The organism is Pseudomonas sp. FP2254, from assembly GCF_030687695.1.
Taxonomy (GTDB): domain Bacteria; phylum Pseudomonadota; class Gammaproteobacteria; order Pseudomonadales; family Pseudomonadaceae; genus Aquipseudomonas; species Aquipseudomonas quebecensis.
Map to the genome: position 1 here is coordinate 2441610 of NZ_CP117444.1, position 57671 is coordinate 2499280.

Annotated in this window: 48 protein-coding genes and 2 pseudogenes (1 of these 50 only partly in view); 16 read left to right on the plus strand and 34 right to left on the minus strand. The window is 61.5% G+C overall.

All coding sequences use genetic code 11. The features are described from left to right. Positions 1-44: 44 nt before the first annotated feature. From PSH94_RS11230 to PSH94_RS11260, 7 genes are all read right to left on the minus strand, one after another. On the minus strand, positions 45-1349 hold the full coding sequence (locus PSH94_RS11230) for a hypothetical protein (protein WP_253506990.1): 1305 nt from the start codon (positions 1347-1349) through the stop codon (positions 45-47). 49 nt (positions 1350-1398) lie between these two features. Further along, a complete protein-coding gene (locus tag PSH94_RS11235; protein ID WP_181077254.1) occupies positions 1399-2145 on the minus strand; it encodes a hypothetical protein in 747 nt (248 codons plus the stop codon). Between the two features lie 41 nt (positions 2146-2186). Next, the gene (locus tag PSH94_RS11240; protein ID WP_305437508.1) at positions 2187-2867 is read right to left on the minus strand and encodes a C39 family peptidase; all 681 of its coding nucleotides are present in this window, start codon (positions 2865-2867) and stop codon (positions 2187-2189) included. 60 nt (positions 2868-2927) lie between these two features. Then, entirely contained in the window at positions 2928-3677 is a 750-nt protein-coding gene (locus PSH94_RS11245; protein ID WP_181077258.1) for a hypothetical protein, read from the minus strand. A gap of 67 nt (positions 3678-3744) precedes the next feature. Next, positions 3745-4293 carry an adhesin gene (locus PSH94_RS11250; protein WP_305437509.1) on the minus strand — a complete coding sequence of 183 codons (549 nt, stop codon included), beginning with the start codon at positions 4291-4293 and terminating at the stop codon, positions 3745-3747. Then, a complete protein-coding gene (locus PSH94_RS11255) occupies positions 4293-4742 on the minus strand; it encodes a hypothetical protein (protein WP_181077262.1) in 450 nt (149 codons plus the stop codon). Before PSH94_RS11255 ends, PSH94_RS11250 begins: the two co-directional genes overlap by 1 nt. Positions 4743-5070: 328 nt before the next feature. Further along, positions 5071-6066 carry a FecR family protein gene (locus PSH94_RS11260; protein WP_181077264.1) on the minus strand — a complete coding sequence of 332 codons (996 nt, stop codon included), beginning with the start codon at positions 6064-6066 and terminating at the stop codon, positions 5071-5073. Between the two features lie 153 nt (positions 6067-6219). Between PSH94_RS11260 and PSH94_RS11265 the strand changes: the two genes are divergently transcribed. Further along, positions 6220-6489, plus strand: a complete 270-nt coding sequence (locus tag PSH94_RS11265; RefSeq protein WP_181077266.1) for a PepSY domain-containing protein — start codon at positions 6220-6222, stop codon at positions 6487-6489. 20 nt (positions 6490-6509) lie between these two features. On the opposite strand, the gene PSH94_RS11270 is transcribed toward PSH94_RS11265, so the two are convergent. Further along, positions 6510-11663: a dermonecrotic toxin domain-containing protein gene (locus PSH94_RS11270; protein WP_305437510.1), complete on the minus strand. Its 5154-nt coding sequence runs from the start codon at positions 11661-11663 to the stop codon at positions 6510-6512. A 169-nt stretch (positions 11664-11832) separates the two neighbouring features. Between PSH94_RS11270 and PSH94_RS11275 the strand changes: the two genes are divergently transcribed. Then, entirely contained in the window at positions 11833-12867 is a 1035-nt protein-coding gene (locus PSH94_RS11275; RefSeq protein ID WP_181077269.1) for an Ldh family oxidoreductase, read from the plus strand. A gap of 42 nt (positions 12868-12909) precedes the next feature. Here the strand turns inward: PSH94_RS11275 and PSH94_RS11280 are convergent, their stop codons facing one another. Beyond that, complete coding sequence (locus PSH94_RS11280; protein ID WP_253507009.1) at positions 12910-13230, minus strand: YqjD family protein; 321 nt, start codon at positions 13228-13230, stop codon at positions 12910-12912. A 163-nt stretch (positions 13231-13393) separates the two neighbouring features. On the opposite strand from PSH94_RS11280, the gene PSH94_RS11285 reads away from it, so the two are divergent. Then, the gene (locus PSH94_RS11285; protein WP_003190904.1) at positions 13394-13648 is read left to right on the plus strand and encodes a hypothetical protein; all 255 of its coding nucleotides are present in this window, start codon (positions 13394-13396) and stop codon (positions 13646-13648) included. On the opposite strand, the gene PSH94_RS11290 is transcribed toward PSH94_RS11285, so the two are convergent. Then, positions 13629-14540: a LysR family transcriptional regulator gene (locus PSH94_RS11290; RefSeq protein ID WP_181077366.1), complete on the minus strand. Its 912-nt coding sequence runs from the start codon at positions 14538-14540 to the stop codon at positions 13629-13631. The genes PSH94_RS11285 and PSH94_RS11290 overlap by 20 nt on opposite strands. 96 nt (positions 14541-14636) lie before the next feature. Here PSH94_RS11290 and PSH94_RS11295 point away from each other — a divergent pair, with 96 nt between their 5' ends. Further along, positions 14637-15563, plus strand: coding sequence for a carbon-nitrogen hydrolase family protein (locus tag PSH94_RS11295; RefSeq protein ID WP_181077273.1), 927 nt, complete (start codon positions 14637-14639; stop codon positions 15561-15563). A gap of 28 nt (positions 15564-15591) precedes the next feature. On the opposite strand, the gene PSH94_RS11300 is transcribed toward PSH94_RS11295, so the two are convergent. Continuing rightward, on the minus strand, positions 15592-16053 hold the full coding sequence (locus PSH94_RS11300; protein WP_181077275.1) for an LEA type 2 family protein: 462 nt from the start codon (positions 16051-16053) through the stop codon (positions 15592-15594). Positions 16054-16064: 11 nt separating this feature from the next. Continuing rightward, positions 16065-17492, minus strand: coding sequence for a nucleobase:cation symporter-2 family protein (locus PSH94_RS11305; protein ID WP_305437513.1), 1428 nt, complete (start codon positions 17490-17492; stop codon positions 16065-16067). Between the two features lie 234 nt (positions 17493-17726). Between PSH94_RS11305 and PSH94_RS11310 the strand changes: the two genes are divergently transcribed. Beyond that, on the plus strand, positions 17727-19352 hold the full coding sequence (locus PSH94_RS11310) for a methyl-accepting chemotaxis protein (RefSeq protein WP_181077279.1): 1626 nt from the start codon (positions 17727-17729) through the stop codon (positions 19350-19352). Positions 19353-19421: 69 nt separating this feature from the next. Here the strand turns inward: PSH94_RS11310 and PSH94_RS11315 are convergent, their stop codons facing one another. Genes PSH94_RS11315 through PSH94_RS11335 form a run of 5 tightly spaced genes read right to left on the minus strand, consistent with a single transcriptional unit; the run spans position 19422 to position 24525 of the window. Beyond that, positions 19422-20399 carry a D-glycerate dehydrogenase gene (locus PSH94_RS11315; RefSeq protein WP_305437515.1) on the minus strand — a complete coding sequence of 326 codons (978 nt, stop codon included), beginning with the start codon at positions 20397-20399 and terminating at the stop codon, positions 19422-19424. Continuing rightward, positions 20396-21694 carry an MFS transporter gene (locus tag PSH94_RS11320; RefSeq protein ID WP_181077282.1) on the minus strand — a complete coding sequence of 433 codons (1299 nt, stop codon included), beginning with the start codon at positions 21692-21694 and terminating at the stop codon, positions 20396-20398. The genes PSH94_RS11315 and PSH94_RS11320 overlap by 4 nt, the downstream gene beginning before the upstream one ends. A gap of 48 nt (positions 21695-21742) precedes the next feature. After that, positions 21743-22684: a sugar kinase gene (locus tag PSH94_RS11325; RefSeq protein WP_181077284.1), complete on the minus strand. Its 942-nt coding sequence runs from the start codon at positions 22682-22684 to the stop codon at positions 21743-21745. Then, complete coding sequence (locus PSH94_RS11330; protein ID WP_305437517.1) at positions 22677-23459, minus strand: sugar phosphate isomerase/epimerase; 783 nt, start codon at positions 23457-23459, stop codon at positions 22677-22679. The genes PSH94_RS11325 and PSH94_RS11330 overlap by 8 nt, the downstream gene beginning before the upstream one ends. A 46-nt stretch (positions 23460-23505) precedes the next feature. Beyond that, positions 23506-24525: a LacI family DNA-binding transcriptional regulator gene (locus PSH94_RS11335; RefSeq protein WP_305437519.1), complete on the minus strand. Its 1020-nt coding sequence runs from the start codon at positions 24523-24525 to the stop codon at positions 23506-23508. A 261-nt stretch (positions 24526-24786) separates the two neighbouring features. Between PSH94_RS11335 and PSH94_RS11340 the strand changes: the two genes are divergently transcribed. The 3 genes from PSH94_RS11340 to PSH94_RS11350 all read left to right on the plus strand — a co-directional run bounded on the left by PSH94_RS11340 (position 24787) and on the right by PSH94_RS11350 (position 30704). Further along, a complete protein-coding gene (locus PSH94_RS11340; RefSeq protein ID WP_305437521.1) occupies positions 24787-26034 on the plus strand; it encodes a hypothetical protein in 1248 nt (415 codons plus the stop codon). Between the two features lie 129 nt (positions 26035-26163). Continuing rightward, positions 26164-28161, plus strand: coding sequence for a hypothetical protein (locus PSH94_RS11345; RefSeq protein WP_305437523.1), 1998 nt, complete (start codon positions 26164-26166; stop codon positions 28159-28161). Between the two features lie 278 nt (positions 28162-28439). Then, positions 28440-30704, plus strand: a complete 2265-nt coding sequence (locus PSH94_RS11350; protein WP_305437525.1) for an autotransporter outer membrane beta-barrel domain-containing protein — start codon at positions 28440-28442, stop codon at positions 30702-30704. A gap of 63 nt (positions 30705-30767) precedes the next feature. On the opposite strand, the gene PSH94_RS11355 is transcribed toward PSH94_RS11350, so the two are convergent. The 6 genes from PSH94_RS11355 to PSH94_RS11380 form a co-directional block, all read right to left on the minus strand. Next, a complete protein-coding gene (locus tag PSH94_RS11355) occupies positions 30768-31229 on the minus strand; it encodes a hypothetical protein (RefSeq protein ID WP_305437526.1) in 462 nt (153 codons plus the stop codon). A 235-nt stretch (positions 31230-31464) separates the two neighbouring features. Continuing rightward, positions 31465-32064 (minus strand): LysE family translocator, encoded by a 600-nt coding sequence (locus tag PSH94_RS11360; RefSeq protein WP_305437528.1) that lies wholly within the window; start codon positions 32062-32064, stop codon positions 31465-31467. A gap of 53 nt (positions 32065-32117) precedes the next feature. Beyond that, positions 32118-32957: an AraC family transcriptional regulator gene (locus PSH94_RS11365; RefSeq protein WP_305437529.1), complete on the minus strand. Its 840-nt coding sequence runs from the start codon at positions 32955-32957 to the stop codon at positions 32118-32120. Positions 32958-33028: 71 nt separating this feature from the next. Next, positions 33029-33670: a DUF1345 domain-containing protein gene (locus PSH94_RS11370; protein WP_181077298.1), complete on the minus strand. Its 642-nt coding sequence runs from the start codon at positions 33668-33670 to the stop codon at positions 33029-33031. A gap of 121 nt (positions 33671-33791) precedes the next feature. Continuing rightward, positions 33792-36884 (minus strand): efflux RND transporter permease subunit, encoded by a 3093-nt coding sequence (locus PSH94_RS11375; protein ID WP_305437530.1) that lies wholly within the window; start codon positions 36882-36884, stop codon positions 33792-33794. A gap of 2 nt (positions 36885-36886) precedes the next feature. Then, a complete protein-coding gene (locus tag PSH94_RS11380) occupies positions 36887-38041 on the minus strand; it encodes an efflux RND transporter periplasmic adaptor subunit (protein ID WP_305437532.1) in 1155 nt (384 codons plus the stop codon). 228 nt (positions 38042-38269) lie between these two features. Here PSH94_RS11380 and PSH94_RS11385 point away from each other — a divergent pair, with 228 nt between their 5' ends. The 4 genes from PSH94_RS11385 (at position 38270) to PSH94_RS11400 (ending at position 41994) form a co-directional block, all read left to right on the plus strand. Then, complete coding sequence (locus PSH94_RS11385) at positions 38270-38971, plus strand: response regulator transcription factor (protein WP_181077303.1); 702 nt, start codon at positions 38270-38272, stop codon at positions 38969-38971. A gap of 3 nt (positions 38972-38974) precedes the next feature. Then, positions 38975-40279 (plus strand): ATP-binding protein, encoded by a 1305-nt coding sequence (locus PSH94_RS11390; RefSeq protein ID WP_181077305.1) that lies wholly within the window; start codon positions 38975-38977, stop codon positions 40277-40279. A 66-nt stretch (positions 40280-40345) separates the two neighbouring features. Then, positions 40346-41116 carry a class I SAM-dependent methyltransferase gene (locus PSH94_RS11395; protein ID WP_305437534.1) on the plus strand — a complete coding sequence of 257 codons (771 nt, stop codon included), beginning with the start codon at positions 40346-40348 and terminating at the stop codon, positions 41114-41116. 92 nt (positions 41117-41208) lie between these two features. Further along, entirely contained in the window at positions 41209-41994 is a 786-nt protein-coding gene (locus PSH94_RS11400) for a sulfite exporter TauE/SafE family protein (protein WP_305437536.1), read from the plus strand. 40 nt (positions 41995-42034) lie between these two features. Here the strand turns inward: PSH94_RS11400 and PSH94_RS11405 are convergent, their stop codons facing one another. Further along, positions 42035-43273 (minus strand): acyl-CoA dehydrogenase family protein, encoded by a 1239-nt coding sequence (locus PSH94_RS11405; RefSeq protein ID WP_285428297.1) that lies wholly within the window; start codon positions 43271-43273, stop codon positions 42035-42037. A gap of 265 nt (positions 43274-43538) precedes the next feature. Between PSH94_RS11405 and sfnG the strand changes: the two genes are divergently transcribed. Beyond that, entirely contained in the window at positions 43539-44624 is a 1086-nt protein-coding gene (gene sfnG, locus PSH94_RS11410) for a dimethylsulfone monooxygenase SfnG (protein ID WP_181077311.1), read from the plus strand. 40 nt (positions 44625-44664) lie between these two features. Here the strand turns inward: sfnG and PSH94_RS11415 are convergent. After that, positions 44665-45102: pseudogene (locus PSH94_RS11415) on the minus strand (GNAT family N-acetyltransferase); the annotation flags it as partial. Between the two features lie 94 nt (positions 45103-45196). On the opposite strand from PSH94_RS11415, the gene PSH94_RS11420 reads away from it, so the two are divergent. Continuing rightward, the gene (locus tag PSH94_RS11420) at positions 45197-46783 is read left to right on the plus strand and encodes a RimK family protein (protein WP_305437538.1); all 1587 of its coding nucleotides are present in this window, start codon (positions 45197-45199) and stop codon (positions 46781-46783) included. Between the two features lie 15 nt (positions 46784-46798). On the opposite strand, the gene map is transcribed toward PSH94_RS11420, so the two are convergent. After that, on the minus strand, positions 46799-47560 hold the full coding sequence (gene map / locus PSH94_RS11425) for a type I methionyl aminopeptidase (protein ID WP_305437539.1): 762 nt from the start codon (positions 47558-47560) through the stop codon (positions 46799-46801). Then, complete coding sequence (locus tag PSH94_RS11430) at positions 47560-47760, minus strand: ParD-like family protein (protein WP_181077314.1); 201 nt, start codon at positions 47758-47760, stop codon at positions 47560-47562. The genes map and PSH94_RS11430 overlap by 1 nt, the downstream gene beginning before the upstream one ends. 368 nt (positions 47761-48128) lie before the next feature. On the opposite strand from PSH94_RS11430, the gene PSH94_RS11435 reads away from it, so the two are divergent. Beyond that, the gene (locus PSH94_RS11435; protein WP_305437541.1) at positions 48129-48401 is read left to right on the plus strand and encodes a DUF1652 domain-containing protein; all 273 of its coding nucleotides are present in this window, start codon (positions 48129-48131) and stop codon (positions 48399-48401) included. Positions 48402-48513: 112 nt separating this feature from the next. Here PSH94_RS11435 and PSH94_RS11440 read toward each other — a convergent pair whose 3' ends face one another. From PSH94_RS11440 to PSH94_RS11470, 7 genes are all read right to left on the minus strand, one after another. Then, on the minus strand, positions 48514-49452 hold the full coding sequence (locus tag PSH94_RS11440; RefSeq protein ID WP_181077316.1) for a carbohydrate kinase: 939 nt from the start codon (positions 49450-49452) through the stop codon (positions 48514-48516). 12 nt (positions 49453-49464) lie between these two features. Beyond that, positions 49465-50946: a xylulokinase gene (xylB, locus tag PSH94_RS11445; protein ID WP_305437543.1), complete on the minus strand. Its 1482-nt coding sequence runs from the start codon at positions 50944-50946 to the stop codon at positions 49465-49467. 75 nt (positions 50947-51021) lie between these two features. Beyond that, positions 51022-52503: a mannitol dehydrogenase family protein gene (locus tag PSH94_RS11450; protein WP_305437544.1), complete on the minus strand. Its 1482-nt coding sequence runs from the start codon at positions 52501-52503 to the stop codon at positions 51022-51024. Between the two features lie 18 nt (positions 52504-52521). Beyond that, complete coding sequence (locus PSH94_RS11455) at positions 52522-53625, minus strand: ABC transporter ATP-binding protein (protein ID WP_253507069.1); 1104 nt, start codon at positions 53623-53625, stop codon at positions 52522-52524. A 22-nt stretch (positions 53626-53647) separates the two neighbouring features. Further along, positions 53648-54478 (minus strand): carbohydrate ABC transporter permease, encoded by an 831-nt coding sequence (locus tag PSH94_RS11460; RefSeq protein WP_181077324.1) that lies wholly within the window; start codon positions 54476-54478, stop codon positions 53648-53650. A 10-nt stretch (positions 54479-54488) separates the two neighbouring features. Further along, a complete protein-coding gene (locus PSH94_RS11465) occupies positions 54489-55379 on the minus strand; it encodes a carbohydrate ABC transporter permease (protein WP_181077326.1) in 891 nt (296 codons plus the stop codon). Positions 55380-55471: 92 nt separating this feature from the next. Beyond that, positions 55472-56743: a sugar ABC transporter substrate-binding protein gene (locus PSH94_RS11470; protein WP_370694772.1), complete on the minus strand. Its 1272-nt coding sequence runs from the start codon at positions 56741-56743 to the stop codon at positions 55472-55474. Positions 56744-57220: 477 nt separating this feature from the next. Between PSH94_RS11470 and PSH94_RS11475 the strand changes: the two are divergent. Further along, positions 57221-57671: pseudogene (locus PSH94_RS11475) on the plus strand (IS3 family transposase); it runs 921 nt beyond the window's last position.

Here is a 57671-nt window from a genome sequence, read left to right on the forward strand (position 1 = left end):
CCCTTATCGTTGCGGGGCTTTTCCTTGTGTGCCGAACGCTGTGGTTAGAAGTAGTACGGGAATTTCAGGCTGAAGGTGAAATCCGGCGCATCGTCGGTCATGCCGATCGCCAGGTTCGGCACGATCGTCAGGTTATCCGACGCCGCAATCGTCATGCCCACGTTGAAATACCCGGCATTGGCATCGCTGGACACCACCGACTGCCAGTCGCCGCCGTTGGGCTTAAGCCGGCTTTTGCGCTGCACCAGATCGGACACCGAGAACGACATACTCATTTTCTCGTTCAGCGCGAACGCCACGCCCATGCCGACCTGGAAACTGTCGCCCAGGCTGACTTTGCCGCCGACCTTCTGGTTGACGTCGCTGCTGATGTCATCGAACGAGTCTTCGAAGTTATGGGTGTAGGACAGCGAGCCGAACAGCACGGCCGGGTCGAACGTCTTGACCAGGGAGATCCCCGGTGTGATCGACCACACCCCGTTGCCGGTGGGCAGGCTTTCGGGCACGAACAGGTTGTCGTTGCCGGCTGTTTGGATGAGCTTGATGCCAAACGGTTCTTTGCCCGTCGGCGCCTTGACGCGCAACGACACCACCGCATCCGGCAGGGTCGGGGTTTCGTCGAGGAACTTGTAGGCGACGCCGAAATTCACGTCGCCGATGGTCGGGTCACGGGTCACCGACGCTTCGGATGTCGCCGTACCGTTATTGCCGGCGCCTGCCGACTGGTACGTCGAGTCGCGGTACACCACCGGCACGTTCACGTCGAACTGCCAACGGTTGTCGACGTTGTAGCGCCCGGTCAGGTCCAGGGTCCAGTTGTCCGACTTGATCCGATCAAGGTTGATATTGCCGAGGAAGATCGAGTCCAGCGCCAGAAAGCCATTGAGGGTCAACTGGCGCGCGTCGTAGCGCGCGTAGGTGACGCCGGTTTCAAAGCTGAACTTGCCATTGCCGAAAAAGCCGCTGGCTTCGTTATACAGGTTGCTGACGCTTTGCGCAGGCGCTGAATCGTCCTTCAGGGACTGCCCATACGAACTGCCTCCGCCCGCACCGCCTGAAGCCGCCGCGGCACCCGTACCGGTACCGGCCACATTGGTGCCGCCTTTCTGGAAGTCGGCAGGGGATTTGGCCAGGCGTTTGGGGGCCGGCGTCGCCGGTTGATCCTCGACCTGACGCACGCGCTGTTCGAGCACGGCCAAGGCCTTTTGCTGCACTTCGTAACGTTGCTTGAGCTCCAGGAGTTCCTGTTTGAGGGTTTCGATATCGGCATCCGGCGCGGCATACAACACGGATGCGGGTAAGAGCGTACTTAGACAGACTACCGCGCGGAGCGATAACGATCGATGCATGAAATAAGCCGTCCTTTTCCAATGCGTAAGTGTCGAGGCTCAGCGTAGTTCAATAACCAAGGGTGCGTAGGCCCTTGAGTTGGTCCAGGTTGCAGTTCAACGCAGGGTTGTTCAGCCCGTTATTGCCCATCACCACGTTGAGCTGGGTCATGTTGCTGACGAAGTTGGTGTTGCCGGTCAAAACCGTGCCTTGCAGCACCGTGCCGCCGCCGATCTGCTGCAGGCTGTTGCCCTGGTTATGGTTGGCCTGGATCGCCATTTGCAGGCCGCCGTTGTTGGCCGACACGCTCACCTTGCCGGCCGCGCTGTCACCGCTCACGGTGCCGCCGGCCACCAGCACTTGCCCGGACTGCACCAGATTGGCCGGCGCGAGGCCGTCCTGGCTGACGGTGATGCCGACGTTGTTGTTGGCGGTGTTGCCGTCGCCGGCCGCCCGCACGCTTTGCGTCACGCCCTGGCCACTGCCCAGGCCGGCGCCGCCGACCACATTGCCGGTGCCGGCGGACGGGGTGGTGCCGCTGCCGGTCGAGCCGGTGGTTTGCACATAGAACTGCGGGGTAAGGGTGGTTTTGTCGACCTGCATGCTGGCCTTGCCGGTGATGCTGTCACCCACGGCATTGGTCCACGTGCTGCTCATCACAATGCCAAAACTGATAATTCGTCCCGGCATCACGTAGCGGCCTCGCAGGTCGGCCATTTCCGAATCCTTCAGTTCAATCGGCTTGAACCCCGATGAAGCGTAAGCAGGCATTGAGGCTGCCAGGCACAAGGCCGTCAGCCAGCGGGACGTGTTCATCGCTTGCTCCTGGAGCGTCCTGGCTCCTTATTGCGCTTCTTTTAAAAGAAGTCGCTCTGGATAAAACCGAAATCCATCAATTCAGCGTCGCCCACGGGCCGGAACTCGTTCAAACGGTTCCTGGCGGTCAGTGGCGCAGGTGGGTCGAGCAGCACATTGGCCTTGTCGTAACCCTCACCCAGCACGGCGAATACGATGCCATTCCAGCCTTTGACGAAGTCGTCATGGGCGTAGCGTTTATGACCCAGCACCGGATCGCCGATGTAGACCCAGTCCTTGTCGGCCTGCTGCAGCACCACGAAGTGCTTGTAGCCGCGGATCTCCAGCAGCACGACCACCGGGATCTTCACGGTCAACAGGGTGTCCGGCGAGATTTTGTAGCCCCGCGCCCGCATGCCGATGCTTTCGAGGTAGCGCTTCATGTCGAGCATGGAAAAACCCTGGGTGCGTACCAGGTTCTGGTCGGCGTTGACCAGCATGCCCTTGATGACGTGGTCTTCATCGACGTCCAGCCAATAACCCTGGCGCAGGATGGTGGCGAGTGCCGCGGCACCGCAGCTGAAATCGGTTTTCTGTTCCACCAGGTTGGCGAAGCGGCGCTCACGAATGCTTTCGACCTTCTTGTAGATCACTGCACCGCCAGGCATGGCGGAAATCGCCATGGTGCCTGCCCAGGTCGGGCCGGTGAGGAGCATTAGCAGGGAAAGGGTCGCGAGGCGCATGATCGAAGGCCGGGTGGACACTGGAATAGGAAAGGGCCTTGTCGCCAAGGCCCCGTTGGATCAGAAGCGCACGCCGCTGGCGCAGACGGTGCAACCTTGACCGATCGCCAGGCTGTTGCTGCCCTGGTTGCCCGAGCCCGATTGCAGGTTCACACCCACGTTGCCGGAGTTGCGGTTGACCGAGTTGTCGAGGCTTGCGTTGTTGGACACATATTGCGCGTTGCCGCCATGGCCATAACCATAGCCGTGGCTGGTCGCGGCCGCGTTGAGGTAGCTGTTGCCGAGCGAGTTCTGCTCGGTGTTGGCGGCGGCCGCGATGTTTTTGCCATCGGCGGTGACGATCGCCAGGTTGTTTTTACCCTGGTTGCCCTGGCCGGCCTGGCCGTTGTAACCCACGTTGCCGGAGTTACCGTTGACCGAGTTATCCAGCGAGGCGTTGTTCTGCGTGCCTTTGTTGGTGAAGCCGTTGCCCAGGCTGTTCTGGTTCACGTCGACCAGGCCGAATACCGTGGCGGCGTCGCCTTTGGCGCTGGAGATCGCCGCCGAGTTGTCGGCCTGGTTGCCGCTGCCGGCCTGCACGTTGACACCGGTGTTACCGCTGTTGCCATTGACCGAGTTATCGGCCGAAGCATTGTTGTCGGTCTTGGTGTCGTCGAAGCGGTTGGCTGCGCTGTTTTGTACATCGGTCACCACCGCGGCGATGGTGCCGGTGGGTTGAGGCGCAGGGTGCCAGCCACCTGCTTGAGCGGCGGCAGCCATGAGTGCGGCGAGAGCGAAAACCAGGGGTTTGAGAGCCATTTGAGGTTTCATGGTGTTTCTCCTTGCTTCTAATGTGTGGTTTAAGTGTTGGTACGGTCCAGCCGGTACTACCAAGCGTTCACTTGATAGTGATGCCCAGGGTGTTAGCCACTCGGTTCCCCACCCCGGCACTCTGGTTCACCTGAATCACTCCTCGGCTGCCTGTGAAGGCCTGATCGCTGGTAACGACCAGGCGGCTGCCAGTGGTGGAGGTGAGACCTGAGTCGGTCAACTGCGTCGTGTTCTGTTGCAACAGGACGCTGTCATCGATGCTCTGCGGGCCAGGATTGACGCTGATCCGCACGGCGTTGATGGTCTGGTTATTGGCACCGGCCGTCTGGTTGATACCCAGCATGCCGTTGCCATTGGTAAAAGCGCTGCCCTGGATCGCTGCCTTGGCGTTCAGGGCAGGATCGACCTGACCGTCCATTCTCTGGATATTGACGGTGGTCGCCTGGCCGCCGAGCGTGATCGCGCGGGTATTGGCCATTTGCTGCTGGTTGCCCGCGGCCTGATTGATCGAGAAGTTGCCGCGATAATCCTCGCCACTGTTGTCGATCACCGCGTTGTTATCGGCCAGGGCCGAGGCGCTGCTCAAGAGGGCGAAGATCAGCCAGGCACGGTTCATTACTTGCCCCCCATCATGCTGCCGATGTTGTTCAGGGGCGCCATGCCGCGCTGGATCGAATCGCTGATCTGCCCACCCATGCTGCTGCCGCTGCCGTGGCTGGCGGAGGAACCCGCGCCGAGGGTCGACATGCTGTTCTGGGTGGCGTGCGGGCCGGTCAGCACGCCGCTGTTTTGATTGACCTGGGCGAAACTGGCACCGCTGCTCACGCCGCCGATATCAAGGTCGCTGAGTTCGCCGGTGGCGTTGATCACTTCGCGACTGGGATTGGCGTTGGCCGTGGTGGGGTAGGGGTCTTTACCGAAAGGGGCACGACCGTACATGTGCGCCTGTACGTTGCGGCTTGTCACGATCACGCCATCACCGGCAAAGGTCGACGCACTGATGCCGAGGCTGAGCACACAGCTGGTCAGCAGTACCTTTATCGAGCGTTGTGTGAGTGTGTTCACGGCGGCATATCCTTATTCTCGGCACTGACCCTGAACAGTGCTGTGGGGAATAGAGCAGATGCCGTGCCGATTTTTAAATTGTTTTGATATTCAATGGCTTGTGACGATCGAGCGGCGCGTCGACGATGTCGGTGTCTCAGCGCTGAAACACCTGCCGTTCAAGCGCGTGTAGCCCGCTGTCCCACAAACGATTCACCCCTGTGTATCACCGGTGTAACACCGTGCATGACAAAAGCATGAACCCACGGTGTACACGGGCTTCAGCTCAGGCAGGTGTTTCAAAAATGGACACTGCGGGCGCGAACGGGCCCGCACGGATCGGCCGGGCTCAGCCTTTCGGGGTTTTACGCGGGATGGAGTTGAGTACGGGGTTGCCGTCCTGGTTCTGGGTCAGGTAGACCGGCAGCACCTTGGGCAGGGAGGGGATGAGGTTATTGACCTCGCTGAGGTTGTAAATGCCACCGATCCGAATCGCGCCGGTTCCGGCATCGGCCAGCATCACCGGTTTGCTCAGGTAGCGGTTGATCAGCGGCAGCGCATCGGCCAGCGCCAGGTTGTCGAGGATCAGCTTGCCCTGGCGCCAGGCCAGGGCGCTGTCATTCGGGCTGAACGGCCTCACGCGCGGCGTGGCATCGCCCGGTTGATAGCTGGCCTGCATGCCGGGGGTCAGTGGCACGCTGCCGTGTATGGCATCGCTGGCGATCTGCACCGAGCCTGCGAGCAGCATCACACGGACCTGATCGCCATATTTCCACACATTGAACTGGGTGCCCGTCACGCGCACCTGGCCCTCGCCGGCGCGCACTACAAACGGGTGGGCGCTGTCGTGGCTGACGTTGAAAAACGCCTCGCCTTTTTTCAGCGTGACCCGACGTTGATCCTTGTAGTTGCTATAGACCAGTTCGGTGCCCAGGTTCAGCTCTACCTGGCTGCCATCGCTCAAGGTCACCTGACGCAAGCCCTGGGTCGCCTCGAAACGTTCATAGGAATTGGGCAGCCACCCGGCCTGCCACCCGGTAAACGCGGCCAGCGGCAAGGCCGCCAGGCATAGCGCTGCCGCCACGGCATAACGACGTACGCGACTGCGCGGTTTGAACGCCAATACCGGCGCGGCGGGTGCGGTGCGCGGCAAGTGATCGGCGACGTCCCAGATTTCCAGCATCGCGGCGTATTCAAAGGCGTGCAAGGGATGGGCGTCATGCCATTGTTGAAAAGCCTGACGTTCAGCCGGTGTGCAATCGCTGGCATGCAGGCGCATGCACCACTGCGCGGCGGCATCGGTGATGGTGTCGTATTCGGCTTCTGAAACAGACTTTTCGGTCATTAACGCATCCTGATTTCCCACATTCTAACCCCCACAGGTAGATGGCGAGAACAGCCATCATGGCGATTGCACATCAATTGGAACTTATTCTTGTTTGGCGCTACCTAAAAATTCAGGACACGCGTCCGCATTTCCCCACAAAGGAGTAACGCTATGTTGAAGAAAACCTTCGTCGCCCTGTGTGCAACCTCCGCGCTGCTCGGTGCCGGCGCCGCCCTGGCCGATAAGCCAGGCGCAGGCTGGATCACCATCGACAAGGCTATTGAAGTGGCCAAGACCAAGGCCGGTTATGTCGAGGTCTACGCGGCGGAAGCCGACGACAACGGTTACTGGGAAGTCAAAGGTCGCAAGTCCGACGGTTCCGTTTATGAAGCGCGTATCGATGGCGCCTCGGGTAACGTGCTGCGTGACCAGAAAGACTGATTCACCCGCCGGGAGCCGGTTCAGGCTCCCGCATCCAGCGCCCGGCCGATTTCGCTGATCAGGAAGGTCAACGAATCCGCATTGGCCAGGATCGTATCGATACGCTTGTCTTCATTAGTCATGAACACCTCGCGTGCTTCAGCCAGGGTCCGCGCCCCCGTGGTACTCAACACCTTTTTTCTTTGTAACGAGGTTCCCTGAAGGCTGCTGAAATCCTCATAACGGCCGCCCAGGTCGTCCAACGCTTTGAACAGCATATCGGTGGGCGTCATAAGGGAAAGGGCGTTGGCACGCAGGTCGGATAATTCTGTTTTCAACGATTGCCCGCCTTGGAGGTTGCCATCAATCAAGTCGACAAACGGACGCATGCTGTCCAGATAAGCCAAGTCCTCGGTGGACGACCTGATATGAGTGATTTCATGAATTAACGTGGACGCGCGTGCATGGGCCGACAGATTGAATGGTGTCGTCATATAAGGTTGGTAGTAGCCCATTTGGGTATCGAAGAAGCGCTCCACCAAATAAATTTTATGGTCTCTGTCGTCCGGCAGCGTGAAAGCGAACGATGTGTGCGGGTTTTGGCGATGGCTGCCGCTGACAAACCGCATGGAATTCGGACTGGTCAAGGTGTGATTGGTCAATTCGTCCAGCACATCGTCGACCCGCTTCTCGATGCGCTGCAACTGGCTGAGGGTCAGGTGAGGCACGCCGAACAGCTCGGCAAAAAAAAGTCCGGTCCGGCTTCCGGGGTCGCGACGTCCACCAAAGTGCTGAATGTTGCGCTTGCAGTTCACCGCGTAATAGGTCGCGACATTCAGCGCTTCGTCGATGCACTGTGCCTTCCAGCTTGACAGTGCCCTGATCGCGGGCATGCCGACCGCTTCGATATTGATGCCCTCTCGCTCTGACAGGTACGCGCGCGCCTGGCTTGCATAGCGGCTCAACGTCTTGCCGTAGCGCGGGTTGAGGAGACCCAGGTCCAACACCCACTCGCCCCGTGGGGTGAGTCGCACATAAGGGCCCAGGTGGTCGTCGCTGCTTAAGCGCCAGTATTCGCCTGCGCGTTTTACCGAGTAGACCTTGCCCGCCACCGGTACGTAATCGCGGGCGCCGATCTTGTCCCTGTAGACCTGAGTCAGCGCGCTCTGCGTGAGTGTGTCCAAGGCAACATCATGGTTTTCGAAGACATGCAGATGCGTGCGCTCGGGCGCGGTCATGTCCAGGGCTGCAAACGTCGTGGCGGCCGGCGGTGCGTCTTGCAGCCATTGCTCCAGCGGGACTGGATATGTGGCCGGTGGCGGTTCGGGAAACAGTTTGTCCAGCGCCTTGCGCAGGGACGCCAGTTCGGCCACGCCGCCGGCAAAGGTCTTGAGTGCGTGTTGCCAGCGGTGCTGCTGCAGGTCTTCGGCAGAGGTTTTGAACAGTGCGTAGCTGCGCCACACTGTCAGCGGATAGACCAGTTTTCCCGCCATGAAACGCACGCCTGCGGCAATCCCCTTGGTCAGCAGACTGGTCACTGCATCCCAGTAGTTTTTGCCCGACGCAGAGAACTGGCTGCCGAGCATCCGCAGCAGCATCTCGCAATTGTCCTTGAATAGTTGATCAAGCACGTTACCGGCGATGGAGTTGGCGCCGAAGCGAATCTCCGAAGGACCTTGAGTCCACTGTTGACTGAGCAAGTTGCGATACGTGGCTTGATGCGCCGGTTCCAATTGGCCGATCACCCATTGCTGCAGTGTGCCGGGGGCGGCGAACGCCTGGAGCAGTGCCGTCTCGTTGGCAAACTCCTTCAGCAGGTGATCAGGGCTGTAGGGTGCATACAGCACCAGCGGCCCGGTAGCCTCGGGTTTCGGGCCGATCAGGTAGCAGCCCAATGCCCGCACGCGCGAGGCGCCCTGTGTGGCGATCAGTTCGAGGGGGCGAACCAGCGCCGTCACGCCATGCACGGTGGCGCGAGCCAGGGCGTCGGGCATATCGAAGATTTGTCGGATAAACCCCCAGGCCGATGCAGACAAGCGTTCATCCAGGGTTTGCTCATGGGCGTATTGCAACACTTGCCAGGGCAACTGCCGGCAGAACAGTTGGCGCCGTGTACGCGCTTGCTCGCCAGGGCCCTTGAGGTGGGTGTTCAGCCATTGTCCATAGAAGCTTTCCACGTCCACCTGGCGGATCAGTTGCTCAATGGCGGAGCCGTCCAGCGTCGCTGGCAGCGGGTCGCCGGTGCGTGAACGGGGGCGGATATCGTCGGCGCGCAACGTCGGCAAGTGCCGCATCGCAAAGTCCGTGAGCGTCTGGGTGTTGCCGGCCAACTCGACCCGTCCGGGAATCAGCACATTGTTCGGGTTCAGCGCTTGCCGGGGAAAACGTGCGTCGAGCAATTCCGAAAGGCGGTCGAATACATGTTCGCGCAGGGGCGTAACGCTATGCAGATAATCACGCTCGTCCGGGGCACTGATGCGGTACTGCTCCACCAGCTCGGCGTGCAGAATCTGCTCGGCGGGTGCCGCCATGCCCAGCCAGACCGGGAGTGCCTGCTGGTTGATCAGCGCCCGCGCCATCGCGATGGCCCTGGGTAAGTTGGACGGCGGTGCGCGCCGGATCAGGGCGTCCACGCACTCCTGAAAGCGCGTGGGGCTCAATCGCAGCGAGAGCAGGTGGTCTATTTCGTCGCGGGTGGCGTCGCTGTAGCTGTGTTGCCGATCGTGCAGCAAGTGCTCGTCAATCCGTTGCAGTGGCCCCAGCTGCCAGGAACGGTGGGGCACGCGCTGGGATATCGGCAGGTTTTCCAGCAGGTGCAGGCGCTGCCGGGGATCTTGCAGGCGCAGGGTCAGGATGTCCCGCAGGCGGGTGATGGATGCAAAGGTTTCGTAGCCGCGCGCGGGGGTCCATAGCACCGCCGTGCCCGAATGGTCCGGGTCCAGGCCGCCGCGCTCGGTCAGCACAAAACAGTTGGCCAGGCCCTGTAGGTCGGCCCCGTTGTCTGGGTGCAGGGTAAGGCTGAACGCATCCGGTATGAACCCGTCCAGGCCATGCCGGGTGAGCCGGCTCATGCCGTCAGGCTGGAGCGAACTGTGCAACAGCACCAGCGCGCGCGGCGGCAGGTTTTTCGCTACGCCCCGCAGTTGCACTTCGCCGTCCAGGCCTTGCAACAGGCCATGACTCAGGTGGGCCAGGTTATTTTTCACTAACATCCCAGGCAAGGCTCCCAGCGTCTGTTGCGCAAAAGTGCCAAGTGCCCGGTCGATAAGCGCATCCACTTCCACTGTCGTCAGGTTGTGCAATTGGAAGGCAGCGCCCTGGTGACGCGGGCCGTAGACACCGGTGTGCGTCGACGCGCCCACGGGCCCGGCCTGTCGCACCAGGCGTGCGATAAAGTGCTCGACCAGGCTCGATGACGCCTGGGGCAGGCGCTCTTCGCGTTCCTCCGCCGCGGAGGCGTACGTGTTGATGTACACCTCGCAAGCCTTGAGGCTAAGCAGCCCTTTGCGCAGCTCGGCCTCCAATGCTTGGGTCGCCAGGTCGCGCAGGGTCGGGTGGCTGGCCTGTTCCTCCACCAGCGCCGCCTCGACGGCCTGCAACCGCTGCAGCTGCAGCTTGGCTTTTTCAGCCTGGACCGTCGTCGGGCGCCCGTTGCCCTGGGTGATGGGATGCACCGACCAGCGCCCGCCCGCGTCCTGCTCCAACAGTTGGCTGTCGAGCATGGTGCGTACGTCCAGGGCGCTGTCGAGCAATGCCGCCAGGTTGACGCTGCCGGAGTTGCACCGATACAACCCCAGCGCGTATTCCAGGTTGTCGGCCTGCTTGGCCACGATATCTTCGACCATGGCTTGGAACACGTTGCCAAGGATGGGTTGCCCGCTGACATGCACTTGATCCATAGCGATAAACAGGCTGCGCTCATCCAGGGACAGGAAGTTGAGCAACTCATCTTCATGCCCCGTGGCCTTGAGCATCGACACGAGGGTGTCCTTGAGGTCATTGAGGTCGCCAAGCACCTGCAGGCCCCGGGACTGGGTGTACAGGTAGGCATGCGCATTGCTGATCATCAGGGTGCCGGCCAGGTCGACGAAGTGCTGGAAGGGGGCGTGGATGCGTACCTTTTCGATGCTCAAATCGCCGGAGGCGGCCTGCTGTGCAAGGGCCATGCTGCGCAGTTTCTGCATCTCGTCACTGCTCAGGATCATGCCCTGATGCTTGAACAGCAGGTCGGCGCGGAATTTCTGGCTCATCACCCGTGCACAAAAATGCAGACGGGACTGACCGCCACCGTTGAAGTCTTCGTGCCAGAAGGTCTGCAACAGATGGTTGAGCAATTTTGAAAGGATGCCGCTGGTGTGTTCGATTACGTTGTCCCAGCGTTGCTGATCCTGGGCACGCTGTGCGTCGGTCAAGGCGCGAAAGTCGCGGCCTGGGTTGGTATAGGTGTGGGTTTGGTCGGCGGGCCAGGCGTGCCGGGCGTAAAAGCGCAACAGCGCCTCGCGCAGTGGCACCGAGTCGACCCAGCGGCTGTCTTCTTCCGGCGACGCACGGCTGAAGAAATCCACCCGTGTGTCACGTTGTTCCACATCAGGGAAGTACGGGCGGGCCATGATACCGAGCAGTTTGTCGAGCATGTCAGGCAAGTCTGGCAGCTTGCGCAGCTCACCCAGCATGGCGATCACATTGTGCACTTGCGCGGCGTGGATGGCTTGCTGCTGATCCGGCATCACGGCGCCCGGGATCACGGCGGTTGTCAGCGTCAGGCGTGTGGAGGTCGAGAGTGCCTCCTGATCGCCCAGGGACACGAATTGCAGCAGGTCAGTGCGCTGCTCCGGTTGGCGCAGGCGCGCTGTCACGTCAGCGAGCAGCGCGGCGTGGTTGTCGAACACTTCCAGGCCGCCATAGGGGGTGTAGAGCACCGCCTTGTCAGCGTCGGGAGTCGGGCTCATCACGAACGCGCCGGCCAGCGGCAGGGCGGGTTGGCCCGCAGGAGTGATCAGCAACCGTTCTACGCGCATGGGGAAACCGTGGATCCTGGCGTCCATGCGCGCGTCATGACTGGCGTAGTACAGCGTGTGCAGCCAATCCAGATCCTTGAGCGTCAACCCCAGCGCACGCTCCCTTGGCGTAGGTTCCCTGCGTTTGACCGGACCCAGGAATTCATCGAAAAAATACGGCGGTGTGACGTGCGCCATGGTGCGCTCTCCAGCAATGCGGCGGTAGGAGGCGCCACGGTATGCGGCGGCGCGGCGCGGCTGGCGGTAGATAACTGGGGGCGGCCGTTGACAGCGGGCACGGGGCGCGTTGTTTAATCGACGATCTGGATCCTTGTTGTCTCTTCCAATTATAAAATCGGAGCTACAGATGTCTGCCCAGTCCCCGACAGTTGACAATGCCAGCGCGCTTATCGGTTTCGACGAACTCGTGGGGCTGCTGCATGCGGTCTTCGTCAAGCACGGCACCTCGCCGCAGGTGGCGGCGACCCTGGCCCATAACTGCGCCAGCGCCGAGCGCGACGGTGCGCACAGCCATGGAATTTTCCGTATCCCCGGTTACCTCAGCACGCTCGCCAGCGGCTGGGTCGACGGCCAGGCGCTGCCGGTGGTGACCGATGTGGCGAGCGGCTTTGTCCGCGTGGATGCCGGCAATGGCTTTGCCCAACCGGCCCTGGCGGCGGCGCGCGATGTGCTGGTGACCAAGGCGCGCAGCGCGGGGATTGCGTTGCTGGCGATACATAATTCCCATCACTTCGCCGCGCTGTGGCCGGATGTCGAACCCTTCGCCGAAGAAGGGCTGGTGGCGCTGAGCGTGGTCAACAGCATGACCTGCGTGGTGCCCCATGGCGCCGACCGTCCGCTGTTCGGCACCAACCCCATTGCCTTCGCCGCACCGCGCGCGGATGGGCCACCGATTGTGTTCGACCTGGCCACCAGTGCGATTGCCCATGGGGATGTGCAGATCGCCGCGCGCAAGGGCGAGCGCCTGCCGCCGGGCATGGGCGTGGACAGCCTCGGTCAGCCCACCACCGATCCCAGGGCGGTGCTCGAGGGCGGCGCGCTGTTGCCGTTCGGCGGCCACAAGGGGTCGGCATTGTCGATGATGGTCGAGCTGCTGGCGGCGGCTCTGACCGGTGGGCACTTTTCATTCGAATTCAATTGGGCTGACCATCCAGGCGCGCGCACGCCGTGGACCGGGCAGTTGCTGATCGTGATCGATCCAAGCAAGACCGCAGGGCAAAGCTTCGCCGAGCGCAGCCAGGAATTGGTGCGGCAGATGCATGCGGTGGGGCTACGGCGGTTGCCGGGGGATCGACGTCATCGCACACGGGCGAAGTCGCTGGAGGAGGGGATCGTGGTGGAATTGGATGCGTTGAATCAGTTGCGCGATTGGGCCAGTTGAAACCGCGTCACCGCCGACAGGCAGCGGCGACGCAGAAGCCGTTTAGTTGCGGCGCCCCAGCAACAGGCCAACCACCAGGCCGAAGCCTGCCGAGATAGCCACGGTCTGCCACGGGTGGCCACCGATGTAGGTCTCGGTCGCATCGACCACGGGTTTGCTGCGCTCGCGCACGCTGGTCACGGAGTCCATGGCTTGCTTGAGTTTGAGGGCGACCTGCTCGCGCAGAGTCTCGCCTTCTTCGCCAACGAGGCTGGCGCTGCTCTTGAGCAGCTTGTCGGACTCTTCAATCAGCGAAGCGAGTTCGCTGAAGGCTTGGTCCTTGATTTGATCGGCGGCGGTTTGGGCAGCGGTTTTGCGGGCCATGGTGTGACTCCTTGCAAGTGAATGTGGCAGTGAACAATGGAGTCCCCGACCGCCGCAAAAGTTGCAGTTTTTTTGCCGGTGGCGGGGACCGGGCGAAATCCGGATCTTGAAATAGCGACTGTCGGTGTAAGATGTCGCCTATTTGTGCAGCAGGTAATTCAACATGAGCTTCAATCTCGCCAACAAAACCCTCGCCGAGCGCGCCGAGCTGGAAGATGAAAAGTCGCGCCTCTATGACCTGTGGCAAACCAACCTGGGCAAGGCCAAGGGCGAAGCCGCGCGACTGTTCGGCGAGCGCGCCAAGCGCAAGGGCAAATGGGCCGAGTGGGTCCGCGCGGAACTGGACGGCATGTCGCCGCCGGAGTTTTCCAACATGGTGCGCAGCGAAGTCAACAAACTCATGGCGGCGGCGAAGTAAAGCTCGCCACAATCGCCTCGCGCACCTTGAGCAACAGCGGATCGAGCTGAGCCTGGGTGCGCCACCCCAGCTCCACGGGGTAGCGCGGCAGCGCCAGCGGGCAGCGCAGTACGCGCAGCCCCGTCATCTGGGCGATCGCCTGGGCCGCATGCCCGGGAATGGTCGCCACCGCCTGGCTGCCCTTGAGTAAAAACGGCAGGGCGGCGAAGTGGCTGGTCGATGCGCACACGTGGCGGCTTAGTCCCTGCGCTGCCAGCCCTTCGTCGGTAATCCCGATAAACCCTCCGGACGACACCAGCACGTGCTCGCGGCTGACGAACTGCTCCAGGCTGATCGTTTCCTGGCCCGGCGCCAGGCTGCCGGCGTCCACCAGGCAACGGTAATCGCCTTCTCCCAGCACTTGTCGACTCAACCGGCCCTGGGCGAACCCGCCGGCGGTAATCGCCAGGTCCAGCGTGCGGTCGAGCAGGGCGCCGGCGACGATCTGGCTGTGGGTCTGGCGAAAGATCACGCGCAACTGCGGCAAACGCTGTGCAATCTGCACCATCAGCCGCCGGCCATAGGCAATCTCAAAGTCATCGGACAGGCCTACCACCACGGAGCGCCCCTGATACTGCGGGTGTACCGGGTCGACCATCGCCAGGCTCTGGCGGCAGCGGTCCAGTGCTTCACTGATCACCGGCTTTAACTGGTTGGCGCGCAAGGTGGGCGCCAGGCCACGGCCGGTGCGCACGAACAGTGGGTCGCCATACACGTCGCGCAGGCGCCGCAGTCCCGCACTGATGGCCGATTGCGTCACGCCCAGGCGCAACGCCGCGCGGCTGGCGCTGGACTCATCGTGCAGGGCTTCGAAGGTTTTCAACAGATTCAGGTCGACCTGGGCGATATTCATCTGGCTCATATCATTCAGTACTGAGGTGGGCTTTATTCATGATCGGGGCTGGCGGGAGAATGGGCAACCCCAAGCCCACTTATCGGAGTGAACGTCATGCCCATTTCTACCGTCGCCGCCCTGCAAATCGGTTCCCTGCCAGGCGGCAAGGCCGACACCCTTGAGCAAATCCTTGGCTATGAAGACGCGATCCGCCGCAGTGGCGCGCAATTGGTGGTAATGCCCGAGGCGCTGCTCGGGGGCTATCCCAAGGGCGAAGGGTTCGGCACCCAATTGGGCTATCGCCTGCCCGAGGGCCGCGAAGCCTTTGCCCGCTACTTCGCCAACGCCATCGACGTACCGGGCGCGGAAACTGAAGCCCTGGCCGGTTTGGCGGCGCGCACCGGCGCCAGCCTCGTGCTGGGAGTGATCGAGCGCAGCGGCAACACCTTGTATTGCACTGTGCTGTATTTCGAACCCGCCGGCGGCCTCGTTGCCAAGCACCGCAAGTTGATGCCCACCGGCACCGAGCGGTTGATCTGGGGCAAGGGCGACGGTTCCACCTTGCCGGTGATCGACGCGGCCGTGGGCCGTATTGGCGGCGCGGTGTGCTGGGAAAACATGATGCCGCTGCTGCGCACCGCGATGTATGCCAAGGGCGTAGAGGTCTGGTGCGCACCGACCGTGGACGAGCGCGAGATGTGGCAGGTGAGCATGCGGCATGTGGCCCATGAAGGCCGCTGCTTCGTGGTCAGCGCCTGCCAGGTGCAGGCGTCACCCGCAGCCCTCGGCGTGGAGATTGCCAACTGGCCTTCAGACCGCCCGTTGATCGCAGGCGGCAGCGTGATCGTCGGCCCCATGGGCGACATCCTGGCTGGTCCGCTGGTGGGCGAAGCGGGATTGCTGACGGCACGGATCGATACCGACGACCTGGTGCGCGCGCGATATGACTACGACGTGGTGGGGCATTACGCACGGCCGGATGTGTTCGAACTGGTGGTGGATGAGCGCGCCAAGCCAGGCGTGCGCTCTATCACGGACTGAAGCGTTGGCAGGAAGGTTGGGGAGGGCTTTACCACGTCGCGCTGTCAGGCATATCCAACGTGCCTCGGTCAACGAAACGCATGGTGCCGAACAGTCCGCCGGCCAGTTTGCCCCGCAGCACATAGGGCAGGTTGTTCAAACTCTGGGTCTGGCTCAGGCCCAGGGTCTGACGCAGCACCGAAAATGCCGAAACGCTGACCGGCACCGTCAGAACGGTCTCGGAGAAGCGAGGGATGCTGCCGACCTGGTCGCTCACGCCGGAGGCCAGCGGCCGGCCGTTGACTTCCAGGTCGAGAGCCACGCCGTTGTAGTCGATCGCCGTTTCGTTGGGGTTCTGTACCCGCAGTTTGACGGCGAAGCGCACTTCCAGATCCTGGCTTTGCAGCGGTTCGACACCTACCACGTTGATGTTCACCGGGTCGCGGTTCGGGAACAGCGCGCAGGCGCTCAGGGTCAGCAGCAGCAGCGATAGCACCATGAGCTTGCGCATGTGGGGGGCTCCTATTTCGTGATGTCCGGGTCTTGCATCACCTTGAGGGTCGAGGACTCCGGATCGAATTCATCCTCTTCCAGCTCTATGAACTCTTCGGGCAGGAAAATGTTCAGCAGGATGGCACAGAACGCTCCTACAGTGATTGGCGACTCGAAGATGTTATGCAGCGCCTTGGGCAGCTCGCGCAGCACTTCCGGCACGGCCGCGACGCCCAGGCCCATGCCCAGGGAAATCGCCACGATCAGCACGTTGCGCCGGTGCAGACCGGCTTCGGCGAGGATCTTGATGCCGGCCACGGCCACGGTGCCGAACATGATCAGCGTGGCGCCGCCCAGTACCGGTTTGGGCATCAGTTGCAGCACCGCGCCGATCATCGGGAACAGCCCCAGCAGCACCAGCAGGCCGGCGATGAAGTACGCCACATAGCGGCTGGCCACGCCGGTCAGCTGGATCACGCCGTTGTTCTGGGCGAAGGTCACCATCGGCAAGCTGTTGAAGGTGGCGGCCATCGCCGAGTTGAGGCCGTCGGCCAGCAGGCCGGACCTGATGCGCTTGATATACAGCGGGCCCTTGACCGGCTGCTGGGAAATCATCGAGTTGGCGGTCAGGTCGCCGGCGGCTTCCAACGGTGAAATCAGGAAGATCACCGCCACCGGAATAAACGCCACCCAGTCGAACGAAAACCCGTACTTGAACGGCACCGGCACGCTGATCAACGGCACCTGGGGCAGCGCCGCCATGTCGACGCGGCCCATCCACCAGGCCACCGCAAAGCCCAGGGTCAGCCCGATCACGATCGAACCCAGGCGCAGGAACGGGTTATTGAAGCGGTTGAGCACCACGATGGTCAGCAACACCAGCGCCGCCAGGCCCATATTGCCGGCCGCGCCGAGGTCGCTGGCACCGAAACCGCCGGCCATGTCGGTGACCGCCACTTTGATCAACGACAGGCCCATCAAGGTGATGATGGTGCCGGTCACCACCGGGGTGATGAGTTTGCGCAATTTACCGATGAACTGGCTGAGCACCACTTCGATAAACGCCGCGAAGAAGCAGATGCCGAAGATCGTCGAGAGGATTTCATCGGTGCCGCCGCCGCGGGCCTTGACCATGAAGCCGGCACTGAGGATCACGCTGATAAACGAAAAGCTGGTGCCCTGCAGGCACAACAGGCCCGAACCGATGGGGCCGAACCGGCGCGCCTGTACAAAGGTGCCCAGGCCCGAGACGAACAGCGCCATGCTGACCAGGTACGGCACTTCGCTTTCCAGGCCAAGCACGCCACCGACGATCAGGGTCGGGGTGATGATGCCGACAAAACTGGCCAGCACATGCTGCAACGCAGCAAAGAGTGCCGCGCTGAAGTGCGGACGGTCTTCCAGGCCGTAGATCAGGTCGGATTTATAGCGGGGGCGGGGGGCTTGAGCGTCAGACAAAGTAGGGGCCCGGGGTCGGAAAAGGGAGGCGCAGGATGCCAGAAAGCGCTGGTCGTCAGAAGTGTAAAAAAATATTTATAAGTGCCCTGCATAAAATCCCGATCCTTGCCGATACTGCTTATAGGCCCACCTATCAAAAACAACAGTGGTGACCAGGCTCAGGGCAGCGCGTTGACGCTGACTGATCGTTTTGCGGCACGGACGCGCGCAGACACTCTATTCGGGAACTCTTCTATGTCGCTTCGTCATTTGAATATCGCTCCTCGCGCTTCGCTGGGTTTCGCCTTCATCGCGCTGCTGGTCGTGGTGCTGGGCGGGTTCGCGGCCAATCGCATGAGCCTGATTCGCCAGGCTTCGGTGGATATGAACAGCAATCAGCTGCCCAGCGTCACGTACCTTGGGCAGGTGACTGAGAATGTGTTGCGCATGCGCATATTGTCGTTTCGCGTGCTGGTCAACCGTGATCCCGCCGCGCTGAAAGAAGCCGAAACCCGCATCGGTGTGCTGGTCGATAAAGCAAAGACTGCCCAGGCCGGTTACGCGGCCTTGCCCGCCGGCCCGGAAGAGGCGGCGCTGTACAAGACCTTCGTGACCACCCTGGACAACTACCTCAAGGCCCAGGCCGACATGCTCAGCCTGTCCAGGGACGGCAAGATTGATGAGATGCGCACCCTGATCAACACCCGGATCAAGGACGGCACCGACCAGATGGGCGAGCAGTTGAACAAGTTGATTGCGCTCAATGGCGCCGCGGCCAAGCAAGCCAATGACGTGGCAGGCCAGAGCTACACCAGCGCGATCACCGGGATCGTGGTGGTTTCGGTCGCCGCCGCGCTGCTGACGGTATTGCTGGCCTGGCTGCTGACCCGCAGCATCGTCACGCCGCTGCGCAAAGCCGTGCAGGTGGCCGAGACTATTGCCGGCGGCAACCTCAGCAGCGTAATCGAGGACGACGGCAAGGATGAGCCGGCACGTTTGCTCGGCGCCTTGTCGACCATGCAGACCAACCTGCGCCAGACCATCCGCCATATCGCCGGCTCGGCCACTCAACTGGCGTCGGCGGCCGAAGAGTTGAGCGCGGTTACCGAGGAAGCGTCTCGCGGCTTGCAGCAACAGAACGACGAAATCGATCAGGCCGCCACGGCGGTCAACGAGATGACCGCAGCGGTGGAAGAAGTGGCGCGCAACGCGGTGTCCACCTCCGAAGCCTCGCACCAGTCCAACCAGGCTGCGCGTGAAGGCCGCGACCGTGTAGTGCAGACCGTCGACGCGATCCAGACCATGACCCACGACGTGCAAAGCACTGCCGCCATGATCGAGGGCCTGGCCACCCAGGGGCGTGACATTGGTAAGGTGCTCGACGTGATCCGCGCGATTGCCGAGCAGACCAACCTGCTGGCGCTCAACGCCGCCATCGAAGCGGCACGCGCCGGTGAAGCCGGACGCGGTTTTGCGGTGGTGGCCGACGAAGTGCGGGCGCTGGCCCATCGCACCGCGCAGTCGACCCAGGAGATCGAGAAAATGGTCGCCGGCATCCAGAACGGTACCGGCGAGGCCGTGCAATCGATGCAGCAGAGCAACCAGCGCACCCAGGACACATTGGAAATGGCGCGCGCCGCCGGCGTGGCGCTGGAGCAGATCACCCAGTCCATCAGCCTGATCAACGAACGCAACCTGGTAATCGCCAGCGCCTCGGAAGAACAGGCTCAGGTGTCCCGCGAAGTGGACCGCAACCTGGTCAATATCCGCGACCTGGCGTCCCAGTCCACCTCCGGCGCCAACCAGACCAGCGCCGCCAGCCATGAACTGTCGCGCCTGGCGGTGGACTTGAACGCGATGGTGGCCAAGTTTGTGATCTGACCCTGCCCGGTGGGAGGGGGCTCTACACCCCCTCTCATCAAAGCTGATCGGTGTTTGCCTTCAGTGTGCCTATTGCTTAAAGGCGGCCGGGTTGACCAGGTTCTTCGGCTTCTGGCCCGCCAAAGCCGCCAGCAGGTTATCCACCGCACATTTGGCCATGGCCTCGCGCGTTTCATGGGTCGCCGAGCCGATGTGGGGCGTGGCCACCACGTTGTTCAACCGCAGCAGCGGCGAGCTGTGATCCAGCGGTTCCTTTTCGAACACATCCAGCCCCGCCGCGCGGATCGTGCGTTGCTGCAACGCCTCGACCAGCGCCGCTTCATCCACCACTTTGCCGCGGGAAATGTTGATAAAGATCGTGTCCGGGCCCATCAGCGCAAACTGCTCGGCGCCGATCAGCTTTTCGGTCTCGGCGGTCAGCGGCAGGGTCAGGCAGACGAAATCGGCCTGTTGCAGCAAGTCTTCGAGACTGCGGTACTGCGCGCCGAAGCGCTCCTCGACCCGTGGCTTGGGCGAGTGGCTGTGGTAGAGCACCGGCATGCCGAAGCCGAAATGCCCGCGTTGGGCCAGGGCTTCGCCGATGCGGCCCATGCCGATGATGCCCAGGGTCTTGCCGTGCACATCGCTGCCGAAATGCGCCGGGCCAATGTTCTTGTGCCATTGCCCTGCGCGAACCATATCGGCCAGTTCCACCACACGGCGTGCGGTGGCCAGGATCAGCGCGAAACCGGTGTCGGCGGTGGTTTCGGTAAGCACGTCCGGGGTGTTGCTGAGGAGGATGCCGCGCCGGGTGAGGTAGTCGATGTCGTAGTTGTCGACGCCCACCGAGACGCTCGCCACCGCCTCCAGTTGCGGCGCCAGGTCCAGCAAGTGCGCGTCCAGGCGCAGGCTGGCGCCCAGCAGGCCGTGGGCGCTCGGCAGGGCGTCGCGCAGCTTGGCCAGGCCGGTGTCATCCAGAGCTTCGATCAAGGTGACGTCCACCTGCTCGTGCAGGCGCGCCATCAACGGCGCGGAGAGTTTTTTGTACAGCACCACAGACTTTTTCATTGGGCTTTCACCTTTAATTCAAGGGTTGGCAGCGGCGCGCGTTCACGGTCGCTGGCGCCGGGCTTGAGGAAAATCGTCAGCACCACCGACAGCAGCAGCGCGCCGCTCATCAACAGGTACGAGGCGCCCGGCGAACCGGTGCTGCTGTTGAGGTAACCCACCAGATATGAGCCGCCGAACGAGCCGAGGGCGCCCATGCTGTTGATCAGCGCCATGGCGCCGCCGGCGACATTGGCCGGCAGGATTTCCGGCACGATGGCGAAGAACGGACCGTATGGCGCGTACATGCACGCCCCGGCAATCACCAACAGGGTGTAGGACCACCAGAAATGTTCGGCGCCGAGCACGTAGGAGGCGTAGAACGCGATGGAAGCGATCAGCAGTGGCGGCCACACAAAGCGTTTGCGTTTTTGCAGCTTGTCCGATCCCCAGCTCACCACCAGCATGCCGATCACCGCCGCCAGGTAAGGCAATGCCGACAGCCAGCCGGCCTCGACCATGTCCATCTGCAGGCCTTTTTTGAGGATCGACGGCAGCCACAGCACAAACCCGTACACCCCGATGCTCCAGCAAAAGAACTGCAAGGCCAGAATGATTACCTTGGGCGAGCGGAAGGCTTCGGCGTAGTTCTTCACCGCCTTGATGCCGACCTGTTCGGCGGCCAGAGCGGTTTCCAGTTCCTGCTTTTGCCCGTCGCTCAACCAGGTGGCGTCCTTGGGACGTTCATCGGCCAGCTTCCACCAGATAAACGCCCACAGCACCGCGGGCAGGCCCTCGATGATAAACATCCAGCGCCAGCTGAAATGCTGCACCAGATAGCCCGAAACCACCGACATCCACAACATGGTCACCGGGTTGCCGAGGATCAGGAAGGTGTTGGCCCGCGAGCGTTCGGCGCGGGTAAACCAGTGGCACAGGTACACCAGCATCGCCGGCATCACCGCGGCTTCCACCACGCCGAGTAGAAAGCGGATGGCGATCAGCATATAGGCGTTGGAGACCACGCCGGTGAGGGTGGCGAGACCGCCCCACAGGATCAGGCTGACAAAAATCAGTTTCTTGACGCTGCGCTTTTGCGCGTAGATCGCCCCCGGCACCTGGAAGAAAAAGTAGCCGAGGAAGAACAGCGCCCCCAGCAACGACGACATGCCGGGGGTGATCATCAGGTCTTCGGCCATCCCGGAGGCGGCGGCGAAGCCATAGTTGGCACGATCCAGGTACGCCAGACTGTAGGTGATAAACACGATAGGCATGATGTACCACCAGCGGCGGGTGGCGAGTTTCACGGTTTCCATGGGCTTGCTCCTGAGCTTGTTGTAGTTGTGGCAACAGGTCGTTGGGGGTCAGGCGACGGATCGGCCGAGCAGGTCGGCGCGGGTGGGCAGGCCTTCCATGTCGCCGCGACTCTGCACGGCGCGGCTGCCGACCCAATTACCGCGACGCACGGCTTCGGGAAAGCTGAGTTTTTCCAGCAGGGCACTGATCATGCCCACGGCAAAGCCGTCGCCGGCGCCTACGGTGTCGACGACGTTCTCCACCGGCACGGCGGCAATAAAGCCCTGGTCAAGCTGCGTGCGGTAATAGGCCCCGTCCGCGCCGAGCTTGATCGCCACGGCTTCGGCGCCCTGGTCGAGGTAGAACGCGGCTATGTCGGCCGGATCATCGAAACCGGTGAGCAAGCGACCTTCGCCCAGGCCCGGCAAAACCCAGTCGGCCAGACCGGCGAGGGCGTTGATCTCGGCAATCATCTGCGCCTGGCTGGCCCACAGCGACGGGCGCAGGTTGGGATCGAACGACACGCTGCGCCCGGCTTGGCGCATTTGCGTCATCAGCGCGCGGGACAGCTCGCCGGTGGCTGGCGATAACGCCGGCGGAATGCCAGTGGCGTGCAGATGGCGGGCCTGCAGCAGCGCAGGGCTGATGTCGGCGACGGACAGATGGCTGGCGGCTGAGCCCTTGCGGAAATATTCCACCTGGGGATCGGCACCGGCTTCTTCGCGGGATTTGAATTGAAACCCGGTGGGGTGCAGCGGGTCGACGGCGACGTGCCGACAGTCCAGGCCTTCGTGGCTGAGGGTATCCACCACAAAGCGGCCCAGGGAATCATCGCCCACCCGGCTCAGCCAGGCCACGTTGAAGCCCAGCCGCGACAAGCCGATGGCGACGTTGCTGTCGGCCCCGGCGATGCGTTTGTGGAACTGGCGGACCTGCGCCAGATCGCCGGTCTGCTCGGCGACGAACATCGCCATGGTTTCTCCAAACGACAGCACATCGATCTCAGACATGGAGGTTCTCCGCGCCAGGTTGACCAAGCACGGCGAGGCTGGCGACCTGGCGTGCGGTGACATCGAGCAGGTCGTCGCCCTGCAGCGGGAATTCCACTGCCCGTGTAATCCCTTGAGTCATATGGGTGAGCAGTTGTTCCCACAGATGCAGGTCGGTGGCACCCGGCGGCAGCGCCACCAGTTTGCCGTCCGCGCGACGGGCCACGGCCTTGCAGTGCAGGTAGTCCACGTGGCGGCCCAGCAGGCGCGCGGCGGTGAGCGCGGACTGGTCCTGCCATTGCCAGTTGCCGATGTCGAAGGTCATTTTGATCGGCAGGCCGAGGCGTTCGACTTCGCTGAAAAAACGTTGCATGGGTTCGATACGGCCGCCGTGCAGGGTCTGGTCGTTTTCCACCAGCAATTGCACCGGGTGTCGGTTGAGCAGGGCATGCAGGCTTTGCAGGTCATTGGTGTCGGTGAAGTAGCCCAGGGAGACTTTCAGCCAGCGCGCGCCGAAGGCCTGGGCGCGGTCCAGCGTGGCGCTCAATTGGGCATTCGGCTGGGCGCGGCCGGCGACCCATAGCTCCAGCGGCGATGAGAACACGGCTTCCAGGCCTTCTGCGGCCACCGCATCAGCCAGCTCGGCGGGTTGCTCAACGGTCAGCAGTTCTTCACGCCATTCGATGCGCCGGGCGCCGGCCTGTGCCAGTAATTGGACAAAACTCAACTGTCCCTGTTGGCGGACCAGATCGGCGCCGTAGCTGGAGAGGCTGATGGAGACGGGGTATTTGTGCATTGTTTTTGTACCTCTGAAACCGGTTTCATTTTTGTTCAAAAAACAGTCATCCCTGGCGGCGCGTGGTGGAGCCTCGGATGATGAGTTGGGGCAGGAAATCCAGGGTGCGTGTCGGCTCGGTGTCGCCGCGCAGGCGCTTGAGCAGGCAGTCGAACGCACTGGCGCCGATGGCCTCGGTGGGTTGGGCGAGGGCGGTGATGCCATTGCCTACCAGCGGGTACCAGTCCAAGTCATCCAGGGCGATCAGGCCGACATCGCCGAACAGGTCGCACCCCAATGCCTTGAGCGCGCGGGTGCAGGCCAGCGCGGCGACGCCGTTGGCACAGAACAGCGCCTTGGGGCCGGGGGTGGAAAGAAAATTGCCCAGATGGGCTTCAAGCGCGTCGTCCAGTTCCAGCACGGCGCCGTTCAATGCCGGGCGGCGGGCGATCTCGGCCTTGAAACTGGCCAGGCGCTCCAGGCGCGAGCTGGTGCCGTCAGTGGCTTCGCTGATCAGCAGCAGCTCGCGGTAGCCCTGTTGCTCCAGATGGTGCACGGCCATGCGTACCGCTGCCGGGTTATCCAGGCCCACCAGGTCGCTGCGCAGCGGCTCGACTTTGCGGTCCACCAGCACCAGGGGCATTTCCCGTTGCAGTTCCAGCAGTTGGTCGAGGTGATGGCCGAGGGTGTTCACGATCAGGCCTTCGATGTTGTACGAGCGCAGTGCCGCCAGGTGCTGGCGCTCCTGCTCGTCGTCGCGGTCGGTGTTGCACACCACCAGGCTGTAGCCGTGCTGGCGGCAGGCGGTTTCGACGCCGTGCATCACGGCGATGGAATAGGGGTTGCGGATATCGGCCACCAGCATGCCGATCAGACGGGTGCGGCCACGTTTGAGGCCTCGCGCCATCTGGTTGGGGCGGTAGCCGAGTTGGTCGATGGCCTGCTCGATGCGCAGGGCAATGGCATCCGAGAGCAGGGCGCGGTCTTCACCGATGAAACGCGAGACGCTGGCCTTGGACACGCCGGCGTGGCGGGCAACGTCGAGCATGGTCACGCGACTGCGCTGGGCGGCAGAAAATGAGTTCACGGTACAACCTTTCTTATTGGATTTGGCGAAGCACTGAAACCGGTTTCAGAAAACACCAGTCTGCCACCTTCGTCAAGGAATTCCTGGCGGGGCGCACTACGGCTCGCAAGTGAAAAACGGACGAGCGGCACCTCTACCTGTTAGTTCTGACAGTATCGGACGGCATTATCAAGGTGTTCAATGACTCCCGCAGAGCCTTGAAAACGCTGATCGGTCAGCGTCGAGGCACACTCGACAGTGTTTGAGTAACGGGAGGTTTGGATGAACACTACCCATGCTGGTCAGCCGCGTGCGAACGGACCTTCCGGTCCCGGAGGCATCCTTGTGCTGGCTGAACCGACAGTCGTTGATGCGTTGCCGGATGGGCTGATCCCCGCGGAGTTTTATTTCAATGATTTACGCATTTTGCTCGAAACACCCTGGGCGGTTTTACCTGGCCCCGGAAGATTCCAATATGTGATTTTCGAGTGGAACGTACGCGGGGCCAGGCCGGTAGATACGCCGCCCTTCGAACTGCGAGGCCCCCTGACGGATGCCGACTTTCCCATAGCCCTGACGATTCCTCGGGACTTTCTATTGAGCAGCGCCGTCATCGATCTCAGGTACAGGGTCCATAACACCCGGCCGGATAGCCCCAGTATGGATACCTCTGAGACGGTGACGATCAGAATCGACCGCGATGCGCCCGGTGCTGGCGAGTTGCTCGCCCCCGCTATTTTCCCGATCGATCCGATCACGCAGGCTTACCTGGATGCCAACCCCATGGTGCCCATGGAAATCCCCAACGGTTATCGGGGACGTGAGGTTGGTGACAAAGTGCTGATGTATTTTTCTGACATGAACTTGCTGCCAACCGGCTTGCCGACGCTGACGTCGCCCCCGCTGACCGCTGACAGCGGCCGCATTTTTGTCGATGTGCCCCGTGAAGTGTTCCGCAGGTACCCAGGGGCACGCTGGTTGTTCTGTTTTTATCGGTTACAAGACCGTGCCGGAAATGTAAACCCGGCATTTTCACTGGTGGCTCGGGTCGGTTTGCAAACCGATCTTCCCCCCATCATGTATACGCGGCCCAGCTTTCCCCAAGCCGAGGCGCATGAAAACGGGTATCTGACCTGCACCACCCAGCCGCCGATCTGGTTTGGCGTCGAGGTGTATATCCCACCCGATGCGAACATCCTTCACGGCGATTTGATCACACTGAGATTTCAAGGGTATGGCCAATACCAGGATGTCGATCCAAACCCCGATATCGTGGAAACCCTTGAGCACTATTGGGACGGGATAGCGGATGCATCTGGCTACAACTTCTGGATCCGTGATGTCGAGCGCCTGATCCGGCCCCTGAAGGAAAACGCGGGCGGAGAAGCGAGCTACCTGGTGACCAGAGCAGGTACCGACGTTGGCCGCTCAGCCTCCAGGTTTGTGCAGTTCGATCGTGTTGTGCCGGTTTCGCCGGCACCGCCCGATCCCATCTACTGCTGGATTGACGGTAATGGCCCTGAGCCCTAGGCCGGGTTTCTCACCGCCTGAAGGTTGGGCTACATCGCTCCGATAGACGTTTTTCAAGTTAGTGCGGTGACTGAAAAGTTCTCGGCCGGAGTGAGTGTGCCTGGTTAAAAACACCAAGGAGAGACTGAAATGAGTAGAAAACATCGTTCGCCTAATGCACCCGCGCCTTTGGTTCTCAATGCACCCACAATCGTTGAAGCACTGGATGATGCAACCGGTCTTATTCCAGCGCCGGTGGCATCCGTTGGCATTAACCTGCGGTTAAGTACGGGGACAGCGTCAAGGGACACAGATTGGATGAGCATCGAAATTCGCGATCCCGGTGCGTTTCCACCGACGTGGAGTACCCTGGTAGCGCCTTATCAACTGACAGACATCCCTACTCCGATTCCACCCATCATCACCAGGTCTGTTCCTGCGCCACCACCCCAGTTCAGGCATGGTTTTTACGAGCTCAGAAATACACAGTACCGTAATAGCGCAGGTGTACCGGGACGCCCCGTAGACAGCTCCAATCCTGGCGCATTTCGAGTCGATACCATTGCGCCCTATGCCGTGGAGTCATCACGTGAGCAGCCGACGGTTCCGGTTTTCGTCAATGCGCCGCCGGGTACTGTAATCAACGATGCGTTCCTGGTAGCGGAGGGTGGTCTGGAGATCGGCATTCCCCCGAACACCTATCCCGCACAGCCAGGGCAATTTGAAGCAGGGGACGTGTTTTTTGTTTACTTCAGCCCGGTCATGGACCCGCGCCCCGAATATTTGGTGAGTGATCCCAACGGGATCCCGATGCTGCCTACGGGGGGCTCGTTCTTCTTGCCCAGAGACCAGATAATTTTGAGTGGGATGTACTATCTGTTCTACACCATCCGTGATCGGGCGGGTAACGTCAGCCGCCCGTCGTTCAATGATTTTCGCACCGTTTCATTGCTTGACGATCCTGTGCCGTTGGAGGTCTTCGTTCCATTGGCACCCGCCCCGCGCGACGGCAGCACCGACGATCTGCTCGATATTGCGGATTACAGGCAAGGCATTGACGTTCATATTGAAGAGTATCTGAACCATGCAGTAGGGCTGGACAAGTTCGAGCTGCAATGGGAAGCCCTGCCATTTGGCCCGCAGACCCCTGAACTTACTGGGTTTGACGTAATATTCACCAATATGAACGATGCGATCAGAGCGGCGTATACAGCGACGCTGGGGCCGCAGAGTGTGACGTTGCGCTACCGTATCGACCGAAATGGTGTGTTCTTTACCTCTCCCGTTAAAACCGTGCGACTTGACTTGTCGGTAGAAGGCCCGACTCTACCGGGCACCCTCGAACCGGGTGATGTGAACCCCGCACTGCAGCTGGCCCAGGTGTATGGCGCGGTCTCCAACCAACTGAATACACTGCGTATCGTCGATGCGGGTCAACCCGTCAGGATCGTGATTCCACTCTGGACCGTTGCGGTTGCACCTCATGCGGACAACAGGTTTTTCCTGTTTTGGGGAACTGCAAAAGAGCGGGTCGGTCCTTTTACCCTCAGCACGTTAGTGCCCGGGGATGACGCGACGTTTACCATCCCGTGGGACGTCGTGGCGCGCCACGGTAATGAAATACAGCCTGTCAGCTACGTGGTCACCGGCCCCGGTACCACGAATGAAAACCCGTCGGGTGTTACTTCTGTTGACGTGATCGATGCCGTGACGGTGATACTGCCGCCTGCTGGATTCCGGTACTTGGACGTCAACAATGAGTGGAGTTGCTTATCCTTGGTAAGCCGTGGCCCTGGGATACCGCCAACACTGTTCGCCGAGCTTATCATTCCAGCTGATCCGCGCCTGGTAGTCGGTAATAGTGTGACGGTAACCGTGACTATTTACTGCGAGGCGTTTGGTTTTCCACCGGGACCATTCACAGATGACTTCACCTATCCAAGGTTGAGCCAGGATGATGTGGACAATGGCTTTATCGTTGAAATTCCTTACGGTGCATTCCTCAAACAGTCTGTGTTTGGACCTTGCGAGGTGACCTACAGCACGGATGTAGCCGTCGGGGTGGGTACTGGAGAGCTGGCTGAGGCGTACACCGTATTCTCCAATCCGGCGTCGTACTGCGATGAAACGGAGATTGTGAGACCTTAGACCCACAGTCAGTTGCCAGCTGCACCAAAGGGAAACATAAGCTTCCCTTTGGTGTAGCTGGCAACTGCACTCTTTCCTTACTACGCCGGGTTTTTGAATGCACCCTGACAGCTGGGTCTTTTGGATCTTTATATTGCCTATCGCTACATCCAGCTCAGATTAATCCTACATCCATGGGTATATTCGCTCAGTAATCTCTGCGCCGCACAGGTAAGGCTCCATTCCAAGGGGAACGAGCCAAACCGTTTCAAAGGCTCCAGCCCAGAGAGTGAAAACCTATGTCCGTGTTAACCAACTTCGAGCTCAAGCCCTTGAGCAAGATAATGAAAGTTCCAACTATTACCTTCCTTATGTTTGCGGCGGTTCAATCGACTGCGCAAGCTGTTCAACTCATTGGCGAGTCAAGAACCATTGAAGCCGGTGAACTGCCAAATGACTGGCAACTGGACTTGAACGCCGAGCTGACCGTGAACGGTGCCAGGGCGCAGCATATTCGGGTCAACGATTCGGCGCTGATTGTCAATGCTGGCAGCCGCATTGACGACATCCATGCCACCCAGGGTTCGTCCGTCAGCCTGAACGGGGCTACTGTCGACTCATCCCACGCTGTGTACGGTGCGGTACGCCTGGTCGACAGCGATGCCCTTATTCGCAACAGCGACATCACCAGCCATACCACGGTAGGCCTGCAAGCGTTCCAGAGCTTCGATTCTGATAAAGGGGCGGTTGCCAAGGTATTCAATAGCACCATTCGTGGCCATATCGGCGGGGCGGTGGCAGAGGACAACAGTGAGCTGCACTTCAATCAAAATACGTTAGTAGAAGGCACTGGCGCCGACAGCTTCGGCGTGTTCGTCGAAGGGGCAACGGTCACTGCCAGCCAAAGCCGAATCATTGGCGGCAAGAACGGCGTGCTGTTCAACGATGACAACGGCAACGGTGGCGTTGGCAAATTGGTGCTGGATAATTCCAGCGTCGAGGGCCGCAGCGGTTCCGCCATCCTGGTCAATGGCGAGCATGGCTTGGCCTCGGGAGCTGAAATTGAGGTGCGCAACGGCTCCACGTTGATCGGTGGCAACGGCACGTTGCTGGAAGTCAACGGCGGTGCCACGGCAAGCATGAATGTCGACAACAGTCGTTTGAATGGAAACGTTATTGTCGAAGATGGCAGCACCGCACATTTGAACCTGCAGAACGCCGCCAGCCTGACCGGCCAAATGCAGAATGTCACCAGCCTTAACATCGGCGACCAGTCTTTTTGGGAGCTGACGGGCGATAGCCAGGTAGGCGCACTGAGCCTGGCGGGCGGTACGGTAAAGTTCGGTCACACCGACGCGTTCTATCAACTGGACCTGGACAGCCTTGACGGAAACGGCACCTTTGTCATGGGCACCGATTTCGCGCGTGGCATCACGGACTTCCTGAACATCGAGGGCGAGGCCAAAGGCAATCACAGCCTGTTGCTCGCTGCCAGCGGCGCGGAGCCGGTCAATCCCGAGGATATTCGCGTTGTGCATACCGGTGGAGGCGACGCGCAGTTTTCCCTGGTCGGTGATGTGGTTGACGTAGGTGCTTACTCCTACGGCTTGAAAAAGGAAGGCACCGACTGGTTCCTTGACCCTAACAATCGCGTGATCAGCCCAGGCACTCGCTCGGTCCTGGCGTTGTTCAATACCGCACCCACTGTGTGGTACGGCGAAGCCACATCACTGCGCACGCGTATGGGGGAGTTGCGCTTCGAACCGGGTCAGGCGGGCCTTTGGATCCGTGGTTACGGCAATAAGTACAAGGTGTCCGACAGTACCGGTGTCGGCTACAGCCAGAACCAACAAGGCTTTACCCTGGGAGCCGATACTCCACTGGCCGACAGTCAGTGGCTGGTGGGCGTCATGGCCGGTCACAGTACCTCGGATTTGAACCTCAAGCGTGGTACGTCCGGCAACGTGAAGAGCTACTATCTGGGTGCCTATGCGACGTGGCTGGATGAGGAAAGCGGCCTGTATTTCGATGCAGTCGCCAAGGTCAACCGATTCCAGAACGAGTCCAAGGTAGGTTTGAGCGACGGTACCTCGTCCAAGGGTAAGTACAACAACACCGGCGGCGGTTTGTCGGCGGAGTTCGGTCGCAACATCAAGCTGGACGACGGGTTCTTTGTCGAGCCGTATGCACAGATGTCCACCGTAGTGATCCAGGGCGCCAATTACAGTCTGGACAACGGCCTGCAAGCCAAGGGCGAGCGTACCCGCTCGATCATGGCCAAAGCCGGCGCCACCGTAGGGCGCGATATCCAGCTTGACAGCGGCAGCGTCGTACAGCCTTATCTGCGGGCAGCGATGGTGCATGAATTTGCCAGCAACAATAAAGTCTCGGTGAACAACAATGTGTTCAACAACGACCTGTCGGGCTCTCGTGCTGAGTTCGGCGCCGGTCTCGCGGTGAAGCTGTCGCAGAATCTGCAGCTGCATGCCGACCTCGAACACAGCAGTGGCGGCAAAGTTGAACAGCCATGGGGCGCCAACGTAGGTGTCCGCTACTCCTGGTAATGCCTGCTACACAAAAACGCCCGTATCGAGAGATGCGGGCGTTTTTTCATGGGGCACGGCCCATCAACTGGTCAGGTCGAAATCGACCTCGAGCGTATGCTTATTCCCGTGAGCATCGTTATCGGTTGTTGCATTTAACCTACCCTTGATTTTAATCACGCCGGGGGCCAGCCCGATAATGAGCAACTCGCCCATAATGCCACTGACCGTATAGTGGTCGGTGGGGGACTCCACCGAGTACCAGACTTCGACATCTGTAAACTCCTGCTCCTCCAGCCTGATTACCTTGCCGACTTCAACGCTATCGGGCACCTGGATAAATAGTTTTTTGAGGGTAACCGAGTTATCGGCGTGCCGGGCGTTGACTTTGAAAACTTTCCGATCGTAGTCACGGGACAGAGTGGTGGTCTGGAAAGTGACAGGAATGGAGTCGATTTTTGCATCGAAAGGACCTGATGCGGTGATTCGTTTGGGACCCAATGCTTTGAGCTGCTCAGGGGTTAAAGTGTGCGCTTGTACAGTCATGATCGCTTCTCCATCGCGGTTGGTTGTGCGAGTAACAGAGGTATCAATGGCTCTGTCCGAAGCATGTAATAGCAGGGTGTGCAATCTGTAAACTGTCAGAACTAACAGTATACGCAGGCTGCGATATATGAGTGGCCAGCCCCTTTCCAAAAAGAGCATCTCTTACCAGGCATGGCAGTCTAAGCACATATTCTTAATTCGGTTTTGTACTATCTCTAATGGAGTTTTTTGCGCCTCAGACGATGAGACTCAACCATGTCGAGCTCAGCAGTAACAACGCCATCCATTGGTTGAAGCGCCTCATTGCGTGGGGCGATGTGAACGCGTGGCTCGATGCTGCGCCCAACAATGCCCAAGCACCCAGACACGGAAGCGATATCAGAAAAAAAACCAGTGACAGGTATAGCACCTGGCTCTGTTGCTTTGTGTCGTTGTTGGCAAACACACTGACCACCGCCAACGCCATCATCCAGGTCTTGGGGTTGATCAACTGCAGGCTGGCGGCGCCGATCAGGCCGAGACGCTTATCGGCTGATTGCGAAGCCAAAGCCTGGGGCGGGGCGGTGAAGATCTGCCAGGCCAGATAGCTCAACCAGGCGATGCCGGCCCACTGCATCGTCGTTTGCACAGCCGGCAGATGGGCCAGTGACCCACCTACGCCCGAGCCCACCATCAACACAATGCCTGCCGCGCCTGCACACGCGCCGAGGATGATCGGCAGCGCTGCCTTGAATCCGTAGCGGGCACTGTTACTCAGCACCAGGATATTGGTGGGGCCGGGGGTAATCGAGGCAACGAAAGCGAACAGCATGAACGGTACGAGCGTGGACAGCATGGTGATCACTCCAATAAATAAATCGATGGAGTCGATTTTCACAAGCCGCCGGGTTATCTGTCTGGAAGATTTGAGCAGCGCCTGCGGTAGGCGGCGGGGGTCAGGCCATAGGCGCGCATAAACCAGCGGCCCATGTGGCTCTGGTCGGCGAAGCCCAGGGCAATCGCCACATCGGCGGGTTGTTCGCCCTTGGCCAGTAAATGCCGGGCACGGGCCAGGCGCAGTTGCACCAGGTAGGCATGGGGCGGCAGGCCGAACGCGCTTTTGAAGGCGCGGCTCAAGCGAAAGCGGTCGACGCCGCAGGCCAGCGCCAGTTCGTGCATGCCCACGTCGTGATGCAGGTGCGCATGCAGGTATTCCCGAGCCTTGTGGGCCACCTGCGGCAGACGCGGATCGTCGCCGTAGCGTGTGCGCCAGTGAAGGTGTCCGGTGAGGCGTTCGAGCAATTGGTCCATGGCGCGCTGGCGTACGATGCGCAACTCGCCGCGGTGCAGGGTCTGGAACGCTTGGCTGGTGGCGAAAGCCAGGCGTGGGTCGTCGGCCAGGGTGCTGACGAAACTCAGCTGGCTGTCGACCGGTGCCTCTTCGAATACGGTGCTCACTTCCCGTGTCAGCCAATGCGGGTCGAGGTAGAGCATGTGATAGGTAAAACCGTCGGCGGTCGGTGCGTCGCCGTCATGCAGCTCGCCGGGCTCCACCAGGAACACCTGGCCGGGCACGCTGTTGTGGCGGGTGCGGCGGCAATTGAATTGCTGCACGCCTTGCTCGGTCACGCCGATCAGGTAGCTGTCATGCCAGTGGGGGTCGTAGGCGTGGCCTTCGAAATGCGCGCGCAGCGTTTCGATGCCGGTGTCGGTGTCCTGGGACAGGTCGATCCAATTGTGCGCGGTCATAACCCCCTCGACGGTGTGTAAAACGGTATTAGCGGCCCGTGCGGCATGGGCGTCTAGAAGGTTTGTGCAGCCTAGCCGAACAGGCCGGCGGCGATGTTGATCGAGAAACCCAGGATCGCGGTGTTGAACAGAAACCCGATCAGCGATTGTCCCAACACCACCTTGCGCATACCACGGGTCGCCACGCCCACGTCGGAGGTCTGCACGGCCACGCCGATGGTGAAGGAGAAGTACAGAAAGTCCCAATAGTTGGGTGTGAGCAAGCCCTCGGCAAAGCGCAACGCCGGTTCCTTGCCGGTCCAGGTGTAATACAGGCGAGCGTAGTGCACGCTGAAAATCACCCCGATCAACAGCCACGAACCGATCACCGTCAAGCCGGTAAAACCGTAGTGCAGCAGGCGTGCCGAGGTTGCCAGGTCTTTGCTGCCCACCAGCTCGAAGGTGATGGTGGCCAGGCTCGCGATGGCGGCGATGCACACCGTGAACAGCACCAGCCCGGCATTCTCGTCTTCGACTTCGGCGATGCGCTTGACGTCCTCGGCCTTGGCCCGGCGCGTCAGCCACAGCATCAGCAGCAGGTAGGTCCAGACGCCGGCATTCCAGCCGATCAGAATTTTGCCGGTGACGGTTCCGGACGGCGCCAGGATACCCACCGCAAGGCCAAGGACGGCGGCGGCGGAGAGACGCGGATGGGTGCGGGCAAGGAAGGGCATGGCGCTCACGATTCGGGGGAATAGTGAGCAACATAGGTTGAGCAGCTGCAGGCTGCAAGCTTCAAGCTTCAAGCGGCAAGTTGAAGCCAGGGTGCTCTGGCTGGCCGCTTGAAGCTGACAGTCAGCGACTGCGCTTGCGCACCAGCTTCATCACCACCACAAAGAACACCGGTACAAACACCACCGCCAAGGTCGCGGTGACCATCCCGCCGATTACCCCGGTACCAATCGCCTGCTGGCTCGCCGAGCTGGCCCCGGTGGCAATGGCCAGCGGCACCACGCCAAGGATGAACGCCAGCGAGGTCATGATGATCGGCCGTAACCGCAACCGCGCCGCCTTGAGGGTGGCATCGATCAGGTCTTCGCCCTGGTCATACAGGTCCTTGGCGAACTCGATGATCAGGATCGCGTTCTTCGCCGACAGGCCGATGATGGTGATCAGGCCCACCTTGAAAAACACATCGTTGGGCATACCGCGCAAGCTCACCGCCAGCACCGCGCCGAGCACGCCCAGCGGCACTACCAGCAATACCGAGGTCGGGATCGACCAGCTTTCATACAGCGCCGCCAGGCACAGGAACACGATCAGCAGCGACAGCCCCAGCAGTATCGGAGCCTGTGAGCCGGACAGGCGTTCCTGCAGCGACAGCCCGGTCCATTCCTGACCCAGGCCCGCCGGCAATTGGCTGACCAGGCGCTGGATTTCCGTCATTGCCTCGCCGGTGCTGTAGCCCGCTGCCGCCTCGCCGGAAATGGCGATGGCCGGGTAGCCGTTGTAGCGCGTCAGTTGCGCCGGGCCCTGGGTCCACTTGGCTTGCACGAAGGCCGACAGCGGCACCATCTTGCCGGATTCGTTGCGCACATGGATCTTCAGCAGGTCCTCGACCTGGCTGCGCCGGTCGCCTTCGGCCTGCACCACCACGCGCTGCATGCGGCCCTGGTTGGGGAAGTCGTTGACATAGGCCGAGCCAATCGCCGAAGACAGCACATTGCCCACCTCGGCGAAGGACACCCCCAGCGCGTTGGCCTGCTTGCGGTCGACCTCCAACTGCACCTGGGGCGCCTCGGCCAGGGCGCTTTCGCGCACATTGGCCAGGATCGGGCTTTTCTCCGCCAGGGCCAGCAGTTCGGTGCGCGCCGCCATCAATGCGGCATGGCCGACGCCCCCGCGATCCTGCAGGCGGAACTCGAAACCACTGGACGTGCCCAGGCCATCCACCGGCGGCGGCAGCACCGCGTAGGCGATTGCGTCCTTGAGCTCGCTGAAGGCGCCATTGGCGCGCTCGGCAATCGAAGCGGCGGAATCGTCGCTGCCGCGCTGCGACCAGTCCTTGAGCGTGGTAAACGCCAGTGCCGCGTTCTGCCCCGAACCGGAGAAACTGAAACCCATGATCATGGTGGTATCGCCCACCCCCGGCTCGCCGGCGTTATGCGCTTCGATCTGCTCGGCCACCTGCACCGTGCGGTTCTTGCTGGCCCCCGGCGGCAGTTGGATATCGGTGATGGTGTAGCCCTGGTCCTCCACCGGCAGGAACGAGGCGGGCAGGCGCACGAACAGCACGCCCATGCCCACCAGCAGCACCAGGTAGATCAGCAGATAACGGCCGCTGCGCTTGAGCGCATAAGCCACCCAACCGGTATAGCGCTCGGTGAGGCGCTCGAAGCGCTGGTTGAACCAGCCGAAGAAGCCGCCCTTGGCGTGGTGCTCGCCCTTGGCGATCGGCTTGAGCAATGTGGCGCACAGCGCCGGGGTCAAGGTCAGGGCAAGAAACGCCGAGAACAGGATCGAGGTGGCCATCGACAGTGAGAACTGCTGGTAGATCACCCCCACGGACCCAGCCATGAACGCCATCGGCAGGAACACCGCCACCAGCACCAGGGTAATGCCGATGATCGCGCCGGTGATCTGGCCCATGGCCTTGCGCGTCGCTTCCTTGGGCGACAGGCCCTCGGTGACCATGATCCGTTCGACGTTCTCCACCACCACGATGGCGTCGTCCACCAGGATGCCGATGGCCAGCACCATGCCGAACATGGTCAGCACGTTGATCGAGAAGCCCAGCAGCAACATGGTGGCGAAGGTGCCCATCAACGCAATCGGCACCACCAGGGTCGGGATCAGGGTGTAGCGCACGTTCTGCAGGAACAGGAACATCACCGCGAACACCAGCGCCATGGCCTCCAGCAGGGTGTAGACCACCTTGGTGATCGAGACTTTGACGAACGGCGAGGTGTCGTACGGGATCTTGTATTCCACGTTCGCCGGGAAATACCGCGACAGCTCGTCCATCTTCGCCCGCACCAGGGTCGCGGTGTTCAGCGCATTGGCGCCCGGTGCCAACTGCACGCTGACGGCGGTGGAGGGTTTGCCGTTCAGGCGCGTGGAAAACTGGTATTCCTGGCTGCCGATTTCCACCCGCGCCACATCGCCGATGCGCACGGTGGAGCCGTCCGGGTTGGCCTTGAGCACGATGTCGGCGAATTCCGCCGGGGTCGACAACTGGCCTTTGACCAGGATCGCGGCGGTGATTTCCTGGGTGTTGGTGCCCGGCAAGTCGCCGATACTGCCGGCCGAGACTTGGGCGTTCTGCGCGGCGATGGCGGCGTTCACGTCGGCCGGGGTCAGGTTGAAGCCGATCAGCTTCTGCGGGTCGATCCAGATGCGCATGGCGCGCTCGGCGCCGTACAGCTGGGCCTTGCCCACCCCGTCCAGGCGCTTGAGTTCGTTCATCACGTTGCGCGCCAGGTAATCGCTGAGCGCGACGTCATCGAGCTTGCCGTCGTTGGAGGTGAGGGTCACCAGCAGCAGGAAACCCGCGGAGACTTTTTCCACCTGCAGACCCTGTTGCGTCACGGCCTGGGGCAAGCGCGGCTCCACGGCCTTGAGGCGGTTCTGCACATCCACCTGGGCCATTTCCGGGTTGGTGCCGGGTTGGAAGGTGGCGGTGATCGTCGCCGAACCCAGGCTGCTCTGGGATTCGAAATACAACAGGTGATCGGCGCCGTTGAGTTCCTGTTCGATCAGGCTCACCACGCTCTCATCCAGGGTCTGCGCCGAGGCACCGGGGTACACCGCGTAAATTTCCACTTTCGGCGGCGCAACGTTGGGGTATTGGGCCACCGGCAATTGCGGGATGGCCAGCAGGCCGGCGAGCAGAATGAACAGGGCCACCACCCAGGCGAAGACCGGGCGGTCGATGAAAAACTGCGGCATGCTCAGGAATCCTTCTTGGTCAGCTTGGCCGGGCTGTCGTCCACCTGGACTTTCTCACCGGGCCGCGCGTGCTGCAGGCCTTCCACGATGATGCGGTCACCGGGTTTGAGGCCATGGCTGACCACCCAGCGATCGCCGACCACCGCGCCCAGTTCCACCGGTTGCTGGCTTACGGTCTGCTCGGCGTCCAGCAGCAGTACCATGGGGATGCCGGCGCTGTCGCGGGTGATGGCGCGCTGCGGCACGCTCAGGCCTTGGGTATCCACGGCCTGTTCCAGGCGCACCCGCACGAAGCTGCCGGGCAGCAGGTCCAGGTCCGGGTTGGGGAACTCGCTGCGCAGGATGATCTGCCCGGTGCCCGGGTCGACGCTGATTTCAGCGAACAGTAGTTTGCCCGGCAGCGGGTAGAGGCTGCCGTCATCCAGGATCAACGTGGCCTTGGCCTGGTCCTGGCCGACCTGCTTCAGGCTGCCGGCGCGAAAGGCGCGGCGCAGGTCGTTCAGCTCACGGGTGGATTGGGTGAGATCAGCGTGAATCGGGTCCAGTTGCTGGATGATCGCCAGTGGCGTGGCTTCGTTCTGGCCGACCAATGCGCCTTCGGTGACCAGCGCGCGGCCGATGCGTCCGGAAATCGGTGCGGTCACGGTGGCGTAGCCCAGGTTGAGCCTGGCGCGCTCGACGGCGGCTTTGTTGGCGGCGACTTCGGCTTGGGTCTGGCGTACGGCGGCGCGGGCGTTGTCGTAGTCCTGGCCACTGATGGCGTTGCCTTCCACCAACTGGCTGTAGCGCTGTTCCTGCAGGCGCGCCTGGAACGCATTGGCCTCGGCCTTGCTCAGGTTGGCCTTGGCGCTGTCCAGGTCGGCCTTGAAGGGGGCCGGGTCAATGCGAAACAACATGTCGCCCTGTTTGACGTCGTGGCCTTCCTTGAACACCTGTTGCATCACCACGCCGGCCACCCGCGCGCGCACTTCGGCGATGCGCGGCGCGGCAATGCGCCCGCTCAATTCGCTGCTGATGGACAGGGGTTTGGCCTCAAGGGTTTCGATGCGCACTTTGGCCACGGGCATTTCCGGCGCTTCGTCGGCCGACTGGTCACAGGCACTCAGGGCCAGCGTCAGGGCCAGCAGGCAAAACGGCGCAAACAGATTCTTCGACATGCTCTTATCCCAATAATGACTGGCGCATCCTAAAGGCACCTGCGCCGTGGTGCTGTGAAGCTGTGTAGGTCGTCTGTGAAGAAATGTAAGGTGCGGCGCGCGGGGCGCCGAGGGCGTATATCCTTGCACAATCCTGCAAACATTGAAGATCCAACGTGGGAGGGGGAAAGCCTTCTCCCAAAGTGGGTTTGTGTACGACACATCACTGCATTTTTTGGAAACACCTTCATGCCCAACATCCTTCTGGTGGAAGACGACGCCGCACTATCCGAGCTGATCGCCAGCTACCTGGAACGCAACGGCTACCACGTCAACGTGCTCAGCCGTGGCGACCTGGTGCAAGAACGCGCGCGCCGCGATCCGCCGGACCTGGTGATTCTCGACCTGATGCTGCCGGGGCTTGACGGCCTGCAGGTGTGCCGCCTGCTGCGCGCCGATTCGGCCTGCCTGCCGATCCTGATGCTCACCGCGCGCGACGACAGCCACGACCAGGTGCTGGGCCTGGAAATGGGCGCCGATGACTACGTCACCAAACCCTGCGAACCCCGCGTGCTGCTGGCGCGGGTGCGTACCTTGCTGCGCCGCAGCAGTTTGTCCGAGCCCCAGGTGGCCAACGACCGGATCCTGATGGGCAACCTGTGCATCGACCTGTCGGAGCGCACCGTGACCTGGCGCGACCAGGCGGTGGAGCTGTCCAGCGGCGAATACAACCTGCTGGTGGTGCTGGCGCGGCACGCCGGCGAAGTGCTCAGCCGCGACCAGATCCTGCAACGCCTGCGCGGTATCGAGTTCAACGGCACCGACCGCTCGGTGGACGTGGCCATCTCCAAGCTGCGGCGCAAGTTCGACGACCATGCCGGCGAAGCCCGCAAGATCAAAACGGTGTGGGGCAAGGGCTACCTGTTCAGCCGTTCCGAGTGGGAATGCTGAACCATGCTGCGCGTGCTGATTCGCCTCTTCCTGATCACCATCGTCACCTATAGCGCCGCGATCTACCTGATTCCCAAGCTGGTGATCCAGCTGTTCGAACACCGTTACCTGAACTACAACATCGAGCAGACCCGCGGCCAGCAGCACCTGATCGTCAAGCAGTACCAGCGTGCACCGGTGGAGCGCTGGTCCCAGGTGACCGAGCAACTGGGGCGTGACTTCGCCCCGCTGAGCGTGCAATTGCTGCTGCGCCAGGACGCGAGCTATACCCCGGAAGAAGCGCGTTTGCTGGAGCAGGGCAGACCGGTGGTGCGCCTGGGCGAGTGGGGCTGGATGGAAGAGATCAGCTCGCCGATCAACGATCAGTTCGTGGTCAAGCTGACCGTCCCGCCGGACCCGCTGGACATGAACCTGCTGTATTGGGCGATCAACGTGCTGATCGTCGCGGCGCTGCTGGTGTGCCTGCTGGCCTGGTTGCGCCCGCACTGGCGCGATCTGGAACGCTTGAAAAGCACCGCCGCGCAGTTGGGCCAGGGTAACCTGACGGAGCGCACGGGCGTTCCCGCCCATTCCAGTATCGGCAGCCTGGCGGCGGTGTTCGACACCATGGCCGACGACATCGAGCACCTGCTCAATCAGCAGCGCGATTTGCTCAACGCGGTCTCCCACGAACTGCGCACGCCGCTCACGCGTCTGGATTTCGGCCTGGCCCTGGCGCTTTCCGAAGACCTGCCCCCAGCCAGTCGCGAGCGTCTGCACGGCCTGGTGGCGCATATTCGCGAGCTGGATGAGCTGGTGCTGGAACTGCTGTCCTACAGCCGCCTGCAGAACCCGGCGCAGTTGCCGGAGCGGGTGGACGTGGTGCTCGATGAATTTATCGACAGCGTGCTGGGCAGCGTCGACGACGAATTGGAAAACCCCGAAATTGTCATCGACGTGGTGCTCGACTGCGCCATCGAGCGTTTCAGCCTTGACCCGCGCCTCACCGCCCGCGCGTTGCAGAATCTGTTGCGCAACGCCACGCGCTATTGCGAAACACGCATCCAGGTGGGCGTCAAGGTGTGCCCCAAGGGCTGCGAAATCTGGGTGGACGATGACGGCATCGGCATTCCGCTGGACCAGCGAGAGCGTATCTTCGAACCGTTCTACCGTCTCGACCGTAGCCGCGACCGCGCCACCGGCGGCTTCGGCCTGGGTCTGGCCATCAGTCGGCGCGCGCTGGAGGCCCAGGGCGGCACGCTCACGGCGCAGGCGTCACCGCTGGGCGGCGCGCGGTTTCGGGTGTGGTTGCCCAGCAGCGCGAGCTGATCGGCCTGCAGGCAGGTGAGCAAAAGAGCATACTGTGGCCCCGTTTTACCCGAGGAGAGATTGGCCATGACTGCCGTTCACGCGTCTGCTCAACTAGGTTTCTCAACCCAGGCCGCCACCTACGCCCAGGGGCGTCCGGATTACCCCCGCCAGCTCACGGGCTGGCTCAGCGAGACGCTGGGGGTTACCAACCAGTCGACGGTGATCGACCTGGGCGCCGGCACTGGCAAGTTCACGCGGTTGCTCAGCAGCCTGGCGCCGACGCTTATCGCCGTAGAACCCGTGGCGCAGATGGGCGAGCAACTGCTCAAGGCATTGCCCGGTGTACGTCTGGTTTCCGGTACCGCCGACGCCATGCCCCTGGACACCGCGAGTGCCGACGTCGTCGTGTGCGCGCAGGCCTTCCACTGGTTCGCCACACAGGCGGCATTGGCGCAAATTCACCGTGTACTCAAGCCCGATGGGCGCCTGGGCCTGGTGTGGAATGTGCGCGACGAGTCGGTGGACTGGGTGGCGGCGATCACCGAGATCATTACGCCTTATGAAGGCGACACTCCACGGTTCCACACCGGCCACTGGCGTGATGCCTTGCGCGGCGATTATTTTTCCATGCCCGAACTGACCTGTTTTGCCTACCAGCACGTAGGCAGCCCCCAGGAAGTGATCATCGATCGTTTCCTCTCGGTGAGTTTCATCGCGGCGCTGCCGGACCCGCAAAAAGCCAGCGTCACCGCGCAACTGCGCACCCTGATCGACACCCATCCCGACCTGCGCGGGCGTGAGACCGTAGCGTTTCCCTACCAGACGCAGGCCTACCTGTGTCGGCGGCTGGCTTAAAAGGCATAAAGTCAGATCATATTGATATAAGTGGTTATAAGAAAAATCGCTATCCTGCGGCCAGAAATTTATATGGCCGCAGGTAGCTGTTAATGGAAGTGGGTAACGTTGGTTTCGTCATTGCCGGCCTGATCGTGGGTTTTATCGTCGGCATGACCGGCGTCGGTGGCGGCTCGTTGATGACGCCGATTCTGTTGTGGTTCGGCATCAACCCGGCCACCGCCGTGGGCACCGACCTGCTGTACGCCGCCATCACCAAATCCGGTGGCGTGCTGGTGCACAGCAGGAACAAAAACATCGACTGGACCATCACCGGCTGGCTGACCCTCGGCAGCGTGCCCGCCGTGCTGCTGACCCTGTGGTTCCTGGCTACCCTGCACACCGACCCCAGCGCGATGAACGCGGTGATCAAGCAGGCCCTCGGTGTGGTGCTGCTGCTGACTGCGCTGGCGATCCTGTTCAAGAAAACCCTGTTGGCCTTCGCTCAGCGTCACGCGGGCGACAGCTACCACATGAGCCCGCGCAACCTAAATGCCTTGACGGTGCTCACCGGCGCGATCCTCGGCACTATGGTTGCCTTGACGTCCATCGGCGCCGGCGCCCTGGGTACCGTGGCGCTGTTTATCCTCTATCCGTTCCTGGCCACGCGCCGCCTGGTGGGCACCGAAATCGCCCACGCCGTGCCGCTGACCCTGGTGGCGGGCCTTGGCCATGCCGGCATGGGCAATATGGACTGGCACCTGTTGGGGTTTCTGTTGATGGGCTCGTTGCCGGGGATTTACATCGGCAGCCACATGACCGGCAAGATCCCGGACGGTGTATTGCGTCCCTGCCTGGCGGTCATGTTGATGGCCGTCGGTTACAAGTTGGCGTTCTGAGGTGGGAGGGTGCAAACCCCTCCCACAGGGTTCCCCCGCTTTAGCTTTTCGCCGGGCCATTGCCGATCTGCCAAACGAACGGCGGTTCGGTGCCATTGATCACCCAGTCCCCCACAATCCGCGCCTTGTAGATCACCGGGTTGTGAGAGGACACGGTCCGCGCGTTACGCCAATGCCGGTCCAAACCCTTGCCCTGACGCACATCCGAGGCTCCCAGCGCATTGAACAGTTCGCTGGTGGCCCGCTGAATCAATTCCGACACCACCACCTGCGCCGTGGCCGATTCGATTTCGGCCGCCACATTGGCCTCACGCTCGGCCGCTTCATCCGCACCGAACCGCGCCAGGTACGCCCGCTGCGCCGGCTCCGCGGCCTTCAATGCGCTGGCTTCGGCGGCATATACCAGTGCGGCGACTTCGCCTACCACTTGTTGGATCTGTGCGTCCTGGCTCACATGGGCGGCATTGCCATGGCTGTAGATGCGCTTGCGACTGCGCACGTGGTGTGCCACGTCCTTGAGCGCCGCGCGGCCGATCCCGGCGAGGCTGGCCAGTAGCACCAGCTGATAAAACGCGGTCTGGTACTTGAAACGGGTGGCAAAGTCGATGACGTTTTCGGCTTCCACCACGGCATCGGTAAAGCGCGAAGTACCGCTGCCGGTGGTGCGTTGGCCAAAGCCGTCCCAGTCATCGCTGTGTACCACTCCGGGCTGGCGCGCGCGGGTGGCGGCAATCACGTCGCCGCCGGTGTCGCTGCGTTGGGCGTACACGTCGATCCAATCAGCGAAAATGCTCCCGGTGCTGTAGAACTTTTCGCCGTTGAGCGTCCACTGATCACCGTTCGGCGTGACCTGGGTTACCACATCGCCGATGGCGACGCTGCCAATTTCAGTCCAGGCGCAGCCGACGATCTCACCGTCGACGAAGCGCTTGAACCACAGGTCACGGCCAGCACCGGGCGCGGCATTCAGGCGGTCCTCGGCAAAGGCGAAGTGCCCGCGCAGGGCTTGGGGCACGTTGGAGTCGGCCTCTGCCAGCTCGATCAGCAGCGCGAATAACTGTGGCAGCGAGGCACCGCCGCCGCCGTACTCCACCGGCACGCGCACGGCGCCGAAGCCGGCTTCCTTCAACCATTGGATCGGCGCGTGAGGCAGGGTGCGGGTGTGTTCCCGTTCCAGCGCGCCCTCGGCGATGCGTTGGAAAGTCGGGCGAAAGCGCGCGGCCAGGGAGGCGTAGTCGACGCCGATGGAAAGCGGGTTGATGACGTGGTGTTCGGTCATGGAACGGTTCCTGGGCAGTGATCGGTGGCTTGTGTGTTTGCACAGTCCGTGCCGGGCGCCGAGCCCACTGTTTATGGGGGAGCGGGGCGCTCTGCTGTTGTTCCGGCAACAGCGATTCGACAAAACGGCCTCAACCGCGACAGTCGCGGCCAGGCGATCGTCGGGTTGAATGACCCGCGCAGCCGGCCTGGTACGGGCGTTTGCCTGGGCTGGCACACTTGCTGCTCAACCCCTTGGTACATTCCTTAGTACGAGGTGCCGTTCGATGAGTCAGCAAGCCGTGAAATTTGCCTATTGGGTGCCCAACGTCAGCGGTGGGTTGGTGGTCAGCAAGATTGCGCAGCGCACCGACTGGGGCATCGACTACAACCGTAAACTGGCGCAACTGGCCGAGGCGGCGGGCTTCGAGTATGGCCTGACCCAGATCCGCTTTACCGCCGGCTACGGCGCCGAGAGCCAGCATGAATCCGTGGCGTTCAGCCATGCCCTGCTGGCCGCCACTACCCGGCTCAAGGTGATCGCCGCGATCCTGCCGGGTCCTTGGCAGCCGGCGTTGGCGGCCAAGCAACTGGCAACCATCGACCAGCTCACCAACGGCCGTATCGCGGTCAATATCGTCAGCGGTTGGTTCAAGGGTGAGTTCCAGGCCATCGGCGAGCCTTGGCTGGAGCACGATGAGCGCTATCGCCGCTCCGAAGAATTCATTCAAGCCCTCAAGGGCATCTGGACCCAGGACAATTTCACCTTCAAGGGTGATTTCTACCGATTCAACAACTACACCCTCAAGCCCAAGCCCCTGGGCCAGCCGGAAGTGTTCCAGGGCGGCAGCTCGCGGGCAGCGCGGGACATGGCGGCGCGGGTGTCGGACTGGTACTTCACCAACGGCAACACCCCGGAAGGCATCAAGGCCCAGGTCGACGATATTCGCGCCAAGGCATCGGCCAACAACCATTCGGTCAAAATCGGAGTGAACGCCTTTGTGATCGCCCGCGACACCGAGGAGCAGGCCCGCGCCGTGCTGGCGGAAATCATCGACAAGGCCGACCTGCAAGCCGTGAACGCCTTCGGTGACGCGGCCCGGCAAGCGGGCAAAGCCTCGCCCGAAGGCGAGGGCAACTGGGCCAAATCCAGCTTTGAAGACCTGGTGCAGTACAACGACGGCTTCAAGACCAACCTGATCGGCACGCCGCAACAGATCGCCGAACGCATCGTCGCCCTTAAGGCCGTGGGCGTGGACCTGGTGCTGGCGGGGTTCCTGCACTTTCAGGAAGAAGTGGAGTATTTCGGCAAGCGCGTATTGCCGCTGGTGCGCGAACTGGAGGCCAAGGCGGGGGTCAGGCAGGTGGCGTGACGACCAGCGGCGAGCGCGCTAATCACTGCGCGGCAAGCACCTTCTCCAGCCGCAACGCCGCGCAGTTGTCCTCGTAATAGTCCGGCGTGCACGCAAGCCGTCGATAGCCCTTGCGTTCATACAGGGCCAGCGCGCCGAGGTTGTCCGTGCGCACCTCCAGCCGCAGTCGGGTACAGCGTTGTTGCACGCCGCAGGCTTCGATCCGCGCTAACAACTGCGCACCCAAGCCCAACCCTCGTGCGGGCTCGGCAATAGCGATGGAATACAACCGCGCCACGGCACTGCCGCGACGCAGCAGCACCAGCGCGTACCCTTGCAATTGGGCGTCACGTTCCGCCAGCCATAATTGGCCATTGGCGCGACGAACCATCCAGCGAAAACTGCGGGGCGACAGCCGGTCGCCGGTAAAACATTGTTGTTCCAACGCTGTTAGTGCAGGTATGTCATCGAGCGTCGCAATGCGAAAGCAAAGGGTCATATAACCACCGTAAAAGTTGCGTAATGAAACGGGACTTCTCAAAAAGATCGTGCTTAATAGAAAAGGTCCAGTTCTCTAAAGCGGATCAAATATTATGTCGGCGGTACACAGTCATTGGCGTGAAGTATCCGAGCAAAGCTGCGCGGCGACAATCACTTCCCCTCGTTATTTTGCACAAGTGCCTAAAGCCGCGAGTCAAGTCGTGATTATTGTGGAACGCAAGGAAGATTGGGCGTCTTACTTGCCCAGCGAAGAGATGATCACCGCCCAGGAATACCTGGAACAGACGCGCCCGAACGAGACGGGCAAGCGTGTACAGGTCATCAACCTGTGCCGCAGCTACAAGTATCTGGGGCATGGCTACTATTGTTCGCTGCTGGCCGAAGCGCGTGGGCACAAAGTGATTCCTTCCGTGCGTACCATCAGCGAACTGGCCAGAAAGTCACTGTATGGCTTGGCGTTGGATGATCTGGACAGAGTGCTCGATAAAACCCTGAGCCATCATCTTTACAGTAGTACCGAGGGTTTTACGCTGACGCTTTATTTCGGCCGAACGCCGATTGAGGCGTTACAGGAATTGGCCCGCCAGTTATTTGAAGCGTTCCCCTGTCCAATCCTCTTAGTTGAGTTCAAAAAGCACAACGGCTGGCATATCGTTGGGGTGAAGTCTGGTGTATTGCATAAGTTGCGCGACGATCAGGAAGATCATTTCGCCCATGCCCTCGACAACTTCAGCCGCAGGATTTGGCGCCAGCCGCGTTCGCGGCGCCTGGCCCGGTATGACCTGGCGATCCTGCACGATCCCCATGAACAGTTGCCGCCGTCCAACGCCCAAGCCCTGAACAACTTCATCCGAGTGGGCAGGGGCCTGGGCATCGACGTGGAACTGATCGAGCGCAAGGATTACGCGCGCCTGGCCGAATACGACGCCTTATTGATCCGCGAGACCACCAGCGTCGACAATCATACCTACCGCTTCGCCAAGAAAGCTGAAAGCGAAGGGCTGGTGGTGATGGACGATCCGACGTCGATCTTGCGCTGCACCAACAAGGTCTACCTTACCGACCTGCTCAACAGCCACCAATTGGGCATGCCCGCTACCGAGATTCTGTACAAGGAGCGACCGCAGGATTTTGAACGGGTCGGCGAACGCCTGGGGTTTCCGTTGGTGTTGAAGATCCCCGACGGCTGTTTTTCGCGCGGTGTCATCAAGGTCGAGAGCCAGGCCGCGCTGCTCAAGGCCACCGCTGAACTGTTCGAGCATTCGGTGCTGCTGCTGGCCCAGGAGTTTTTCTACACCGAGTACGACTGGCGTATCGGCGTGCTCAACCGCAAACCGATCTTTGCCTGCCAGTATTTTATGTCCAAGGGCCATTGGCAGATCTACAACCACAAGGCCATCGGCGCAGCGATCAACGGTGAATGCCGCACGCTGGCGGTACACGAAGCGCCCAAGGCGGTGGTGGACCTGGCGGTGAAGACCGCCAACCTGATCGGCGACGGTCTCTACGGTGTCGACCTCAAGCAGTCTGGCGACAAAGTCGTGGTGATCGAGGTGAACGACAACCCCAACCTGGACGCAGGCATCGAGGATGCCTATCTACAAGACGATCTCTACAGCCTGGTGCTGGAGGAGTTCGTGCGGCGTCTGGAGTTGAAACGCCAGGGCCAGGTCTGGTAACGAGCGTGCCACCGGTTATGGGATGGGCGATCGCTGGAGGGTCAGGACTTCGTAGCCGTCCGCTGTCACCGCCACGGTGTGTTCCCATTGGGCCGACAGGCTGTTGTCCCTGGTCACCACCGTCCAGCCATCCTTGAGACTGCGCACCTTGGCGCTGCCCTGGTTAAGCATCGGTTCGATGGTGAACACCATGCCTTCACGCAGCTCCAGCCCGGTGCCGGGGCGGCCGAAGTGCAGGATCTGCGGTTCTTCGTGCATTTGCCGGCCGATGCCATGGCCGCAGTATTCGCGCACCACGCTGTAGCCATTGGCCTGGGCATGGCTCTGAATGGCGTGACCGATATCGCCCAGGCGCGCACCGGGCTTGACCTGGCGGATACCGGCCCACATCGCCTCGAAGGTCGTCTCCACCAGGCGCCGGGCTTTGGGCGCGACAGTGCCGACCATGTACATCTTGCTGGCGTCGGCGATAAAGCCACCTTTTTCCAGGGTGATGTCGATGTTGATGATGTCACCGTCCTTGAGCACATCCCTGGCGCTGGGCATGCCATGACAGACCACCTCGTTGATCGAGGTGTTGATGCAGAACGGATAGTCGTACTGGCCGAGGCTGGCGGGGCGGGCCTGCAGGTCGTTGCGGATGAAGGCTTCGACGGCCGTGTCCAGCTCCAGGGTCGAGCAGCCGGCGGCGACGCAGCCGTCGAGCATATCGAACACCTGGGCCAGCAGCCGACCGGATTCACGCATCACTGCCAGTTGAGCGGCGGTCTTGATCATCAGCTGCGCCCCCGGATCAGCTCGGGTTTGTCCAGCAGCAGTTTGTTGATCAGGTCGTTGTAGGTCAGGGTGGGGTTCAGTTCGGCGAGCAGGCCGACCTTGATCCAGAACTCGGCCTGGGCGTTGATGGAGCGGTCCATCGTCGCGCTGGCCAGGCGTAATTGTTCGTGCAGTTGATCGGTGATCTTAACGATGCCCATGGGATTCACTGTGCGGTTGGATATACGCAGCGTATACGTTTCGTATATCAGCGTAAAGCCGCGCAGGAACGATCTACGCGCCGATGAATAGTTTCGATATGTTGCTAAAAGCCCCGGCGGACGACCGCTGCCGCTGGGTTAAACGTTTAATCGTGCCTATTCGCCGACGTTTTAAACGGCCCCAGGAAGTTCAAATTTTAGTTATATAAAACCCTGGCCTGCTTATGAGGAAAGGTTACAACGCGAAGCTGTTTTGCCAAGTACGCTTGCACAGTGATGGCGTCTTCCAAGGCCGGTAAGACGCCGCAGGCTTATACCTGGCATAACGACAACAATCTGTTGGCTATTGAAAAAAGGAGAGGTTGGCCATGTTTTCGGAACTTGAATTACGCAGCATTATTGAAGGAAGTTTCCTGCCCAGGCGGTGCGAGTGCACCAAAGCCGAAGACGCTTCGTTGACGATCAAGGTCTACGACGACAGCAACCGTGATCGGGTCGACCTGGAGGTCAAAGGGATCAAGGCGCAAGACCTCGTCAGCAGTCGAGCGATCTGCGAGTTGGTAATCGGGTTACGTAAGGACCTGGAAGAACTCCACCAGCCCACTTTGCAAAGAGCAGGCGCACGCGGCTATTACTACTAGGTCGGCGGGCGAGCGGGCAGCATGAAAACCTCGGGCCTGGATTAACTCCAGGCCCTCTACGTTGCAAATCCGTGGATCGCCGAACCCCGGATTCACAGTCGAATGCGGATGTTCAGCCCAACTGCTGGCGATACGGCAGGTCGGGGCCGGTCTTGGTGCAGGTCAGCGCGGATGCGCGAATGGCAAAGCCCAGCATGGCGTCGATCTGTGCGCGGCTCAGCTGTTGCAGGCCGTGCACCGAATCCAGGTGATGCTCGGTCAGCCAGGCAATCAATGCTGCCTGGAAGGTATCGCCGGCGCCCACAGTGTCGGCCATCACAATATCCAGCGCCGGTTGCGACCAGCTGCCATGCTGGCGACTGAACACAGTGGCCCCATCGCCGCCGCGGGTCAGGAACACCAACTGACAATGGTGCTGCAACCAGCCTTGCAGGACGCTTTCCGGCGATTGGCCGGGATAGAGCAGATGCAGGTCTTCGTCACTGACCTTGATCAGGTCGACATGCTTGACCAGTTCGGCGACGCGGTCGCGCCATAGTTGGATGTCCGGCTGGGGGTTGAGCCGTACATTGGGGTCGAGGCTGATCAGACGCTGGCCGCTTTCGCGCTTGACCAGGCTCAGCAGGGTGTCGCCGATCGGTTGCACCACCAGCGAGAATGACCCCACATGCAATCCACGCACATTGTCGCCCAGTTGTGGTAGATGGCTTGGTTGCAATTGCCGGTCGGCGCAGCCGTCGCCGCGAAAACTGTACTGCGGCGAGCCGTTGGCACCCACGGCGACCATCGCCAGGGTGGTCGGCGCGGCGAACTCCACCAGGTAATCCTCGCTGACGCCTTCGTCCCGCAGCACCTGCAGCAGGCGCCGACCGAGGAAATCGCTGGACAGCCCGCCGAACAGCCCTGCGTCGATGCCCAGGCGGCGCAGGCCCACGGCTACGTTGAACGGCGACCCACCGGCAATTGCCTTGTAATTGACCTTCGACGCCTTGCCGCTGGCATCTTCCTCGCTGAAGAAATCGAACAGCGCTTCGCCACACACCAGATACATAATCGCTCGCTCTTAAAGGGTTGCCACGAGTTGCTGATAGCGCTCGTAAGCCTGTTGATAGGCGCTGACATGGGCCGCCACCGGCACGGTACGGCTGGCCGGGTCGACGCTCACGCATCTGTCGCAGAGGCTGGCCAGGGATTCGCCGGTCTGGCTCCACGCCGCCTGGATGGCTGCGCCGAGGGCGGCGGCCTCGCTTTGTTCGGTGCAGACCACTTCGGTGTGCATGATATCCGCGACCATCTGACGCCACACCGGGCTTTTCGAGCCGCCGCCGATCAAGCGGATGCTCTGGCTTTGCAGGCCGGTCTGGCGCAGCAGGTCGAGCCCGTAGCGCAGGCCGAAGGTGGTGCCCTCGACCACCGCTCGGCACAGGTTGGCGCGGGTCAGGTTGGTCATGGTCAGGCCATGCAGGCTGCCGCTGGCGTGGGGCAGGGCGGGCACGCGTTCGCCGTTGAGAAACGGCAGCATGCTCACGCCGTCGGCGCCGATGGGCGCGCGTTCGACCAGGGCATTGAACGCCGGCAGGTCCAGCTCGAACAGCTCGCGGATCACGCCGGTGGCATTGGTCAGGTTCATGGTGCAGATCAACGGCAACCAGCCGCCGCTGGAAGAACAGAACGTCGCCACCGAAGCCTGCGGGCTGACGTTGGGCTGGTCGGCAAAGGCATACACGGTGCCGGACGAGCCCAGGCTCATGGTAATCACCCCCGGCGCAATATTACCGGTGCCGATGGCGCCCATCATATTGTCGCCGCCGCCGCTGGAGACCACGGCATGGGGGTTGATGCCCAACCGCTCGGCGATGGCCGGCAGGATCGTGCCGACGCTTTGATCGGCCTCGATCAACGGCGGCAGCGCCTGGTCCAGGCGGCCGCTCGGGTCGATGTGCCGAAGCAGCTCCACATCCCACTCACGGCGGCGCACATTGAAGTAACCGGTGCCCGACGCATCGCCATACTCGGCGACGGCGCGGCCGGTGAGCCAGTAGTTGAGGTAATCGTGGGGCAGCAGGATATGGGCGATGCGGGCGAAGAGTTCCGGGTGCTGCTCGCGCGTCCACAACAGTTTGGAGACGGTGTAGCCCGGTGCGATCGCCACGCCCAGGCGTTCCAGCGAACCACGCTCGCCGCCGAGGTGCGCCAGCAGGCGGTCATTCTCGGCGGTCGTCTCGGTGTCGCACCACAGCTTGGCGGGGCGCAGTACCTGGCCGTGCTCATCCAGCAGCACCAGGCCGTGCTGCTGGCCGGATACGCCAATGCCGAGGATGGCCTGGCCGTCGACACCGGCTTGTTGCAGGGCACGATGGGTGGCCGCAGTGAACGCATCCAGCCATTCCTGAGTGTGCTGTTCGCGACGGCCGTTGGCACCGCTGATCAGGGTATGGGGCGCAGCGCCAAGGCCCAGGACCTGGCCGCTGGACGCGTCGAGGACGATGGCTTTGGTGCCCTGGGTACCGCAATCGATGCCGAGGAACAGGTTTTGCTGGGTCATGAGGGTGTGCTCAGCATTATTGTTGGACGTTAAATGCTATCCCAATATGGGAGGGGGCTTGCCCATCCCACATTTCTAAGCCGGTTTCTTCAGTAACTGCTGCAGGGTTTTGGTCACGCCGTTATCACGCAAGCTGACAAAACACCGCTCAAACGCTGCCACAAACGCAGGCGAATTGGGAATAGCCGCGCCGAAAATCTCTTCCACCCCCAGCAGGCGCCGGCTGATCAGCGCATCGTCAGTCACCAGGCTCTGACAGAACGCCGCACGCGGATCGGGAATGTTGTAGCGCACGCCGTTCTCATCCACACCTTTGAGATACAGGGCCCAGGCGGCTACCACCAGGGCCGCGCGCTCGGTCTCGCGGCCATCGGCAATCAAGCGGTTGACGGTCGGCACGGTGAACTTGGGAAACTTCGACGAACCATCCGAACACACCCGTTCCAACTGGTCGGCGATGGCCTGGTTGGAGAAGCGATCGACCAGGGTCTGCTTGTACTCGGTCAGATCGATGCCTGGCACCGGCGCGAGATTCGGCGTGACGTCCAGGTCCATATAGGCGCGCATATAGGCCACGAATAACGGGTCGTTCATGGTTTCGTGGACAAACCGATAGCCCTTGAGAAAACCCAAATAGGTCAGGGCCAGGTGGCTGCCGTTGAGCAGGCCGATCTTCATTTCTTCGTAAGGCGTGACGTCGTCGGTGAACTGCACGCCGACTTTTTCCCAGGCCGGTCGGCCATTGACGAACTTGTCTTCCAGCACCCATTGCACAAACGGCTCGCACACCACCGGCCACGCATCGTCGATAGCGTGTTCGTCGTGCAGTTGCAGACGGTGCGCGGTGCTGGTCATCGGTGTGATGCGATCGACCATGGCGTTCGGGAAGCTTACGTTGGCCGCGATCCAGTCATGCAGTTCGGTATCGCGCAGGGCGGCGAAGGCCAGCAGCGCCTTGCGGGTGACGGCGCCGTTGTGCGGCAGGTTATCGCAGGACATCACGGTAAACGCCGGGATGCCGGCGGCACGCCGCTGGGTGAGTGCGGCGCAGATAAACCCGAACACGGTTTTCGGCGCGGCGGGATGCGCCAGGTCGTGCTGGATCTGCGGCAGATGGGCCATGAACTCGCCGTTGCTGTCGTCGATGCAGTAGCCGCCTTCGGTGATGGTCAGCGAGACGATGCGGATCGCGGGCTCGGCCAGTTTGTCGATCAGCGCCTGGGGGCTGTCTTCGGCCAGCAGCATGTCGCTGATCGAACCGATCACGCGCACTTCGGTGTCGTCGGTGTCGCCCAGCTCATACAGGGTGAACAGGTAATCCTGGCCGGCCAGGTCGTCGCGGGCCCTGCGGTCCTCGGCGCGCAGGCCGACGCCGCAGATGCTCCAGTCCAGGCCTTCGCCGGTGTTCATCAGCGCATCGGTGTAGTACGCCTGGTGCGCGCGATGAAAGCCGCCGACGCCGATATGGGCGATGCCCTGGGAGGTGCTGGCGATGGCGTAGGCCGGTACTCGGACTTCCGGCGCCAGCTGGGTGAGGTTCTGTTTATTCAGCTTCATAGCGTAATACTCGCGAAATCAGGCGGCGGCGCGCAGTGGGCGGGCCACGGCGTTGCCATCGGTATCGAACAGGTGGCAGTGCGTCGGGTCCAGGTGCAGTTGCAGCGTCTCGCCGTATTGGCTGGCCATATCGCCACGGATGCGCATGGTCAGCGGCTCGCCATTGGCGGTGATGACGTGACAGAACGTGTCACTGCCCAGGCGCTCGCCGACGTCGGCCGTCACCGTCAGGCTGGTTTGCCCCGGCGTGGCGATTTCCAGGTGTTCCGGCCGAATGCCCAGGGTCACCGCGCTGCCGACGCTCAGGCTGGCGCCGCTCAACGGCAGGGTCACCAGGGTGCCGGCGTCCAACTGCACATCACAGTCCTGACCACTCACCCGGCTGACCTTGCCCTTGAGAAACCCCATCTTCGGCGTGCCCAGAAACCCGGCCACAAACAGGTTGGCCGGCTGGTGATACAGCTCCAGCGGCGAGCCGACCTGTTCGATGCGGCCGCTGTTGAGCACCACGACTTTGTCCGCCAGGGTCATCGCTTCGACCTGGTCGTGGGTCACGTAGATCATGGTCGCTTGCAGCTCTTTATGCAGGCGCGCCAGCTCCAGGCGCATCTGCACGCGCAGGGCCGCGTCCAGGTTGGACAGCGGTTCGTCGAACAAAAAGATCTTGGGGTTGCGCACAATCGCCCGGCCGATGGCCACGCGCTGGCGCTGGCCGCCGGAGAGCTGCTTAGGCTTGCGCTCCAACAGCGGGCCCAGTTCGAGGATGCGCGCCGCTTCGCTGACCTTGCTGTCCACCAGCTTTTTATCGACGCCGGCCAGGTCGAGGGCAAACGACATGTTCTTGCGCACGCTCATGTGTGGGTACAGCGCATAGGTCTGGAACACCATGGCCAGGTCGCGCTTGGCCGGGGTTACTTCGGTGATGTCGCGCCCGTCCAGTTCGATGGTGCCGTCGCTGACTTCCTCCAGGCCGGCGATCAGGCGCAGCAGCGTGGATTTGCCGCAGCCCGACGGGCCGACGAAGACCACAAACTCCTTGTCGTTCACTTCCAGGTCGATGCCCTTGATGATCGAGAAGCCTTCGAAGCCTTTTTGCAGATTCTTGATTTTCAGGTTGGCCATGATGGGCCTCCGCTAGGAATTATTATTTAACCGCGCCGAAGGACAGGCCGCGCACCAGCTGTTTCTGGCTGATCCAGCCAAAGATCAGGATCGGCGCGCAGGCCAGGGTCGAGACGGCGGACAATTTGGCCCAGAACAAGCCTTCGGGGCTGGAGTAAGAGGCGATCAGGGCGGTCAATGGCGCAGCATTCGATGAGGTCAGGTTCAACGACCAGAACGCTTCGTTCCAGCACAGGATCAGCGACAGCAGCACGGTGGACGCCAGGCCGCCCTTGGCGATCGGCAGCAGCACGCGGACCATCTCCTGCCACAGGGTTGCGCCGTCCAGGCGCGCGGCTTCGAGGATGTCCTTGGGAATGTCTTTGAAGTAGGTGTACACCATCCATACTACGATCGGCAGGTTGATCAGGGTGTAGATCACGATCAGCGCCAGGCGCGTGTCCAACAGGCCGAAACTCTTGGCCAGCAGGTAGATCGGCATCAGCACGCCCACCGGTGGCAGCATCTTGGTGGACAGCATCCACAGCAACGTACGCTTGGTGCGCTGGGTTTCGTAGAACGCCATGGAGTAGGCCGCCGGCACCGAGATCAGCAGGCACAGCGCGGTGGCGCTGAAGGAAATCAACACCGAGTTCCACGCGTAGCTGAAGTAGTTGCTGCGCTCGTTGATGTGCAGGTAGTTCTCCAGGGTCGGCGTGAAGATGAACTGCGGCGGCGTGGCGAAGGCGTCGATTTCGGTCTTGAAGCTGGTGAGCACCATCCAGAAGATCGGGAAGAAAATCACGATCGCGATGGCCCAGGCCAGCGTGCCGAGCAGCAGGCTTTGCAGGCGACGGGATTGTTGAAGCGTCATGGCGCGGCCCTCAAGGCTTGTCAGTCAGGTTTTTGCCGATCATCCGCACCAGGATGATCGCCGCGATATTGGCGATGACCACGGCGATCAAGCCGCCGGCCGAGGCCATGCCCACGTCGAACTGCACCAGCGCCTGGTTGTAGATCAGGTAGGCGAGGTTGGTCGAGGCGTAGCCCGGACCACCGTTGGTGGTGGTGAAGATTTCAGCGAACACCGAGAGCAGGAAAATGGTCTCGATCATCACCACCACGGCAATCGGACGCGCCAGGTGCGGCAGGGTGAGGTGCCAGAAAATCGCGATGGCGCCGGCACCGTCCAGGCGCGCGGCTTCCTTTTGTTCCTGATCGAGGGACTGCATGGCGGTCATCAGCAGCAGGATCGCGAAGGGCAGCCATTGCCACGACACAATGATGATGATCGACAGCAGCGGGTAATGCGCCAGCCAGTCCACCGGCTCGGCGCCGAACAGTTTCCACACGGCGGCGAGCACCCCCGACACCGGGTGGAAAATCAGGTTTTTCCAGATCAGCGCGCCGACCGTGGGCATGATGAAAAACGGTGAAATCAGCAGCACCCGCACCAGGCCGCGACCGAAGAACTCACTGGCCTCCAGCAGCGCACTGATCAACACGCCGAACACCACGCTGATCAACAGCACGCTGCCGACCAGCAACAACGTGTTGGTGGCGCCGGGCAGGAAGCCTGAGTCGGTGATGAAATAGGTGAAGTTTTCCAGCCCGACGAATTCGTTCTCGCCGGGGTAGAGCAGGTTGTAGCGGATCAGCGAAAAGTACAGGGTCATGCCCAGCGGCACGATCATCCACAGCAGCAAGAGGGCCACCGAGGGGCTGACGAGAAACCAGCCGGGGTTGGCCAGGCGGTTTTTGGCAGGTGTTTTCATGGTAATCAAGGCCAGTGCGGAGCAAGGATCGGAGTGCGGTCAATGCAGGAGGGGCAAGCCCCCTCCCACAGTTGACTGTGGTGAGGCTCGGGTTATTTGGGGTAACCGGCCCGCTTCATTTCCCGCTCGGTGGTGGTCTGCGCCGCAGTCAATGCTGCATCAACCGTCTGCTGACCGGTCAGCGCACCGGAGAAGAACTTACCGACCTGAGTGCCGATCGCCTGGAACTCGGGAATGGTCACCAACTGGATCCCGATATACGGCACCGGCTTGAGCGTCGGCTTGGTCGGATCGGCGACTTTCAACGATTCCAGCGTGACCTTGGCGAACGGCGCAGCCTTCATGTACTCATCGCTGTAGGTCGACTTGCGCGTACCTGGCGGTACGTTGGCAATGCCGTCGGTCTTGGCCACCAACTGGCTGTATTCCTTGGATGTCGCCCAACTGGTGAACACCTTGGCGGCGTCTTTGGCCTTGGAACTGGTCGGGATCGCCAGGCTCCAGGAGTACAGCCACGAGGTGCCCTTATCGGTGGTTTCATGGGGCGCGAAAGTGAAGCCGACGTGCTCGGACACTTTGCTTTGGCTCTTGTCGGTGACGAACGAGCCGGCGACGCTGGCATCCACCCAGATCGCACACTTGCCGCTGTTGAACAGCGCCAGGTTTTCGTTGAAACCGTTGCTGGAAGCCCCTGGCGGGCCGGATTTCTTCATGTTGTCGACGTAGAAGTTCAGCGCGTTTTTCCATTCCGGGCCATTGAATTCAGGCTGCCATTTTTCATCGAACCAGCGCGCACCGTAGCCATTGGCCAGGGTGGTGATCAGTGCCATGTTCTCGCCCCAACCGGCTTTGCCGCGCAGGCACAGGCCGTATTGCTCTTTGCTCTTGTCGGTGAGTTTGCCGGCGAATTCGCCGATCTGGCTCCAGGTCGGGTGCTCGGGCATGGTCAGCCCGGCGTCCTTGAACAGGTCGGTGCGGTAGTAGGTGATCGAGCTTTCGGCGTAGAACGGCAGGGCATACAGCGAACCCTTGACGGACAAACCGTCACGCACCGAAGGGAACACATCGTCCAGGTCGTAGGACGCCGGCAAGTCCTTCATCGGCTCCAGCCAGCCCTTGGCGCCCCAGAGTGCGGCTTCGTACATGCCGATGGTCAACACATCGAACTGCCCGCCCTGGGTGGCAATGTCGGTAGTCAGACGCTGGCGCAGCACGTTTTCTTCGAGCACCACCCAGTTCAGCTTGATTTCCGGATGCTCGGCTTCGAACGTTTTCGAGAGCTTCTGCATGCGGATCATGTCGCTGTTATTGACGGTGGCAATGGTCAGGGTCTGCGCGCCGAAGCTGACGGCGCTGAGGGTCATGCAGGTGGAGACAAGCAGTGCTTTTGCTGTGAACTTCATCGCGCACTCCATTTCCGCGCCCTGGGGGCTGCAGAAGGACAGTTATTGTTGTTGTGTCTTCCTACAGGGAGTCAGGAAGAGTGTGCGTTGATTACAGCCTTCAATTGGCGGTGTGACAAATCCTTGGGAACACTGGGACTGATACTTTTTTGCACTCAGCATGATCGTTCCCACGCTCCGCGTGGTAATGCCGCCCGTGACGCTCTGCGTCCCTGGTGACGCAGAGCGTCACGGTATGCATGCCCACGCGGGGTGAACGATCTGTGTCGTGTTTGATCGTTCCCACGCTCTGCGTGGTAACGCCTCCTGGGACGCTCCGCGTCCCGCCCAGCGCCGCAAGCTCAGGCTACCGCGCACAGGCGACGCGGAGCGTCACGGGCTGCATTCCCACGCGGGTGAACTGACCCCCAAAGGTTGGACACAACCTTTGGGGGCGTCATGGGTAAGTACACAGAGCAAGCAAAACTCGCAGCCGTGCAGGACTATTGTTCCGGTAGCGCGGGTTTGAGGGATGTTGCACACCGTCACAATGTGGACTTTTCATCCCTTCGTCAGTGGGTCGCGGCCTATCAAGTGCATGGCGTTGCTGGGCTTAAAGAGAAAAAGCTGCAGCGCTATAGCAACGACTTCAAACTGTCTGTTTTGAACCGTATGCGTGAGGAACAGCTGTCCTATCGGCAGACGGCGGCCTTGTTCGACATCCGTAAGTTCGACATCATCGGCCTCTGGGAACGCCGCTTTGATGAGGGCGGTTTTGATGCCCTTACCAAGCAGCCTAATAGAGCCGGACGTCCGAAAAAAATGCCGACCACCATTCCTCCTGTTCAACCCAGCTCAACCGATGACGAATCACGCTCACGCGATGATTTGCTTGCCGAGGTGAAGCAGT

Excerpts from the sequence above, each read along its gene's own strand:
- PSH94_RS11315 (WP_305437515.1), bottom strand. The coding sequence starts at position 20,399 with ATGAAAAAGTCTGTGGTGCTGTACAAAAAACTCTCCGCGCCGTTGATG.
- PSH94_RS11435 (WP_305437541.1), top strand. The coding sequence starts at position 48,129 with ATGTTTTCGGAACTTGAATTACGCAGCATTATTGAAGGAAGTTTCCTG.
- PSH94_RS11390 (WP_181077305.1), top strand. The coding sequence starts at position 38,975 with ATGCTGCGCGTGCTGATTCGCCTCTTCCTGATCACCATCGTCACCTAT.
- PSH94_RS11290 (WP_181077366.1), bottom strand. The coding sequence starts at position 14,540 with ATGAATATCGCCCAGGTCGACCTGAATCTGTTGAAAACCTTCGAAGCC.
- PSH94_RS11250 (WP_305437509.1), bottom strand. The coding sequence starts at position 4,293 with ATGAACCGTGCCTGGCTGATCTTCGCCCTCTTGAGCAGCGCCTCGGCC.
- PSH94_RS11285 (WP_003190904.1), top strand. The coding sequence starts at position 13,394 with ATGAGCTTCAATCTCGCCAACAAAACCCTCGCCGAGCGCGCCGAGCTG.
- PSH94_RS11245 (WP_181077258.1), bottom strand. The coding sequence starts at position 3,677 with ATGAAACCTCAAATGGCTCTCAAACCCCTGGTTTTCGCTCTCGCCGCA.
- PSH94_RS11300 (WP_181077275.1), bottom strand. The coding sequence starts at position 16,053 with ATGCGCAAGCTCATGGTGCTATCGCTGCTGCTGCTGACCCTGAGCGCC.
- PSH94_RS11275 (WP_181077269.1), top strand. The coding sequence starts at position 11,833 with ATGTCTGCCCAGTCCCCGACAGTTGACAATGCCAGCGCGCTTATCGGT.
- PSH94_RS11295 (WP_181077273.1), top strand. The coding sequence starts at position 14,637 with ATGCCCATTTCTACCGTCGCCGCCCTGCAAATCGGTTCCCTGCCAGGC.
- PSH94_RS11355 (WP_305437526.1), bottom strand. The coding sequence starts at position 31,229 with ATGACTGTACAAGCGCACACTTTAACCCCTGAGCAGCTCAAAGCATTG.
- PSH94_RS11320 (WP_181077282.1), bottom strand. The coding sequence starts at position 21,694 with ATGGAAACCGTGAAACTCGCCACCCGCCGCTGGTGGTACATCATGCCT.
- PSH94_RS11365 (WP_305437529.1), bottom strand. The coding sequence starts at position 32,957 with ATGACCGCGCACAATTGGATCGACCTGTCCCAGGACACCGACACCGGC.
- PSH94_RS11385 (WP_181077303.1), top strand. The coding sequence starts at position 38,270 with ATGCCCAACATCCTTCTGGTGGAAGACGACGCCGCACTATCCGAGCTG.
- PSH94_RS11340 (WP_305437521.1), top strand. The coding sequence starts at position 24,787 with ATGAACACTACCCATGCTGGTCAGCCGCGTGCGAACGGACCTTCCGGT.
- PSH94_RS11380 (WP_305437532.1), bottom strand. The coding sequence starts at position 38,041 with ATGTCGAAGAATCTGTTTGCGCCGTTTTGCCTGCTGGCCCTGACGCTG.
- PSH94_RS11370 (WP_181077298.1), bottom strand. The coding sequence starts at position 33,670 with ATGCCCTTCCTTGCCCGCACCCATCCGCGTCTCTCCGCCGCCGCCGTC.
- PSH94_RS11345 (WP_305437523.1), top strand. The coding sequence starts at position 26,164 with ATGAGTAGAAAACATCGTTCGCCTAATGCACCCGCGCCTTTGGTTCTC.
- PSH94_RS11440 (WP_181077316.1), bottom strand. The coding sequence starts at position 49,452 with ATGTATCTGGTGTGTGGCGAAGCGCTGTTCGATTTCTTCAGCGAGGAA.
- map (WP_305437539.1), bottom strand. The coding sequence starts at position 47,560 with ATGATCAAGACCGCCGCTCAACTGGCAGTGATGCGTGAATCCGGTCGG.
- PSH94_RS11400 (WP_305437536.1), top strand. The coding sequence starts at position 41,209 with ATGGAAGTGGGTAACGTTGGTTTCGTCATTGCCGGCCTGATCGTGGGT.
- PSH94_RS11235 (WP_181077254.1), bottom strand. The coding sequence starts at position 2,145 with ATGAACACGTCCCGCTGGCTGACGGCCTTGTGCCTGGCAGCCTCAATG.
- PSH94_RS11330 (WP_305437517.1), bottom strand. The coding sequence starts at position 23,459 with ATGCACAAATACCCCGTCTCCATCAGCCTCTCCAGCTACGGCGCCGAT.
- PSH94_RS11325 (WP_181077284.1), bottom strand. The coding sequence starts at position 22,684 with ATGTCTGAGATCGATGTGCTGTCGTTTGGAGAAACCATGGCGATGTTC.
- sfnG (WP_181077311.1), top strand. The coding sequence starts at position 43,539 with ATGAGTCAGCAAGCCGTGAAATTTGCCTATTGGGTGCCCAACGTCAGC.
- PSH94_RS11420 (WP_305437538.1), top strand. The coding sequence starts at position 45,197 with ATGTCGGCGGTACACAGTCATTGGCGTGAAGTATCCGAGCAAAGCTGC.
- PSH94_RS11460 (WP_181077324.1), bottom strand. The coding sequence starts at position 54,478 with ATGACGCTTCAACAATCCCGTCGCCTGCAAAGCCTGCTGCTCGGCACG.
- PSH94_RS11430 (WP_181077314.1), bottom strand. The coding sequence starts at position 47,760 with ATGGGCATCGTTAAGATCACCGATCAACTGCACGAACAATTACGCCTG.
- PSH94_RS11395 (WP_305437534.1), top strand. The coding sequence starts at position 40,346 with ATGACTGCCGTTCACGCGTCTGCTCAACTAGGTTTCTCAACCCAGGCC.
- PSH94_RS11350 (WP_305437525.1), top strand. The coding sequence starts at position 28,440 with ATGTCCGTGTTAACCAACTTCGAGCTCAAGCCCTTGAGCAAGATAATG.
- PSH94_RS11360 (WP_305437528.1), bottom strand. The coding sequence starts at position 32,064 with ATGCTGTCCACGCTCGTACCGTTCATGCTGTTCGCTTTCGTTGCCTCG.
- PSH94_RS11470 (WP_370694772.1), bottom strand. The coding sequence starts at position 56,743 with ATGACCCTCAGCGCCGTCAGCTTCGGCGCGCAGACCCTGACCATTGCC.
- PSH94_RS11310 (WP_181077279.1), top strand. The coding sequence starts at position 17,727 with ATGTCGCTTCGTCATTTGAATATCGCTCCTCGCGCTTCGCTGGGTTTC.
- PSH94_RS11265 (WP_181077266.1), top strand. The coding sequence starts at position 6,220 with ATGTTGAAGAAAACCTTCGTCGCCCTGTGTGCAACCTCCGCGCTGCTC.
- PSH94_RS11465 (WP_181077326.1), bottom strand. The coding sequence starts at position 55,379 with ATGAAAACACCTGCCAAAAACCGCCTGGCCAACCCCGGCTGGTTTCTC.
- PSH94_RS11260 (WP_181077264.1), bottom strand. The coding sequence starts at position 6,066 with ATGACCGAAAAGTCTGTTTCAGAAGCCGAATACGACACCATCACCGAT.
- xylB (WP_305437543.1), bottom strand. The coding sequence starts at position 50,946 with ATGACCCAGCAAAACCTGTTCCTCGGCATCGATTGCGGTACCCAGGGC.
- PSH94_RS11230 (WP_253506990.1), bottom strand. The coding sequence starts at position 1,349 with ATGCATCGATCGTTATCGCTCCGCGCGGTAGTCTGTCTAAGTACGCTC.
- PSH94_RS11375 (WP_305437530.1), bottom strand. The coding sequence starts at position 36,884 with ATGCCGCAGTTTTTCATCGACCGCCCGGTCTTCGCCTGGGTGGTGGCC.
- PSH94_RS11405 (WP_285428297.1), bottom strand. The coding sequence starts at position 43,273 with ATGACCGAACACCACGTCATCAACCCGCTTTCCATCGGCGTCGACTAC.
- PSH94_RS11280 (WP_253507009.1), bottom strand. The coding sequence starts at position 13,230 with ATGGCCCGCAAAACCGCTGCCCAAACCGCCGCCGATCAAATCAAGGAC.
- PSH94_RS11240 (WP_305437508.1), bottom strand. The coding sequence starts at position 2,867 with ATGCGCCTCGCGACCCTTTCCCTGCTAATGCTCCTCACCGGCCCGACC.
- PSH94_RS11455 (WP_253507069.1), bottom strand. The coding sequence starts at position 53,625 with ATGGCCAACCTGAAAATCAAGAATCTGCAAAAAGGCTTCGAAGGCTTC.
- PSH94_RS11450 (WP_305437544.1), bottom strand. The coding sequence starts at position 52,503 with ATGAAGCTGAATAAACAGAACCTCACCCAGCTGGCGCCGGAAGTCCGA.
- PSH94_RS11270 (WP_305437510.1), bottom strand. The coding sequence starts at position 11,663 with ATGGCGCACGTCACACCGCCGTATTTTTTCGATGAATTCCTGGGTCCG.